At 73.4% G+C, this 57,671-nt stretch carries 45 protein-coding genes and 1 riboswitch (2 of these 46 cut by a window edge); of the genes, 14 read left to right on the top strand and 31 right to left on the bottom strand.

Annotated features, from left to right (window positions below):
- Positions 1-134 carry the start of a sulfurtransferase gene (locus ACH4B3_RS06835; RefSeq protein WP_398461686.1) on the bottom strand. Its footprint begins 703 nt before the window's first position, so 134 of the gene's 837 nt are visible here — the first part of the coding sequence; it begins with the start codon at positions 132-134; the stop codon falls past the left edge of the window.
- Between the two features lie 309 nt (positions 135-443).
- On the opposite strand from ACH4B3_RS06835, the gene ACH4B3_RS06830 reads away from it, so the two are divergent.
- A complete protein-coding gene (locus tag ACH4B3_RS06830; RefSeq protein WP_398461685.1) occupies positions 444-1,220 on the top strand; it encodes a VOC family protein in 777 nt (258 codons plus the stop codon).
- Here the strand turns inward: ACH4B3_RS06830 and ACH4B3_RS06825 are convergent.
- From ACH4B3_RS06825 to ACH4B3_RS06810, 4 genes are all read right to left on the bottom strand, one after another.
- Complete coding sequence (locus ACH4B3_RS06825) at positions 1,195-1,878, bottom strand: thymidine kinase (protein WP_398461684.1); 684 nt, start codon at positions 1,876-1,878, stop codon at positions 1,195-1,197. The genes ACH4B3_RS06830 and ACH4B3_RS06825 overlap by 26 nt on opposite strands.
- A gap of 89 nt (positions 1,879-1,967) precedes the next feature.
- Positions 1,968-3,194 carry an alkaline phosphatase family protein gene (locus ACH4B3_RS06820; protein WP_398461683.1) on the bottom strand — a complete coding sequence of 409 codons (1,227 nt, stop codon included), beginning with the start codon at positions 3,192-3,194 and terminating at the stop codon, positions 1,968-1,970.
- Entirely contained in the window at positions 3,194-3,781 is a 588-nt protein-coding gene (locus ACH4B3_RS06815) for a DUF5998 family protein (protein ID WP_398461682.1), read from the bottom strand. Before ACH4B3_RS06815 ends, ACH4B3_RS06820 begins: the two co-directional genes overlap by 1 nt.
- A 58-nt stretch (positions 3,782-3,839) precedes the next feature.
- A complete protein-coding gene (locus ACH4B3_RS06810) occupies positions 3,840-6,869 on the bottom strand; it encodes a GNAT family N-acetyltransferase (protein WP_398461681.1) in 3,030 nt (1,009 codons plus the stop codon).
- Positions 6,870-7,111: 242 nt separating this feature from the next.
- Between ACH4B3_RS06810 and ACH4B3_RS06805 the strand changes: the two genes are divergently transcribed.
- The gene (locus ACH4B3_RS06805; protein ID WP_398461680.1) at positions 7,112-7,393 is read left to right on the top strand and encodes an HPr family phosphocarrier protein; all 282 of its coding nucleotides are present in this window, start codon (positions 7,112-7,114) and stop codon (positions 7,391-7,393) included.
- Between the two features lie 251 nt (positions 7,394-7,644).
- On the opposite strand, the gene ACH4B3_RS06800 is transcribed toward ACH4B3_RS06805, so the two are convergent.
- The 4 genes from ACH4B3_RS06800 to ACH4B3_RS06785 form a co-directional block, all read right to left on the bottom strand.
- Positions 7,645-8,364, bottom strand: coding sequence for a GntR family transcriptional regulator (locus tag ACH4B3_RS06800; protein WP_398461679.1), 720 nt, complete (start codon positions 8,362-8,364; stop codon positions 7,645-7,647).
- A 275-nt stretch (positions 8,365-8,639) separates the two neighbouring features.
- A complete protein-coding gene (locus ACH4B3_RS06795; protein WP_398461678.1) occupies positions 8,640-9,443 on the bottom strand; it encodes a M23 family metallopeptidase in 804 nt (267 codons plus the stop codon).
- Positions 9,444-9,456: 13 nt separating this feature from the next.
- A riboswitch (cyclic di-AMP (ydaO/yuaA leader) is annotated at positions 9,457-9,611 on the bottom strand.
- A gap of 343 nt (positions 9,612-9,954) precedes the next feature.
- On the bottom strand, positions 9,955-11,322 hold the full coding sequence (locus ACH4B3_RS06790; protein ID WP_398462303.1) for a M16 family metallopeptidase: 1,368 nt from the start codon (positions 11,320-11,322) through the stop codon (positions 9,955-9,957).
- Positions 11,323-11,339: 17 nt separating this feature from the next.
- Complete coding sequence (locus ACH4B3_RS06785; RefSeq protein ID WP_398461677.1) at positions 11,340-12,710, bottom strand: M16 family metallopeptidase; 1,371 nt, start codon at positions 12,708-12,710, stop codon at positions 11,340-11,342.
- A gap of 205 nt (positions 12,711-12,915) precedes the next feature.
- Between ACH4B3_RS06785 and ACH4B3_RS06780 the strand changes: the two genes are divergently transcribed.
- On the top strand, positions 12,916-15,366 hold the full coding sequence (locus ACH4B3_RS06780) for a DNA topoisomerase (ATP-hydrolyzing) subunit A (protein ID WP_398461676.1): 2,451 nt from the start codon (positions 12,916-12,918) through the stop codon (positions 15,364-15,366).
- A 182-nt stretch (positions 15,367-15,548) separates the two neighbouring features.
- On the opposite strand, the gene ACH4B3_RS06775 is transcribed toward ACH4B3_RS06780, so the two are convergent.
- Positions 15,549-16,709 carry a citrate synthase gene (locus ACH4B3_RS06775; protein WP_398461675.1) on the bottom strand — a complete coding sequence of 387 codons (1,161 nt, stop codon included), beginning with the start codon at positions 16,707-16,709 and terminating at the stop codon, positions 15,549-15,551.
- A gap of 120 nt (positions 16,710-16,829) precedes the next feature.
- Here ACH4B3_RS06775 and ACH4B3_RS06770 point away from each other — a divergent pair, with 120 nt between their 5' ends.
- The 4 genes from ACH4B3_RS06770 (at position 16,830) to ACH4B3_RS06755 (ending at position 21,664) form a co-directional block, all read left to right on the top strand.
- Positions 16,830-18,089, top strand: a complete 1,260-nt coding sequence (locus ACH4B3_RS06770) for a citrate/2-methylcitrate synthase (RefSeq protein WP_398461674.1) — start codon at positions 16,830-16,832, stop codon at positions 18,087-18,089.
- Between the two features lie 204 nt (positions 18,090-18,293).
- The gene (locus ACH4B3_RS06765; RefSeq protein ID WP_398461673.1) at positions 18,294-19,220 is read left to right on the top strand and encodes a sucrase ferredoxin; all 927 of its coding nucleotides are present in this window, start codon (positions 18,294-18,296) and stop codon (positions 19,218-19,220) included.
- A gap of 93 nt (positions 19,221-19,313) precedes the next feature.
- Positions 19,314-20,987 carry an ATP-binding protein gene (locus ACH4B3_RS06760; RefSeq protein ID WP_398461672.1) on the top strand — a complete coding sequence of 558 codons (1,674 nt, stop codon included), beginning with the start codon at positions 19,314-19,316 and terminating at the stop codon, positions 20,985-20,987.
- The gene (locus ACH4B3_RS06755; RefSeq protein WP_398462302.1) at positions 20,984-21,664 is read left to right on the top strand and encodes a response regulator; all 681 of its coding nucleotides are present in this window, start codon (positions 20,984-20,986) and stop codon (positions 21,662-21,664) included. Before ACH4B3_RS06760 ends, ACH4B3_RS06755 begins: the two co-directional genes overlap by 4 nt.
- Before the next feature lie 92 nt (positions 21,665-21,756).
- Here ACH4B3_RS06755 and ACH4B3_RS06750 read toward each other — a convergent pair whose 3' ends face one another.
- The 3 genes from ACH4B3_RS06750 to ACH4B3_RS06740 all read right to left on the bottom strand — a co-directional run bounded on the left by ACH4B3_RS06750 (position 21,757) and on the right by ACH4B3_RS06740 (position 26,548).
- A complete protein-coding gene (locus tag ACH4B3_RS06750) occupies positions 21,757-23,352 on the bottom strand; it encodes a cation acetate symporter (RefSeq protein WP_398461671.1) in 1,596 nt (531 codons plus the stop codon).
- Complete coding sequence (locus ACH4B3_RS06745) at positions 23,349-23,789, bottom strand: DUF485 domain-containing protein (RefSeq protein WP_398461670.1); 441 nt, start codon at positions 23,787-23,789, stop codon at positions 23,349-23,351. Before ACH4B3_RS06745 ends, ACH4B3_RS06750 begins: the two co-directional genes overlap by 4 nt.
- 623 nt (positions 23,790-24,412) lie before the next feature.
- Positions 24,413-26,548: a type IIA DNA topoisomerase subunit B gene (locus ACH4B3_RS06740; protein WP_398461669.1), complete on the bottom strand. Its 2,136-nt coding sequence runs from the start codon at positions 26,546-26,548 to the stop codon at positions 24,413-24,415.
- Between the two features lie 441 nt (positions 26,549-26,989).
- Here ACH4B3_RS06740 and ACH4B3_RS06735 point away from each other — a divergent pair, with 441 nt between their 5' ends.
- Positions 26,990-27,220: a hypothetical protein gene (locus ACH4B3_RS06735; RefSeq protein ID WP_144381994.1), complete on the top strand. Its 231-nt coding sequence runs from the start codon at positions 26,990-26,992 to the stop codon at positions 27,218-27,220.
- Between the two features lie 400 nt (positions 27,221-27,620).
- Here the strand turns inward: ACH4B3_RS06735 and ACH4B3_RS06730 are convergent, their stop codons facing one another.
- The 5 genes from ACH4B3_RS06730 to ACH4B3_RS06710 all read right to left on the bottom strand — a co-directional run bounded on the left by ACH4B3_RS06730 (position 27,621) and on the right by ACH4B3_RS06710 (position 33,947).
- Positions 27,621-28,442: a S1 family peptidase gene (locus tag ACH4B3_RS06730; protein ID WP_398461668.1), complete on the bottom strand. Its 822-nt coding sequence runs from the start codon at positions 28,440-28,442 to the stop codon at positions 27,621-27,623.
- A gap of 153 nt (positions 28,443-28,595) precedes the next feature.
- Positions 28,596-30,146, bottom strand: a complete 1,551-nt coding sequence (locus tag ACH4B3_RS06725) for an RNA polymerase sigma factor (protein WP_398461667.1) — start codon at positions 30,144-30,146, stop codon at positions 28,596-28,598.
- A 360-nt stretch (positions 30,147-30,506) separates the two neighbouring features.
- Entirely contained in the window at positions 30,507-31,448 is a 942-nt protein-coding gene (locus tag ACH4B3_RS06720; protein ID WP_398461666.1) for a FadR/GntR family transcriptional regulator, read from the bottom strand.
- A gap of 237 nt (positions 31,449-31,685) precedes the next feature.
- Complete coding sequence (locus ACH4B3_RS06715) at positions 31,686-32,447, bottom strand: NUDIX domain-containing protein (protein WP_398461665.1); 762 nt, start codon at positions 32,445-32,447, stop codon at positions 31,686-31,688.
- Positions 32,448-32,558: 111 nt separating this feature from the next.
- The gene (locus tag ACH4B3_RS06710) at positions 32,559-33,947 is read right to left on the bottom strand and encodes a DUF4192 domain-containing protein (RefSeq protein WP_398461664.1); all 1,389 of its coding nucleotides are present in this window, start codon (positions 33,945-33,947) and stop codon (positions 32,559-32,561) included.
- A 110-nt stretch (positions 33,948-34,057) separates the two neighbouring features.
- Between ACH4B3_RS06710 and ACH4B3_RS06705 the strand changes: the two genes are divergently transcribed.
- Positions 34,058-36,241, top strand: coding sequence for a DEAD/DEAH box helicase (locus ACH4B3_RS06705; RefSeq protein WP_398461663.1), 2,184 nt, complete (start codon positions 34,058-34,060; stop codon positions 36,239-36,241).
- 219 nt (positions 36,242-36,460) lie between these two features.
- Positions 36,461-37,105 (top strand): hypothetical protein, encoded by a 645-nt coding sequence (locus ACH4B3_RS06700; RefSeq protein WP_398461662.1) that lies wholly within the window; start codon positions 36,461-36,463, stop codon positions 37,103-37,105.
- Positions 37,106-37,166: 61 nt separating this feature from the next.
- On the opposite strand, the gene ACH4B3_RS06695 is transcribed toward ACH4B3_RS06700, so the two are convergent.
- Genes ACH4B3_RS06695 through ACH4B3_RS06685 form a run of 3 tightly spaced genes read right to left on the bottom strand, consistent with a single transcriptional unit; the run spans position 37,167 to position 39,198 of the window.
- On the bottom strand, positions 37,167-37,787 hold the full coding sequence (locus ACH4B3_RS06695) for a hypothetical protein (RefSeq protein ID WP_398461661.1): 621 nt from the start codon (positions 37,785-37,787) through the stop codon (positions 37,167-37,169).
- A 59-nt stretch (positions 37,788-37,846) separates the two neighbouring features.
- On the bottom strand, positions 37,847-38,548 hold the full coding sequence (locus tag ACH4B3_RS06690; protein WP_398461660.1) for a ribonuclease HII: 702 nt from the start codon (positions 38,546-38,548) through the stop codon (positions 37,847-37,849).
- Positions 38,549-38,574: 26 nt separating this feature from the next.
- Complete coding sequence (locus tag ACH4B3_RS06685; protein ID WP_398461659.1) at positions 38,575-39,198, bottom strand: TetR/AcrR family transcriptional regulator; 624 nt, start codon at positions 39,196-39,198, stop codon at positions 38,575-38,577.
- A gap of 116 nt (positions 39,199-39,314) precedes the next feature.
- On the opposite strand from ACH4B3_RS06685, the gene ACH4B3_RS06680 reads away from it, so the two are divergent.
- Positions 39,315-40,871 (top strand): MFS transporter, encoded by a 1,557-nt coding sequence (locus ACH4B3_RS06680; RefSeq protein WP_398461658.1) that lies wholly within the window; start codon positions 39,315-39,317, stop codon positions 40,869-40,871.
- A 66-nt stretch (positions 40,872-40,937) separates the two neighbouring features.
- Here ACH4B3_RS06680 and ACH4B3_RS06675 read toward each other — a convergent pair whose 3' ends face one another.
- From ACH4B3_RS06675 to abc-f, 3 genes are read right to left on the bottom strand one after another with little or no spacing between them, the layout of a single operon-like run.
- Entirely contained in the window at positions 40,938-41,834 is an 897-nt protein-coding gene (locus ACH4B3_RS06675; protein WP_398461657.1) for an ADP-ribosylglycohydrolase family protein, read from the bottom strand.
- Positions 41,835-41,845: 11 nt separating this feature from the next.
- Positions 41,846-42,505, bottom strand: a complete 660-nt coding sequence (locus tag ACH4B3_RS06670; protein ID WP_398461656.1) for a histidine phosphatase family protein — start codon at positions 42,503-42,505, stop codon at positions 41,846-41,848.
- A 9-nt stretch (positions 42,506-42,514) separates the two neighbouring features.
- A complete protein-coding gene (gene abc-f / locus ACH4B3_RS06665; protein WP_398461655.1) occupies positions 42,515-44,164 on the bottom strand; it encodes a ribosomal protection-like ABC-F family protein in 1,650 nt (549 codons plus the stop codon).
- 117 nt (positions 44,165-44,281) lie between these two features.
- Here abc-f and ACH4B3_RS06660 point away from each other — a divergent pair, with 117 nt between their 5' ends.
- A complete protein-coding gene (locus ACH4B3_RS06660; RefSeq protein ID WP_398461654.1) occupies positions 44,282-44,911 on the top strand; it encodes a TetR/AcrR family transcriptional regulator in 630 nt (209 codons plus the stop codon).
- A 75-nt stretch (positions 44,912-44,986) separates the two neighbouring features.
- Here the strand turns inward: ACH4B3_RS06660 and ACH4B3_RS06655 are convergent, their stop codons facing one another.
- Both ACH4B3_RS06655 and ACH4B3_RS06650 read right to left on the bottom strand, forming a co-directional pair.
- Positions 44,987-45,592 carry a YdbC family protein gene (locus tag ACH4B3_RS06655; RefSeq protein ID WP_398461653.1) on the bottom strand — a complete coding sequence of 202 codons (606 nt, stop codon included), beginning with the start codon at positions 45,590-45,592 and terminating at the stop codon, positions 44,987-44,989.
- 257 nt (positions 45,593-45,849) lie between these two features.
- Positions 45,850-47,262, bottom strand: coding sequence for an amidase (locus tag ACH4B3_RS06650; RefSeq protein WP_398461652.1), 1,413 nt, complete (start codon positions 47,260-47,262; stop codon positions 45,850-45,852).
- An 82-nt stretch (positions 47,263-47,344) separates the two neighbouring features.
- Between ACH4B3_RS06650 and ACH4B3_RS06645 the strand changes: the two genes are divergently transcribed.
- Entirely contained in the window at positions 47,345-47,947 is a 603-nt protein-coding gene (locus ACH4B3_RS06645) for a TetR/AcrR family transcriptional regulator (protein WP_398461651.1), read from the top strand.
- Positions 47,948-48,316: 369 nt separating this feature from the next.
- Here ACH4B3_RS06645 and ACH4B3_RS06640 read toward each other — a convergent pair whose 3' ends face one another.
- Both ACH4B3_RS06640 and nrdR read right to left on the bottom strand, forming a co-directional pair.
- Positions 48,317-51,217 (bottom strand): vitamin B12-dependent ribonucleotide reductase, encoded by a 2,901-nt coding sequence (locus ACH4B3_RS06640; protein WP_398461650.1) that lies wholly within the window; start codon positions 51,215-51,217, stop codon positions 48,317-48,319.
- Between the two features lie 115 nt (positions 51,218-51,332).
- On the bottom strand, positions 51,333-51,857 hold the full coding sequence (gene nrdR / locus ACH4B3_RS06635) for a transcriptional regulator NrdR (protein ID WP_398462301.1): 525 nt from the start codon (positions 51,855-51,857) through the stop codon (positions 51,333-51,335).
- Positions 51,858-52,303: 446 nt separating this feature from the next.
- Here nrdR and lexA point away from each other — a divergent pair, with 446 nt between their 5' ends.
- Entirely contained in the window at positions 52,304-53,089 is a 786-nt protein-coding gene (lexA, locus tag ACH4B3_RS06630) for a transcriptional repressor LexA (protein ID WP_398461649.1), read from the top strand.
- 250 nt (positions 53,090-53,339) lie between these two features.
- Here the strand turns inward: lexA and ACH4B3_RS06625 are convergent, their stop codons facing one another.
- The 3 genes from ACH4B3_RS06625 to ACH4B3_RS06615 all read right to left on the bottom strand — a co-directional run.
- Entirely contained in the window at positions 53,340-55,313 is a 1,974-nt protein-coding gene (locus ACH4B3_RS06625; RefSeq protein WP_398461648.1) for an ATP-dependent DNA helicase, read from the bottom strand.
- Positions 55,314-55,556: 243 nt separating this feature from the next.
- Positions 55,557-56,324 carry a GNAT family N-acetyltransferase gene (locus ACH4B3_RS06620; RefSeq protein WP_398461647.1) on the bottom strand — a complete coding sequence of 256 codons (768 nt, stop codon included), beginning with the start codon at positions 56,322-56,324 and terminating at the stop codon, positions 55,557-55,559.
- Positions 56,325-56,358: 34 nt separating this feature from the next.
- On the bottom strand, positions 56,359-57,671 hold the 3' portion of the coding sequence (locus ACH4B3_RS06615; RefSeq protein WP_398462300.1) for an IucA/IucC family protein. It continues 661 nt past the right edge of the window; only the last 1,313 of its 1,974 coding nucleotides appear in the window; its start codon lies beyond the right edge, outside the window — the gene reads right to left on this strand; it ends in the stop codon at positions 56,359-56,361.

Genomic DNA, 57,671 nt, shown 5'->3' with positions numbered 1-57,671 from the left:
CCGGGGATGTGCCCGGCCTCGTACTCGGGACGTCCGGGCGGTCCGCCGAGCTGCCAGCGGACGTCCAGCAGGGTCGGCGGCTGAGCACCGGCCGACTCGCTCGCGAGCCGGGCGGCGGTGATGATGGCAGTCATAGAACCCAATCCTTGCGTAGGAACGCCTGCGCCGAATGGTCCCCCGGGCACCGGATGTGCGTCGCACCGCCATCATCCGGCAAGAGCACCCGCAGGCACCTCCCGGACGTAGGTCTGAGGGGGATGCGGCATACGAATCCGGGCATTCTCGTCCTGAAGCCACGGAATACGGCGCGGCCCCGGCGCAGGGCGCGACAGGTGGTGCGAGCATCTGCACGGACCCTGTCCCGTACCACCCCCCGTTCACCCTTTCAGGAGCCGATCGGCGTCTGCCGCACGGCTACCACCACGGTCCGAGGAGAGAGTGAGATGACCGAGGCACCGGCTCGGTGCGCACCGGGCACACCCTGTTGGACGAGTCTGATGGTGCACAGCCTGGCGGCTACGCAGGACTTCTACCACGCGCTGTTCGGCTGGGACTTCACGCCCGGACCACAGCAGCTCGGCGCGTACGTCCGCGGCACCCTCGACGGCCACGCGGTGGCCGGGATCGGCGAGCTGCCGGCGGGCCGCCGGCTGCCCGTCGCCTGGACGACGTACATGGCGTCGGACGACGCGGACGACACCGCCAAGCAGATCCGGGACTGCGGCGGCACGGTGGCGGTCGGGCCGCTCGACGCCGAGAAGGCCGGGCGGATGGTGATCGCCGCCGACCCGGCGGGCGCCACGTTCGGCGTCTGGCAGGCACGCGCCCATGTGGGCGCGGAACGGTTCGGAGTGCCCGGCACCCCGGCCTGGCACGAACTGGTGACCTACGAGACCGCCCGGGTCGGCCGCTTCTACGAGGTGGTCTTCGGCCACCGGGCACGGCCGGCCGAGCCGGCGGGCGGCGCGGACCGCACCACGCTGTACGTGGGGGACCGTGCGGTCGCCGCGATCCAGGGGGTGGGAACCGCCGCGCTCCGCGACCGGGGGCCGCGCTGGATGACCTACTTCGAGGTTGCGGACGCCGACACCGCCGCCCGCCGGGTCACCGAACTGGGCGGGCGGGTGATCCGGCCGCCGCACGAGGAGCCGGTCGGGCGCTGCGCCCAGGTGGCCGACCCGGAGGGCGCCGTGTTCACGGTCGTGCGGAAGAGCGGCTGAGCGAGGGGGCGGGGGCGTCGACCGGCAGGACGTCGGGGGAGAGCGCGGCCGCGCGGGCCGCCGCGGCCGTCATCCGGCGCCGGTGGTGGCGGCGGCACAGCACCTCATAGCCGATCTCGCTGCCGGGCCGGTTGACGTCCCCGACCACCACCTGGGCGCCTTCGACCACCATCTGACCGCCGACCGTCCGGGCGTTGTGGGTGGCGCGGGCCCCGCACCAGCACAACGCCTCGACCTGCAGCACCTCTATCCGGTCGGCGAGTTCGACCAGCCGCTGGGAGCCGGGGAACAGCTTGGTGCGGAAGTCGGTGGTGATCCCGAAGGCGAAGACGTCCAGGTCCAGGTCGTCGACGATCCGGGCCAGCTGGTCGACCTGGCCGGGGGCGAGGAACTGCGCCTCGTCCACGATCACGTAGTCCACCCGGCCGCCGGCGGTCAGATGGGCCACCACGTGCGCGTAGAGGTCGACGCCCTCGGCCGCCTCGACCGCGTCGGTGACCAGCCCGAGCCGGGAGGAGAGCTTGCCGGCGCCCGCCCGGTCGTCCCGGGTGAAGATCATTCCCTGCAGGCCGCGCGCCGAGCGGTTGTGCTCGATCTGCAGAGCGAGGGTGCTCTTTCCGCAGTCCATGGTTCCGGAGAAGAACACCAGCTCGGGCATGGGGGTGGGGACGCCTTTCGTCGGTCGGGGAGTTGCGGGCGGCGGGGCGGGCAGCCGGCCGCGCCGGGCCGGGCTTCCGCCCCCGGGGGTCAGGAGCGCACTTCGAGCAGCGGGACGAGCTGTTCGACCGGGGTCATGGAACCGTGCAGCCCCACCATCGCGGACTCCTTCGGCTCGGTCCGGGAGGCGACGATCGCGACGTCGGCGGCGGCCGCGGCGACCACGTCGCCGATCCGCCCGCGGACCCGCTGGTCCACCCCGCCCCCGTTGCCGGGCGGACCGAACCAGCCCGCGGCGATGGCCTCGTCCCGGCTCGCCACCCACATCCGGTCCCCCAGCACCTCGCGCCAGACGGCCAGCACGTCGGCGGCGGCCCCGGGCACCGCGTACACATGGCGGGCGCGGCCCTCCCCGCCCAGCAGGGCGACCCCGGCCCGCAGCTCCCAGTCCTCGTCGAAGTCGATCCGCGACTCCGGGTCGAAGGGGACGTCGATCATGCCGTGGTCGGCGGTGACGTAGAGGGCGGAGCGGGGCGGCAGCTGCTCGGCGAGGCGCCGGGCGAGCCCGTCCACGTACATCAACTGGCCGCGCCACTCGTCGGAGTCGACCCCGAACCGGTGCCCCTTGCCGTCCACCTCGCTGTAGTACGTGTAGACCAGCGACCGGTCCCCGGCGGCGAGCTGCCGGGCCGCGAGGTCCATCCGCTCCTCCCCGGAGAGCCGCCCGTGGAAGGTGCCGCCGCTCAGCGCGATCTTGGTCAGCGGGGTCTGCTCGAAGGTCGGCGCGGAGACCTGGCAGGTGTGCACCCCGGCGGCGTCCGCGAGCTGGAAGACCGTGGGGTACGGCTGCCAGTGGTACGGGTCGGTCCACGGCTGCCAGCGCAGCTGGTTCATCAGGGCGCCGGTGGCCGGGTCGACCACGGTGTAGCCGGGCAGGCCGTGCGCGCCCGGCGGCAGTCCGGTGCCCACCGAGGCGAGCGAGGTCGCGGTGGTGGAGGGGAAACCGGCGGTCAGCGGGGTGCCGGTGCCGTTGCCCGAGGTCGCCAGCAGCGAGCCGAGGAAGGGGGCGTACTCCGGGTGGGCCCGCAGCAGCTCCCAGCCGAGGCCGTCGATGAGGAAGACGCAGACGCGGTCGGCGGGCTCCAGGCCGAGCCCGGAGCCGAGGCCGGGCACTCCCAGGCCGGCGGCGACGGCGGGCAGCAGGTCGGCGAGCGAGCCGGTGCCGTAGCGGGGCACCGGGGCGGCGAACGGGTCGAGCACGGGAGGGTCGGGCCAGCCGGAGCCGGTGGCCGCGGCGCCTGGGACGGAACCGGCCATCAGCGGGCGGTGTCCGTGGTGGCCTCGGAGAGCGCCTGGGCGAAGGCGAGGGTCTGCCGGACGGTGTCGGGGCCGTCACCGGCCTCGCTGACCCGCAGGCTGAGGTCGTCCGCGGTGGAGGAGCCGGTGTAGCCGTGGTCGGCCTCGCAGTTGGGGTCGCCGCAGGCGGCGGGCTCCAGGTCCAGGCGGTTCACCGCGCCCCAGCCGATGGTGAGCACCACCTCGCGGGGCAGGGTGCCCGGGGTGTACGACTCGGGGTTGGCGACCACCCGGCTGAGCACCACCGAGGAGATGCGGTCCAGCTTCACCGACTCGGTGGAGGTGGTGGCGTACGGCGAGGGCGAGGTGCCGTCGGCGGCCTGCTCGTCGGTGTGGCTGACGATGAACCGGGTACCGGTCAGCACGAGGACCGTGACATGGCGGCGGACCTCGTTCGAATCGAACGTGGTCTCCTGGTGGACCAGGTACGACACGACCCGCTCGCCGCCTACCGCGGCCTCCACCGCTTCGGCCACGAGTGCCGGGTAGTAGCCGCTGCGCTCGATGGCCGCGCGCAGGCCCTGGGTCGTCGTACCGGTCTTCGCCATGTGCTCCATCCTAAGGGGCGTGGGGCGGCCCCGGGCCCTCGCCCGGCGGCCCGGACGGTCAGTAGCTCGGCAGGTGCCGGGGGCCCAGGTCGGTGCGGACCGGCGGCGGAGCCAGGCGGACGGATGCACCGAGCACGGACAGCCCGGACGAGGCAACGACCACCGGCTCCAGGTCGACGGCGACCACCTCGGGGTGGTCGTCCACCATGCGGGACACCCGCAGCAGCAGCTCCTCCAGGGCGTCGGTGTCCACCGGCTGCGAGCCGCGCCAGCCGAACAGCAGCGGGGCGGTCCGGACGGAGCGGATGAGTTCGGCGGCGTCCCGGTCGGTGGCCGGGACCAGCCGGTGCGCGGTGTCGCCGAGCAGCTCCGAGGGGGCTCCGGCGAGACCGAACGAGAGCACCGGGCCCGCCGCCGGCTCGATGGCGGCCCGCACCACGGTGTCCACCCCGCGCGGCGCCATCCGCTGGACCACCAGGCCCAGCTCCGCCGGGCTGCCGAGATGTTCGGTCAGCTCCGCGTAGGCCCGCCGCAGTTCGGCCTCTCCCCCGAGGTCCAGCCGGACCCCGCCGAGATCGGTGCGGTGCCGCAGATGGGGCGCGGTGGGCTTGAGGGCCACCGGGAAGCCCAGCCGGCCGGCGGCGTGCACGGCGGCGTCGGGGTGCGGCGCGGGCAGCGCGGGCAGCACGTCGATGCCGTACCGGGCCAGCAGCCGCTGGGCGTCGGGGGCCGAGAGCTCCACCCCGGCCGGCACCGGCTCGGGGGCGGGGACCGCGGTGGGCGGGTGCGGCCGGCCGGGCCCCGGGGCGCCGGGGGTGGCCGCGGCGGGAGCCGGGGCGCCGGCGGCGGCCGCGCCGGCCTCCTCGGCGAGCAGCACGTCGATGTCGGCCGCGGCACCGGTCTCGTCGATGTCGTCGTAGTGCGGGACCCGGCCCGGCTCGGCGGACTGCGCCCGCCACCGGGCGTACCGGACGGCCTCGGCGAGCGCCCGGACGGCGCGTTCGGCGGCCGGGTAGGCGGGGATGCGGGGCACGGCGGGCCGGTCCCCGGTCGCCGCCGGGCCGCCGGCCGCGGTGGTGCCCCCGGCGTCGCCGCCGGTGCCGGCCGCGCCGGGGGCGGCCGCCACGGCCGGTCCGGATCCGTCGGGGGTGCCGGCCGCGCCGGGGGCGTCCGGTGTCCCGCCGTCGGCGGCGAGCGCCTCCGGCAGCCCCGGGATCTCCAGGTGGACGACCGCGACCGGCTTGTCCGCCCCCGCCTCGGCGGCCGCCCTGCGCACCGCGCCGGCCAGCTCGGCGGCGGACGGCTCGCCGACCCAGGGCATGGCGTTGACGACGACGGCGTCGCAGCCGTCGTCGGCCAGTGCCGCGCGCAGCGCGCGGTGGTAGTCGGCCGGGCCGGCGGCGGTGGTCAGGTCCTGGGGCGGCAGCGGGCTCAGCCCCTCGGTGCGGCACGCGTCGTAGGTGAGCAGGCCGAGGGACTCGGAGTTGCCGAGGATGGCCACCCGCGGGCCGGCCGGCAGCGGTTGCGCGGCCAGCAGCAGCCCGGTGTCGGCGAGCTCGGTGACGGTGTCCACGCGGATCACCCCGGCCTGGCGGAGCAGGTCGGTGACGGTGGCGTCGGGGATCTGGGTGGTGGCCACGGCGTGGCCGGGCGGCGCGCTGCCGCTGTGCCGGGAGCCCTTGACCACCACCACCGGTTTGGCCGCGGCGGTGCGGCGGGCGAGGCGGGTGAACTTGCGCGGGTTCCCGATGGACTCCAGGTACATCAGGGCGATGCCGGTGTGCGGGTCGTCGTGCCAGTACTGCAGCAGGTCGTTGCCGGAGACGTCGGCGCGGTTCCCGGCGGAGACGAAGGTGGACAGTCCCACGAGCCCGGCACCGCGCCGGTGGAGCCCGGACAGCAGGGCGATCCCGATGGCCCCGGACTGGGTGAACATGCCGACCCGGCCGGGCAGCGGCAGCTCCGGGGAGAGGGAGGCGTTGAGCCGGACGCCGTCCGCGGTGTTGATCACGCCGAAGGCGTTGGGGCCGATCACCCGCATGCCGTAGGTGCGGGCCTGGCGGATCAGCTCGCGCTGCCGGTCGCGGCCCCGGCCGCCTGACTCGGCGTAGCCGGAGGAGACGACGACCAGTCCCTGGACGCCGTGTTCACCGCAGTCGGCGACGACGGACGGGACCTGTTCGGCGGGCACCGCGACGATCGCCAGATCGACCGGTTCGGCGATCTCGCGGATGGAGCGGTGGGCCGGGACGCCTTCCGGCGCCAGCTCGGCCAGCCCGTCCTCGAAGGCGTGGTTGACCGCGTACACCCGGCCGGTGAAGCCGCCGTCGAGCACGTTGCCCAGCACCGTGCGGCCCACCCCGCCGGGGCGGCGGCCGGTGCCGATGACGGCCACCGAGCCGGGCGCCAGCAGGCGCTGCACGGACCGGGCCTCGGCCCGCTGCTCCCGGCCGCGCATCACGGCGAGCGAGCGGTCGGTGGGTTCGAGGTCGAACTCCAGGCGGACCACGCCGTCCTCGAAGCTGCGCTGCTGGGTGTAGCCCGCGTCGGTGAACACCTTGATCATCTTGGTGTTGGCGGGCAGCACCTCGGCGGCGAAGCGGCGGATGCCGCGTTCCCGGGCGACCGCGGCGATGTGCTCCAGCAGGGCGGAGGCGACGCCCCGGCCCTGGTGGGCGTCCTGCACCAGGAAGGCGACCTCGGCCTCGTCCGGCGGCGGCCGGTCCGGGCCGCGGCCGCCGCCCCCGTCGGGGTTCCGGCGCGAGGAGACCGGCAGCCCCCGCTCGTCGATGCGGTCGTAGCGGACGGTGGCGATGAACTCGTCGCCGATGGTGGCGGCCAGGCCGACCCGGTCGACGTAGTCATGGTGGGTGAAGCGGTGCACGTCCCGGTCCGACAGCCGCGGGTAGGGCGCGAAGAAGCGGTAGTACTTCGACTCGTCCGAGACGTGCTCGTAGAAGCTGACCAGGCGCTGCGCGTCGTCCGGGGTGATGGGACGGATCTGCGCGGTGCCTCCGTCGCGGAGCACCACGTCGGCCTCCCAGTGGGCCGGGTAGCTGTGGCGGTCCGGATCTGACGCGGTCTCCATGGGGCCAGGGTAAGCGCCGGGGCGGACGGCGACACCGGTCCGGATCCGGTCGCGTCAGGGCCGGTCCGGCGCGGCGGTCGGGCCGGTCCGGATCCGGTCGCGGCGCGGGCGGGCCCGGAGGGTGGGCCGCCTCGCGGCCGCCGCCGCGGCCCGGCAGGCTGTGCGGAAAGTCCGTCTCGGACCACCACCGACCACATGAGAGACTGGTCTAGACAACTAGTAACGACCTGAAGGGCTACACCATGGTTGAGCGCCGCGTCACCGTCGGCTGGGCCGAGGGCCTGCACGCCCGTCCCGCGTCGATCTTCGTCCGAGCGGCGACCGCGTCGGGCGTCCCGCTGACGATCGCGAAGGCCGACGGCACGCCGGTCAACGCCGCGTCCATGCTCGCCGTCCTGGGCCTGGGCGCCCAGGGCGGCGAGGAGATCGTCCTGGCCTCCGAGGACGACAACGCCGAGGCGGCCCTCGACCGTCTGGCCAAGCTCGTCGCCGAGGGGCTCGAGGAGCTTCCGGAGACGGTCTGAGCCGAGCGTCCCGGCGCGCCGCGGGCATGCCGCGGTCCCGTGGCACCCGTACCTCCGGCGGTACGGACCCGGTCGGCGACACGGCGAGGCCGCGGTACCCCACAGGGCACCGCGGCCTTTCTGCTGGTCATTCCCGGCGGCAACCGGGCAGGACATTCCGCCGGGAATTACCTTCGGTGTATCCGCCCCCGGTATATCGGGCGGTTGTTACTTCCGATCGCAGACCGTGTTTACGGCGTGTTTCGGCCCGCTCACCGGAAAGGCCGGCGCAGCCGGTATTCCGCCATTTCCCGCTCGGCGTGCGCGGCGGCCAGCGAGCGGGCCCGCTCCGCGTCCTGCCGGGCCACCGCGTCCAGCAGCGCGCCGCGCTCCCCCCAGGACCGTGCCGCCCCGGCGGTGCCCGGCTCGCCGCGCCCGGCCCCGCGGGACGGCGGGCCCGGCACCGGCCGGGACGGGTCCACCGCGTACAGCCAGTCGGTCTTGCGGCGCAGCTGGACCAGCAGCCCGGCCAGCCCGGGGCTGCCGGAAGCCTGCGCCAGCGTCTCGTGGAACCAGTCCCCCAGGGCGCGCAGCTCCCCCGACTGCCCGCGCTCGGCACGCTCCTTGCCGAGCCTGACCAGGCCGCGCAGCACCTTGAGATGGGCCTCGGTACGCCGCTGCGCGGCCCGGGCGGCGCCCAGCGGCTCCAGCAGCACCCGGATGTCGAGCAGATCGGCGACCTCGCGCTCGGAGGGCCGCGCGACGCAGGCCCCGGCGTGCCGGCGGGTGGTGACGAACCCCTCCGACTCCAGGGTCCGCAGCGCCTCGCGCACCGGCACCCGGGAGACCCCGTAGCGGCGCGCCAGCACCTCCTCGGTCAGCCTGCCGCCCGGCTCGTACACACCGGAGACGATGTCGTCGCGAATCGCGGAGCACACCGCGTGTGCCGAAATCCGGCGACCGCTGTGGACCGCGGTGGTATCGCCGCTCATTTCCGGTCCCGCATGGTCGAAACCTCCGCATTAATCGCCGCGAAACGCGATCGATCGACGTGTGTGTTCGACGACTCTATTCCAGACGGCGGGAATTTCGGTCGGCAACCGGGATTTCATGGATATCTTCTGGCCAGGCGGACCTGGCGGGATACCGGCGGGCGGGACACCGGACCGGGCGGCGCGGGGCGGCCGCGGAACGCGCGTGGGCCCCGGCCGGACGGCCGGGGCCCACGCGGTGCGGCGGTACGCCCGGGGGCGTACCGGCGGAAGGATCAGACGTTCACGCCGTGCGAGCGGAGGTAGGCCAGCGGGTCGATGTCCGAGCCGTACTCCGGGCTGGTGCGTGCCTCGAAGTGCAGGTGCGGGCCGGTGGAGTTGCCGGTGCTGCCGGCCAGGCCGATCTGCTGCCCCGGGGTGACCGTCTGGCCGACCGTGACGGAGAGGGCCGACAGGTGGCCGTACTGGGTGTAGGTGCCGTCGTTCATCTTGATGACGACGTTGTTGCCGTAGGCGCCACCGTAGCCGGACTCCACGACGGTGCCCGAACCCACGGACCGCACCGAGGTGCCGGTGGAGGCGTGGAAGTCGATGCCGGTGTGGCTGCCGGAGGACCACAGCCCGCTGGTGGCGTGGTACTGGGTGGAGACGTAGGAGCCCTCGACCGGCAGCACGAAGGTGTTGAGGCGCTTGCGCTCGGCCTCCCGTGCGGCCCGCTCCCGGGCCTCCCGCTCGGCCTTGGCCTTCTTCTCCGCCGCCTCGGCCTTGCGCTTCATCTCGGCGGCCTTGACGGCCGCGGCCTTGCGGGCCTCCGCCTTGGCGGCGGCCTCCTCGGCGGCCACCTCCTGGCTGACGGCCTGGGCGTCGATCTGCTCGGCGATGTCGTCACCGATGACGATCGCCTGGTTCAGGCCGGTGTCCTCGAAGCGCGAGGAGTCGTCGGACGCGGCGAGCGCCGGAGAGGCCAGGGTCGCGACGACGCCGGAGGCGGCGAGCGTGGCCATGCCGGCGACGTTGGCACCGGTGCGGACGGCGCCGCGGGGACGGCGGTGTTTCCCGGTGGGACGGGTGAACGCCATGGTCCGGCGTACTCCTTTCCTTCCTTCTCGCCTACCGGGTTAGCTGACGGGTTCGGAGCAGGAAGGTCTCCTACGGGTCCCTCGTGAGAGGCACCCGATTCACCCCTGGGGATGGTGGGTCCCCGGCTCCCTGGGACGCGTGCCCCGGGGACTCGGCGATGACTGTCCGGGCCGCGGGTGCGACGCAAACTGACGAACAGCCGGATCGAAGCTAGACGGACGATCTTTTGAACACCAAACGGATCACGATTTTTGTTGCCCTCGCCACAGGGCAGAAGCGCTGTCTCACCAACAAACCGGACACCGGAGGCGGATCTTCCGCCCGATGGGCCAACGGCGTGGCGGGCCGATCGACATGACGGGCGGCCGGGCGGCGGATGCGGAACGGCGCCCCGGGACGGGCGGGCCCCCAGCCGGTGACCCGGCACCGGAGGGGGCGCACACAGCCGGGGGCCCCGGCACCGGAGTCACGGTGCCGGGGCTCCCGGGGGAGACCGCCGCTGATCGGCCGTCAGCCGCTGACGACCTTCACCTCGCCGATGCCGAGGGCGCGGACCGGCTCCTCGATGACCGAGGCGTCACCGACCAGCACGGTGACCAGCCGGTCGACCGGGAACGCGTTGACCGCGGCCGCGGTCGCCTCGACCGTGCCGGTCTCCGCGAGCCGCGCGTACAGGTGGGCCTGGAAGTCGTCCGGCAGGTGCTGCTCCACCTGGTCCGCCAGAGTGCCCGCGACGGCGGCCGCGGTCTCGTACTTCAGCGGGGCGACGCCGACCAGGTTCTGCACCGCGACATCGCGCTCCTCGTCGGTCAGCCCCTCCTCGGCGAGGGTGCGCAGCACCTTCCAGGTGTCCTCCAGTGCCGGGCCGGTCACCTCGGTGGCCACCGAGCCGGAGATGGCCAGCATCGCCGCGCCGGTGCCCTCCGGGGTGGACCGCAGCACCTGGCCGAAGGCGCGCACCCCGTAGGTGTAGCCCTTCTCCTCCCGCAGCACGCGGTCCAGGCGGGAGGTGAGGGTGCCGCCGAGGCAGTAGGTGCCGAGCACCTGCGCCGGCCAGACCCGGTCGTGCCGGTCGGCGCCGATCCGGCCGATGAGCACCTGGGTCTGCACCGCGCCGGGGCGGTCCACGATCACCACGCGGCCGGTGTCGTCGGCGGTGATCACCGGGCTGGGCCGCTGCTCCGCCGGACCGCCGGTCCAGGCGCCCAGCGTGTCGGCGAGCGCCTGGTCCAGGTCGACGCCGGTCAGATCGCCGACGACCACCGCGACCGCGCCGGCGGGGCGCACATGGGCCTGGTAGAAGGCGCGCACCGCGGCGGCGTCGATCCGCCGCACGGTCTCCTCGGTGCCCTGGCGCGGCCGGGAGTGCCGGGCGTCGGCCGGGAACAGCTCCCTGGAGAGCGCCATCGACGCCCGGCGGGCGGGGTTGGCCAGCTCGTGCGGGATCTCGTCGAGCCGGTTGGCCACCAGCCGCTCCACCTCGCCCTCGGGGAAGGCGGGGGCGCGCAGCGCGTCGGCGAGCAGCCCGAGGGCCTTGGGCAGCCGGGACGCCGGGACCTCCAGGGAGACCCGGACGGCCGGGTGGTCGGCGTGCGCGTCGAGGGTGGCGCCGCAGCGCTCCAGCTCGGCGGCGAACTCCTCGGCCGTGAGCTTGTCGGTCCCCTCGGACAGGGCACGGGCCATGATCGTGGCCACCCCGTCGAGGCCGGCGGGCTCGGCGTCCAGCGGCGCGTCCAGGTTGATCTCGACGGCGACCACCTGCTGACCGGGGCGGTGGCAGCGCAGCACGGTCAGACCGTTGGGCAGGGTGGCGCGCTCCGGGGCGGGGAAGGCCCACGGCTTGGCGGAACCGGCCTGCGGCTGCGGGTGGAACGTCATGGTGGTGGCGGTGTCGCTCACTGGGCCGACTCCCCTTCTTCCTCGTCGGCGGCCTCGGCGCCGGTCTCGGCATCGGCCCCGGCGGGCCCGGTGGGTTCGTAGACGAGCACCGCGCGGTTGTCGGGGCGCAGCCGGGCCGCGGCCACCTCCCGCACCTCGTCGGCGGTGACGGCGAGCACCCGGTCGACGGCGGTGAGCGCCAGCTGCGGGTCACCGAAGAGCACGGCGAACCGGCACAGTTCGTCGGCGCGCCCGCCGACGGTGGCCAGCCGGTCCAGCCACTCGCGCTCCAGCTGGGCCTGGGCGCGCTCCATCTCCTCCGGGGTGGGGCCCTCGGCGGCGAACCGGGCCAGTTCCTCGTCGACGGCGGACTCGATGTCGGGCACCTCGACACCGGCGGACGTCTTCACGTCGAGCCAGCCCAGCGACGGCGCGCCGGAGAGCCGGAGCATGCCGAAGCCGGCCGCGACGGCGCTGCGGTCGCGGCGTACCAGGCGGTTGTGCAGGCGGGAGGACTCCCCGCCGCCGAGCACGGTCAGCGCCAGGTCGGCGGCGTCCGCCTCACGGGTGCCGTCGTGCGGCAGCCGGTAGGCGGCCATCAGGGCGCGGGAGGGCACCTCCTCCTCGACGACCTCGCGCAGCTGCTCGCCGATGACCTCGGGCAGGCTGCCCTCCCGGGGCGGCTGCTTGCCGTCGTGGGACGGGATCGAGCCGAAGTACTTCTCGATCCAGGCCAGGGTCTGCTCGGGATCGATGTCGCCGACGACCGCGAGCACCGCGTTGTTCGGCGCGTAGTAGGTGCGGAAGAAGGCGCGGGCGTCCTCCAGCGAGGCGGCGTCCAGGTCGGCCATCGATCCGATGGGCGTGTGGTGGTACGGGTGCCCCTCCGGGTAGGCCATGGCGACCAGCCGCTCGAAGGCGGTGCCGTAGGGCACGTTGTCGTAGCGCTGGCGGCGCTCGTTCTTCACGACGTCCCGCTGGTTCTCCAGGCTCTCCTCGTCCAGCGCGGCCAGCAGCGACCCCATGCGGTCGGCCTCCAGCCACAGCGCCAGCTCGACCTGGTGGGCGGGCATCGTCTCGAAGTAGTTGGTGCGTTCGAAACTGGTGGTGCCGTTGAGGGACCCGCCGGCGCCCTGCACCAGCTCGAAGTGGCCGTTCCCCTTGACCTGGGCCGACCCCTGGAACATCAGGTGCTCGAAGAGGTGAGCCAGGCCGGTACGCCCCTTGACTTCGTGGCGCGAGCCGACGTCGTACCAGAGGCAGATCGCGGCGACCGGGGTCAGGTGATCCTCGGAGAGCACCACCCTCAGGCCGTTGGCCAGGCGGTGCTCGGTCGCTGTCAGGCCGCCGGAACCGGCCTGTTGCGTGGCCGTGTGACCCATGGGCATGTACGTCCCTTCGATCGCGTGCTGATGCGGTAGCGAAGCGGTGTGTCGATACAGTCCTGTCACTCTATGCAAGCGGGCCGACATCTGGCGAAGTTCCCGGGCCCGATGTCCCCCCGGGGCGGGGGGTGGTCGGCGTTGTCGGTGCGTCGGTCCACAATGGTCGGCATCAGAACCAGCATCGGCAGTTGAAGGAGCCGCAGCCGCGATGGCCCGCCGCAGCACGAAGACCCCGCCACCGGAGGACTTCGAGGAGCGCATCCTCGACATCGACGTCGTCGACGAGATGCAGGGCTCCTTCCTGGAGTACGCCTACTCGGTCATCTACTCACGGGCCCTGCCCGACGCCCGCGACGGGCTGAAGCCGGTGCACCGGCGCATCCTGTTCCAGATGAACGAGATGGGGCTGCGCCCGGAGCGGTCCTTCGTGAAGTGCGCCCGGGTCGTCGGCGAGGTGATGGGCAAGCTGCACCCGCACGGCGACGCCTCCATCTACGACGCCCTGGTGCGGATGGCGCAGCCCTTCTCGATGCGGCTGCCGCTGGTCGACGGGCACGGCAACTTCGGATCGCTGGGCAACGACGACCCGCCGGCGGCGATGCGGTACACCGAGTGCCGGATGGCCTCGGCGACCTCCCTGATGACGGAGTCGATCGACGAGGACACCGTCGACTTCGCGCCGAACTACGACGGCAGCGAGCAGGAGCCGGTGGCGCTGCCCGCCGCCTACCCGAACCTCCTGGTCAACGGCGCCTCCGGGATCGCGGTCGGGATGGCCACCAACATGCCGCCGCACAACCTGGGCGAGGTGATCGCGGCCGCCCGGCACCTGATCAAGCACCCGGGCGCCGACCTGGACACGCTGATGCGGTACGTCCCGGGCCCGGACCTGCCCACCGGCGGCCGGATCGTGGGACTGGGCGGCATCCGGGACGCGTACGAGACCGGACGCGGCACGTTCAAGATCCGCGCCACGGTGTCGGTGGAGGACGTCAGCGCGCGCCGCAAGGGCCTGGTCGTCACCGAGCTGCCCTTCGCGGTGGGCCCGGAGAAGGTCATCTCCAAGATCAAGGACCTGGTGGGCGCCAAGAAGCTGCCGGGCATCGCGGACGTCAAGGACCTCACCGACCGGGAGCACGGGCTCCGGCTGGTCATCGAGGTGAAGAACGGCTTCAACCCGGAGGCCGTGCTGGAGCAGCTGTACAAGCTGACGCCGATGGAGGAGTCCTTCGGCATCAACAACGTCGCGCTGGTGGACGGGCAGCCGCTGACGCTGGGCCTCAAGGAGCTGCTGGAGGTCTACCTGGACCACCGCTTCGAGGTGGTCCGGCGGCGCAGCGAGTTTCGGCGCGGCAAGCGGCGCGACCGGCTGCACCTGGTCGAGGGCCTGCTGGTGGCGCTGCTCGACATCGACGAGGTCATCCGCATCATCCGCTCCAGCGAGAACGCGGCGGAGGCCAAGCAGTCGCTGATCGAGCGCTTCTCGCTCTCCGAGATCCAGACCCAGTACATCCTGGACACCCCGCTGCGCCGGCTGACCCGGTTCGACCGCATCGAGCTGGAGTCGGAGCGCGACCGGCTGCGCCAGGAGATCGAGGAGCTGACCCGGATCCTGGAGTCCGACGCGGAGCTGCGCAAGCTGGTCTCCTCCGAACTCGCCTCGGTCGGGAAGAAGTTCGGCACCGAGCGGCGGACGGTGCTGCTGGAGTCCGCGGGCACCACGGTCGCCGCGGTGCCGCTGGAGGTGGCGGACGACCCGTGCCGGGTGCTGCTGTCCTCCACCGGGCTGCTGGCCCGTACGGCGACCGGCGAGCCGCTGCCCGACGAGGGCACCGGCAAGCGCGCCAAGCACGACGTGATCGTTTCCGCGGTACCGGCGACCGCGCGGGCCGAGGTCGGTGCGGTGACCTCGGCGGGCCGGCTGCTGCGGCTGGCGGTGATCGACCTGCCGATGCTGCCGGAGACGGCGGGCCCGCCCCAGCTGGCGGGCGGCGCGCCGATCTCCGAGTTCCTGACGCTGACCGACGGCGAACGGCTGGTCTGCCTCACCACGCTGGACGAGTCCTCGCCGGGCCTGGCGATCGGCACCGAGCAGGGCGTGGTCAAGCGGGTGGTCCCCGACTACCCGGCGAACAAGGACGAGTTGGAGGTCATCGGGCTCAGGGAGGGGGACCGGATCGTCGGCGCGGTGGAGCTGCGCACCGGCGAGGAGGATCTGGTCTTCATCACCGACGACGCCCAGTTGCTGCGCTACCAGGCGAGCCAGGTCCGGCCGCAGGGCCGCCCGGCGGGCGGCATGGCGGGGATCAAGCTGGCGGCCGGGGCGAAGGTGATCTCGTTCACCGCGGTGGATCCGGCGGTCGACGCGGTGGTGTTCACCGGCGCGGGCGGCTCCGGCACTCTGGACGGTGCGATGCAGTCGGCGAAGCTGACGCCGTTCGACCAGTACCCGCGCAAGGGGCGGGCCACCGGTGGCGTGCGCTGCCAGCGGTTCCTCAAGGGCGAGGACCATCTGGTGCTGGCCTGGGCCGGACCGTCCCCGGCCCGCGCGGCCACGGCGGCCGGGGTCCCGGTGCCGCTGCCGGAGCCGGACCCGCGGCGGGACGGCTCCGGGGTGCCGCCGGCGAAGCCGGTCGCGGTGGTCGCCGGACCGGTGTGACGGCCGGGGGCGGCGCCCCCGGCCCGGCGTGCGGCGCGGCGGCCCTCCGCGGGCGGCCGCGCCGTCGTGCGTCCGCGGCACGGCCGGGGCGCGGCACCACCGGCGGTGCCGCGCCGCGAGCGGGGGCCGGCCGCCCCCGGGGGGCCGGGCCGCCGGCCGGACCGGTCAGCCCACCGGAGCGGTCAGCGCGCCGGTACCGGCTGCGGCGCGGGCGGCCCGGTGTACCGCGCGGCCGGCCGGATGATCTTGGAGTCCTCGGCCTGTTCCAGGATGTTGGCACTCCAGCCGACGACCCGGGCGGCGCAGAAGGTCGGAGTAAACATCGCGCGGGGCAGGCCGCTCAGTTCCATGACGACGCCGGCGTAGAACTCCACGTTGGTGTGGAGCTCCCGGCCGGGCTTCAGCTCGGCGAGGATCGCCTCCACCCGCCGCTCGACCTCCTTGGCGAACGCCACCCGCGGGCCGCCGAACTCCTCCGCGATCTCGCGCAGCATCCGCGAGCGGGGGTCCTCGGTGCGGTAGACCGGGTGGCCGAATCCCATGATCCGGTCCCCCGCCAGCACCCGCTCCCGTATCCAGGGATCGATCCGCTCCGGGGTGCCGATGGCGTCGAGGGTGTCCAGGGCCCGGCTGGGCGCTCCCCCGTGCAGCGGCCCGGACAGCGCCCCGATCGCTCCGGTGAGGCAGGCGGCGAGGTCCGCGCCGGTGGAGGCGATGACCCGGCCGGTGAACGTGGAGGCGTTGAAACCGTGGTCCACGGTGGAGACGAGGTACCGCTCGACCGCCCGGGCGCGGCGCGGGTCCGGCTCGGTGCCGGTGAGCATGTACAGGTAGTTCGCGGCGTACGGCAGGTCCGCCCGCGGTGCGATCGGCTCCAGCCCCTCGGCGAGCCGGTGGAGTGCGGTGAGCAGGGTCGGCACGGCCGCGCAGGCGGCGAGCGCGTCCGCCCGGCGGCGGTCGGCGGCGATGTCGTACAGCGGCCGGAATCCGGCGTGGGCGCCGAGCAGCGACAGCGCGGTGCGCAGCCCGGCGAGCGGGCCCGAGCGGGCGGTGGCCCGGGCCAGGGCGGGGAGCACGTCCGCGATCCCGGCGGGCAGTTCCCGGAGCGCGGCGGTCTCGGCCGTGAACGCGGCGGCGGCCGCGGCATCCGGCAGCTCTCCGTGGAACATCAGATACCAGACGTCCTCGAAGGTGCGGCCGCGGGCCAGGTCGACGGCGGAGTACTGGCGGTAGTGGTAGAAGCCCTCCCGGCCCCGGACGTCGCCGAGCCCGGTCTCGGTGACGACGACGCCCGCGAGTCCGCGAGGCACGTCGGTCGGTGCGTTGATCCCCATGGTCGGCATCTCGATGTCCTCCCTCGATATTGACTCGACTGTCTATGCTTGACTTGAGGCTGTCAACGTTGATCCGATCAATATGAACTCGGGTCGATACCGTGCAAACACGTGGATACGGTGTGAGTTATGGCTGATCACCACGCTGATCACGAGTCCGGCGAGCGGCGGCTCACCACCCGGGAGGCGGCCGAACGACTCGGGGTGAAACCCGAGACCGTGTACGCGTACGTGAGCCGGGGCCAGCTGACCAGCCGCCGCGCCGCCGGCGGGCGGGGCAGCACCTTCGACCCGGCGGAGGTGGACGCCCTCGCCCGGCGGAACCGGCGCGAACCCCCCTCGACCGGGGACGGCGCCCCCCTCGGCACCGGCATCACCCTCATCGAGGAGGACCGGCACTACTACCGCGGCGTGGACTCCACCACCCTCGCCGAGCGGCACGGCTACGAGGAGGTGGCCGAGTGGCTGTGGACCGGGCGGCTGCACCCCGGGATCCGCTTCACCGCACACCCCGAGACCCTGGCCGCGGCCCGGCGGGCGGCCGGCGCGCTGCCCGCCCACACCGGGCTGATGGACCGGCTCCGGGTCGCGGCGATCGCCGCGGCGGCGGCCGACCCGCTCCGCTTCGACCTGGCGGAGTCCACCGTCGTGGCCACCGCCCGGGACCTGATCGCCACCCTGACCGACGCGCTGCCGGTACGCGGCGCGGAGCAGCCGCCGGACGCGCCGGTGGCCCACCGGCTGTGGACCCGGCTGACCGACCGGTCGCCGGACGAGGAGTGGCTGCGGGTCCTGGACACCGCACTGGTGCTGCTGATCGACCACGATCTGGCGGTGTCCACGGTGGCGGCCCGGGTCGCCGCCTCCGCCCAGGCCCACCCCTACGCCGTCGTGTCGGCCGGTCTCGGCGCGCTGGACGGCCCGCTGCACGGCGGCGCCAGCGGCTTCGCGCACCGGATGCTGCTGGACGCGCTGGAGCGCGGCGGCGCGGCGGTGGTGGCGAGCCATCTGCGCGCCGGACGGCGCGTCCCAGGCCTGGGGCACCGGCTCTACCTGCGGGAGGACCCGCGGGCCCGGGTGCTGATGACGCTGCTGGAGCGGGTGCCCGACGCGGCTCCGGCACTGCGGGCGGCGCGCGAGGTGGTGGCGACCATGGCCCGGCACGTCCCGCTGCACGCCAATGTCGACCTGGCGCTCGCGGTGCTGTCGGTCTCGGCCGGGATGCCGCAGGAGGCGGGCGAGACCGTGTTCGCGGTGTCCCGCACCGCCGGGTGGATCGCGCACGCGCTGGAGGAGTACGGCGAGCAGCCGCTGCGGATGCGCCCCAGCGGTCACTACCGGGGCCCCCGCCCGCCGCAGCCGCTGCCCCTGCCGCTACCGCTGCACTGACCGGCGCGGGCCCGCCGCTGCGCCGGCGGGCGCGGCGCAGCGGCGGCGCGGCGCCACGGGCCGCCGCGCCGCCGTCGGGGCGTCCGCGCGGACCGCCGGAGGGGCGCCGCACGCGCCCCGGCCGGCCCGAGCGGCCGATATCCGCCGGTCTGGCCGACATGTGCCGGTGCGCTTCACCATGCCGGCCAGGTTAGGCTTACCTTCGTGAGCACCTGCGCCACCACCTCCCGTGACCTGGCCGAGCCGCTCGCCGGCACCGCGGCCACCGCCCTGACCTGGCTGCTCATCGAGCAGCCGGGCCCCTGGGGCGCCGACGCCGTCACCGGCAGCCGACTCGACCCGGCCGTCGGCCGGGCGCTCACCCGGGCCGCCAAGGACACCGGCGTCCGGGTGGCGCTGATCCGCCGCCCCGACCGGTCCGCCGACTGCCACCGCCCCGCCCGGCGCCGCGCCTTCCTGGCGCACACCCGGCCCGGCCGCACCTGGATCCGTACCGCCACCCTCACCGACCCCGCCGACCTGCTGGAACCGGACCTGTCCGCACTGGGCGCCGGTGACCCGGTCGGCCTGGGTCCGGCGTGGTCCCGGTACACCGGCGACCCCCTCGTCCTGGTGTGCACCAACGGCAAGCGGGACCGCTGCTGCGCGCTGCTCGGCCGCCCGCTCGCCGCCGAGCTGGCCGCCTCCGGCGCCGAGGGAACCTGGGAGATCACCCACATCGGCGGCCACCGGTTCTCCCCCACCCTGCTCGTGCTGCCCTACGGGTACGCCTACGGGCGGGCCACCGCCCGCACGGTCCACGAGGTCCTCGCCGCGGCCCGCGAGGGCCGTGTCGTCACCGACGGCTGCCGGGGCCGCTCCACCTGGGAGCGGCCCGGCCAGGCCGCCGACCTCGCGGTGCGCGAGCTGACCGGTGAGACCCGCGCCGACGCGCTCACCGTGACCGCCGTCGAGGGCACCGCCCCCGCCTGGACCGTCACCGTCGGGCACACCGACGGGCGGCGCTGGGAGGTGTCCGTCACCCAGGCCACCGCCACCCCGCCGCGCCCGGAGAGCTGCGGCGCGGCGCTCGGCAGCCCGGCGCGCATGGAGGTGTCCGGCATCCGGGAGCCGGCCCCCGCCCTGTTCTGACCGCACCCGCCGGCCATGGCGGCCACCCGGGGCGGGCGGCCGTACGCCCCGGCCCTGCCGGTTTCCGCCCGGTTGCGCTTACCCTTCCTCACCATGAGCGCTGCGACCACCCCCGGACCACCGGGCGCCGCGCGGTGGCGCATCGGGCGGCTCCGCCCCCGGCGGATGTTCTCGCAGGTCCTGCTGATGCAGCTGGCCATCGCCGGCGGCGTCACCGTGCTCGCCACCGGCCTCTTCCTGGCCCCGCTGAGCGCCCAGCTCGACGACCAGGCCATGCGCCGGGCGCTGGCCATCGCCCAGACCACCGCCGCCGAACCGGAACTCGCCGTCTCCCTCGACGGCCCCCGCCCCGATCCGGCCGGTCCGGTGCAGCGGACCGCGGAACGCATCCGCCGGGCCACCGGCGCCGAGTACGTGGTGATCATGGACCGGCGGGGCGTGCGCTGGTCGCACCCCTCGCCCGGCGAGGTCGGCAAGCCGGTCTCCACCGATCCCACCGAGGTCCTGGCCGGCCACGAGGTGATGCAGATCGACACCGGCACGCTCGGCAGGTCCGCCCGCGGCAAGGTCCCGCTGCGGACCGCCGACGGCGAGGTCACCGGCGCGGTCTCGGTGGGCATCGCCTACGAGAACGTGCGCGACCGGCTGATCGGCGCGGTGCCGGGGCTGCTGGCCTACGCCGGCGGCGCCCTGGCGGTGGGCGCCCTGGCCGCCTACGGCGTGGCGCGCAGGCTCCGGCGCCGCACCCACGACCTGGCCTTCTCCGACATCTCCGGACTCCTCGCCGAGCGTGAGGCCATGTTGCACGGGATCCGGGAGGGGGTGCTCGCGCTGGACGAGCGGGGCAGGATCCGGCTGGTCAACGACGAGGCGCAGCGGCTGCTGGAGCTGGACGCGGACCACACCGGGCGGCCGCTGGAGGAGGTGCTGCCGCCGGGCCGCACCGCCGACGTGCTCGCCGGGCGGGTCACCGGCGCGGACCTGCTGACCGTCAGCGGCGGCAGGGTGCTGGTGGCGAACCGGATGCCCACCGGGGACGGCGGCGCCGTGGCCACCCTCCGGGATCGGACCGAGCTGGAGCGGCTCGGGCGCGAGCTGGACGGCACCCGCGGGCTGATCGACGCGCTGCGCGCCCAGGACCACGAGTACGCGAACCGGATGCACACCCTGCTCGGGCTGCTGGAGCTGGGACTCCACGAGGAGGCGGTGGAGTACGTCGCCGAGGCCGTCGGGGGGCACCGGGCAACCGCCGAGCAGGTCGCCGAACGTGTCCGCGACCCGCTGCTCGCGGCCCTGCTCGTCGGCAAGGCGACGGTCGCGGCGGAGCGCGGGGTCGCCCTGCGCATCGCCCCGGAGTCGCTGCTTCCCGACCGCCTGGTGGATCCACCGGGCCTGGTCACGATCGTGGGCAACCTCGTCGACAACGCGCTGGACGCCGCGGCGGGATCGGAGCAGCCCCGGGTGGAGGTGGGTCTGCGGACGATGGACCGCGCGGTCCGGGTGACCGTCACCGACACCGGCCCCGGGGTCCCCGCCGACCGGCGCGAGGACGTCTTCACCGAAGGCTGGTCCACCAAGGCCCCGCCCACCCACCGGGAGCGCGGTATCGGCCTGGCCCTGGTGCGGCGGCTGGCCGAACGGCAGGGCGGCGACGTTCGGGTGGGCGACCGGGACGGCGGCGGCGCCGAGTTCACCGTGATCCTCCCGGAGGCCCTGACCGAGGAGGCGGCGCCCGCCGTGCGCGGCCGGACGGGAGACGCGTGGTGATCGGGGTGCTGGTCGTGGACGACGATGTGCGGGTGGCCCGCGTCAATGCCGCCTACGTCGAGCGGATCCCCGGATTCCGGGTGGCCGGCCAGGCGCACGGCGCGGCCGACGCCTTCGCCTTCCTCCAGCACACCGAGGTGGACCTGGTACTGCTCGACCACTACCTGCCGGACGAGACCGGCCTGGCACTGGTACGACGACTGCGGCAGCAGGGCCACCACACCGACGTGATCATGGTGACCGCGGCCCGGGACGTCGCCACCGTGCAGGCGGCCATGCGCCACGGCGCGCTGCAGTACCTGGTGAAGCCGTTCACCTTCGCCGGGCTGCGCGCCAAACTCGAAGGCTACGCGGCGCTGCGCCGGACCCTGGACGGCGGCGGCGAGGCCGGGCAGGACCGGGTCGACCGGATCTTCGGTGCGCTCGGCGGCGCCACCGCCGGACCCGCCGAACTGCCCAAGGGGCACACCGCGCAGACCGCCGACCGGGTCCGCGAGGTGCTGCGCGGAGCGGAGGGGCCGTTGTCGGCGCAGCAGGTGGCCGAGCGCTGCCGGCTCAGCAGACAGACCGCCCAGCGCTACCTGAAACTGCTGGAGCGCACCGGCCGGGTGCGGCTCAGCCTGCGCTACGGGGAGACCGGCCGGCCGGAGCACCGCTACGTCTGGCAGACGCGGTAGCGGCCGCCGCACCGGGCCCGTGCGTACGCCTGGCAGGCGCGGGAGCCGCCGGACCGGGCCCGTGCACCGGCCCGGCCCCACCGGCCGCCCCGCTACGCCGCGCCGGCCCCGGTGAGGGCCCGCACCTCGGTCTCCGCGTGCCGGGACGGGTCCGCGGGCTCGCCCGAGGTGACGGTGCCCAGCCAGCCGGCGAGGAAGCCCAGCGGGATGGAGACCAGCCCCGGGTTCCGCAGCGGGAAGACCTGGAAGTCGACCCCGGGGAAGAGCGCGTCCGGGGCCCCGGAGGTCACCGGGGAGAGCGCCACCAGCACCAGCGCGGGAACCAGTCCGCCGTAGACCGCCCAGACCGCGCCGCGCGTGGTGAACCGCCGCCAGAACAGGGTGCAGAGCAGTACCGGCAGGTTGGCGGAGGCCGCGACGGCGAAGGCCAAGCCGACCAGGAACGCCACGTTGAGGTCCTGCGCGAGCAGGCCCAGCCCGATGGCCAGCGCGCCGACCCCGGCGGCGGCGACCCGGGCCACCACCACCTCCCGGTGCGGGGTGCGCTCCCGGCGCCGGCTCAGCGTGGCGTACAGATCGTGCGCGATGGCGGCCGAGGAGGACAGCGTGACCCCGGCGACGACCGCCAGGATGGTGGCGAAGGCCACCGCGGCGACCACGGCGAAGAGCACCGCGCCGCCCGTCGACCCCGAGCCACCGCCGAGGTGGAGGGCGAGCAGCGGTACGGCGGTGTTCCCGGACGGGCTGGACTCCCGCACCTCGGCACTGCCCAGCAGCGCCGCGGCGCCGAAGCCCAGCACGATCGTCAGCAGGTAGAAGCCGCCGATCAGCCCGATGGACCAGACGACGGAACGGCGCGCGGCACGGGCGGTGGGCACGGTGCTGAACCGCGACAGGATGTGCGGCAGCCCGGCGGTGCCCAGCACCAGGGCGAGCCCCAGGCTGATGAAGTCCAGCCGGGCGGCCCAGTCGCCGCCGTACGTCAGGCCCGGGGCGAGGAAGTCCCCGCCGTGTCCGCTGCGGTCAGCGGCGGTGGACAGCAGGGCGCCCAGATCACCGTGGAACCGCAGCAGCACCAGCACCCCGAGGGCGAGCGCACCGCCCAGCAGCAGCACCGCCTTGACGATCTGGATCCAGGTGGTGGCGCGCATCCCGCCCAGCGCGACGTACACCACCATCAGAGCCCCGACACCGACGACCGTGCAGGTGCGCGCCAGGTCGCCGGTACCGCCGAGCAGCAGCCCCACCAGGCTGCCCGCGCCGACCATCTGGGCGACCAGGTAGAGGACCGAGACGGTCACCGAGGAGGTACCGGCGGCGATCCGCACCGGGCGCTCCCGGAGCCGGGCGGCCAGCACGTCGGCGAGCGTGAAGCGGCCGCAGTTGCGGACCGGTTCGGCGATCAGGAACAGCACCAGCAGCCACGCGACCAGGAAGCCGACCGAGTACAGCACCCCGTCGTAGCCGAACAGCGCGATCAGCCCGGAGATGCCGAGGAAGGAGGCGGCCGAGAGGTAGTCGCCCGCGATGGCGAAACCGTTCTCCACCGGGGAGAACAACCGGCCGCCCGCGTAGAACTCCTCCGGGGAGCCGTGCCGCTTGCGGCTCACCCAGGTGGTGATGGCCAGGGTGAGGGCGACGAACGCGAGGAAGAGCAGCAGCGCCAGGCTCTGGTGGTCCCCGGTCACCGGGCGTGCTCCCGGGTCATCTCCTGGGTCAGCCAGCGCAGTTCCAGTGCCGCCCGGTCCCGGTGCACCCGCGCGTGCCGGGCGTACGCCCAGGTCAGCAGGAAGGTGCTGGCGAACTGGGCGATGCCGGCGACCATCGCCACATTGAGCACGCCGGCCACCGGCCGGGCCATCAGGCCGGGGGCGCTGGTCGCCGCGACCACGTAGGCCAGGTACCACAGCAGGAAGGCGAGGGTCGCCGGGAGGACGAACCGGCGGTACCGTCCGCGCATCTCCTGGAAGTCGGCGCCGGCGTGCACCCGGCGGTAGACGTCCCGCGACGGCATCGCGCCCGGGGCCGGGGTCAGGGCCGGGGCCGGGGCCGGGGCCGGGCTGATGGTGGCTTCCGGGTCCGCGACCCGGTCTGTCTCCGCGCCCGGGGCCGCGCCCGTGTCCAAGTCCGGGGCCGCGCCCGGGGCTGTGCCCGGGTTCACGGCTGTGGCCGGGGCCGGGTCGACGGCGGCCTGCGGGGGCCGGGAAGCGGCCGGGTCCGGCGCCGCCCGGAGAGCGGTGGCGGCGGGGACGTCTCCGGCAGCGGGGGCGGACCCGGCGGCGAGCCCGGCGACACGGACGGTCCCGGCGGCACGGACGGTCCCGGCGGCGGGGACGGTCCCGGCGGCGGGGACGGTCCCGGCGGCGGGGTGGCGGCCGGCCGGGACGGGGCCCGGGGCCGGCCCGGTGCGACGTGGACGGCCGAGCGGCGGGCCGCCGGCCCCCGGCGCCGCCCGTCCGTCCTGCCCGTCTTCCCCGCCCCGCTGGTGTCCCCGGCCCGTCCCGTCCTGCATGTGCACCCGAAGTCTCCTTGTTCCGCGGCACATCGGCCGCGTGCCCAGAATGGGCAGCGGGGAGGGCACACGGATCCTCTCCCGAGGACGTTCACACCATCAGGTGATGCGGGCCGGAACGGGCTCCGGACCGGTCCTCGGGCGCCCCACGGCACGCGGCGGACCCGCCGCGCCCCTCCACCCGGAGGCGGAGGGGCGCGGTGGCAGGGCCCCGCACACGGTGGCGGCCGGGACGGTCAGACGTCGATGCGCGACCGGTCCAAGGTGGCGGCGGAGTTGGTGATGAACTCCTTGCGCGGTGCCACCTCGTTCCCCATGAGGAGGTCGAAGGCACGCTCGGCCGCCTCCAGATCGCTGATGTTGATCCGGCGCAGGGTGCGGTGGCGCGGGTCCATGGTGGTCTCGGCCAGCTGGTCGGCGTCCATCTCACCCAGACCCTTGTAGCGCTGGATGCCCTCCTTGAACCGCACGTTCCTGCCGCGCAGCCGCAGCAGGGTCTCCTGGAGCTCCTTGTCGGAGTAGGTGTAGATGTACTTGTCCTGCCCCTTCTTGGGGTTGGTGAGCTCGATCCGGTGCAGCGGCGGCACCGCGGAGAAGACCCGGCCCTGCTCGACCATCGGCCGCATGTAGCGCTGGAAGAGGGTCAGCAGCAGACAGCGGATGTGGGCGCCGTCGACATCGGCGTCGGCCAGGAAGATCACCTTGCCGTACCGCGCCTGGTCGATGTCGAAGGTCCGGCCCGAGCCGGCCCCTATGACCTGGATGATCGCCCCGCATTCGGCGTTCTTCAGCATGTCCGAGACCGAGGACTTCTGAACGTTGAGAATCTTGCCGCGGATCGGCAGCAGCGCCTGGAACTCCGAGTTCCGGGCGAGCTTCGCGGTGCCCAGCGCCGAGTCGCCCTCGACGATGAAGAGCTCGCTGCGGTCCACGTCGTCGCTCCGGCAGTCGGCCAGCTTCGCGGGCAGCGAGGACGACTCCAGCGCGGTCTTCCGGCGCTGCGCCTCCTTGTGCTGCCGGGCGGCGATCCGGGTGCGGGCGGCGGCGACCACCTTGTCCAGCACGGCCCGCGCCTGCTGCTTGGCGTCCCGCTTGGTGGACGTCAGGAACGCCTTGAGCTCCTTGGACACCACGTTCGCCACGATCCGGGAGGCCGCCGAGGTACCCAGCACCTCCTTGGTCTGGCCCTCGAACTGCGGCTCGGCCAGCCGGACGGTGACGACCGCCGTCAGGCCCTCCATGGCGTCGTCCTTGACCACGTCGTCCTCGGCCACCCGGAGCAGTTTGGCGGAGCGCAGCACCTCGTTCACCGTCCGGGCGATGGCACGCTCGAAACCGGAGACATGGGTGCCGCCCTTGGGGGTGGCGATGATGTTGACGAAGGACTTGACCGTGGTGTCGTAGCCGGTGCCCCAGCGCAGCGCGATGTCCACGCCGAGTTCCCGGGTCACCTCGGTGGGGGTCATGTGGCCGCGGTCGTCCAGGACCGGGACGGTCTCCTTGAAGGTGCCCTGACCGGTGAACCGGAGGACGTCGCAGACGGCCTTGTCGGTGGCGAGGTACTCGCAGAACTCGCTGATGCCGCCGTCGAAGCGGAAGGTCTCCACGGCACGCCGCTGGGCGCCCGCCTCACCGCCCTCGGGGGTGCGCTCGTCGCGGACGACGATGGTGAGGCCGGGCACCAGGAAGGCGGTCTGGCGGGCGCGGGCGTGCAGCGTCTCCAGGGAGAGCTTGGCGTCCTTGAGGAAGATCTGCCGGTCCGCCCAGTACCGGGTGCGGGTGCCGGTACGGGTCTTCGGCACCCGCTTCCCCTTGAGCAGGCCGTTGGCCGGGTCGAAGGGGGCGTCCGGGCCGGACTCGGTGAAGATCCCCGGGACCCCGCGGCGGAAGCTGATGGCGTGCGTCTTGCCGTCCCGGTCCACCTCGACGTCGAGGCGGGCGGAAAGGGCGTTGACCACGGAGGCGCCGACGCCGTGCAGACCGCCGGAGGCGGCGTAGGAGCCGCCGCCGAACTTGCCGCCGGCGTGCAGCTTGGTCATGACGACCTCGACGCCGGACAGTCCGGTCTTGGGCTCGACGTCGACCGGGATGCCGCGGCCGTTGTCGTGCACCTCCACCGACCCGTCGTCGTGCAGGACGACCTCGATGTGGTCGCAGTAGCCCCCGAGAGCCTCGTCGACGGAGTTGTCGATGATCTCCCAGAGGCAGTGCATCAGACCGCGGCTGTCGGTCGAGCCGATGTACATACCGGGGCGCTTGCGCACCGCTTCGAGTCCTTCGAGGACGAGCAGGTGCCGCGCGGTGTAGTTGGAGCCGCCCCGGTCTGCTCCGGTCAGCAGCGCAGTGGACGGCACGGACGTGTCGGCGGTCACGCGGTTCGCTCCTCGCTGAATTTCTGGATGCCCCTACTCCGGGCACGGTGGTGGCTGGGTCGCCGATGAGAGCGTACCGAGGCCTGATAGAGCCTCTGTGCCGCCACCCGTGAGAATGACCATGCTAGTCCAGACCGCCCCCTTTCGCTCACGCGTTCGATAACACGTTGGGGTGACACAAACATCACGTTCCTTTTCAGGCATGAACCATTTAGGCTCCGGGCACGTCCTCATGCACAACCGGCAACCCGGCCGGGAGGGCAAGACCGACAAGCGACGTGAAACCGTAGACCAAGGCAATACGGCTCATTCGCCGCCAAACCGTCACGATCCAGCTGACTCGGAAGGAATTTTCGAGAAAAAGGCACGAGCGGGAACGTTTTCGGCCTGGTTGGATGTTGACCCTGGTACGACAGCTCGTCGAGCTAGAGAAGAGGCGACGTGACTACTGTTCTGACCCCCGCGAGCCCGCTGACGGCCGCCGACCGCTGCGACCGCTGCGGCGCCCAGGCCTACCTGCGCGTCGTCCTGATGAGCGGCGGTGAGCTGCTCTTCTGCGCCCATCACGGACGTAAGTTCGAGCCGGAGCTCAAGAAGATCGCCGCTGAGATACAGGACGAGACGGAGCGGCTTACCACCGTCCCGGCGTCCGCAACCGACGACGAACGCTGACGCCTCGCACCCACGACGAGCCGGACCGGCCGAGAGCCGGGCTTCGGGCGGCCGCCCCTGCCTTCAGGGGCGGCCGCCCGCGTTTCACCACTACGGCCCGGCACCCCGGCCCACCCGGCGGCCCGGTCCGCAAGCCCGCCGCCGGGGCCCACCTTGGCTTGGATGCGTCGCCCCGGCGCCGCGGTCCGCTACCACCCCGTCACGGCGCCGCACAGATCCGGTGCGGGCACCGCACGGACCCGTGCGGGCGGCACCGGGCGACGACCACCGCCCCGCCCGGAACAGCACTCCGCGCCCCGCGGGCCTTCGCCGGACCGCCCATGCCCACGGACACGGGCCTCCCGGAGCACGGCCCTCAGCAGTCGACACACGCCGCCGACCACATCGCGTGAGCGCGCCCTCAACCGTGGGCCGCCACCAGCGGTGCCACCGCCGAGATCCTGGTGTAGACGCCCGGGCTGCCCGCTTCCCCGCACCCGCTGCCCCAGGACACCAGGCCGATGAGCTTGCCCCGGGCGACCAGCGGCCCGCCGCTGTCCCCCTGGCAGGCATCACGGCCGCCTTCCGGCAACCCGGCGCACACCATCGACTTCGGCCGGTAGGTGCCGTCCCCGCCGACCGGGTAGGCACGCGCGCAGTGCGTGTCGTTCAGCACCCGGACGGCCGCCGAGCGCAGCGTCCGGGAGTAGCTGCCGTCCCCGCGGGTGTCACCCCAGCCGTAGACCGCGGCCGCGGTACCCGCCCGGTACGCACGGTCCCCCTTCGGCGCCATCGGCAGCGGGCTCAGCGTCTGGCTCACGGTCAGCACCGCGATGTCCCCGGCATGGCTCTTCGGGTCGTACGCCGGATTGACCCACACCCGGCGTACCGGAAGTTCCTGCCCCTCCTGGCCGCCCAGGTCACCGCGGCCGGTCACCACCCGCATATCGGGCACCTCACGCCAGTCGACCCCCAGGACCTCGGGTCGCATGCAGTGCGCCGCCGTGATCACCGTCGTTCGCGACACCGCCACGCCTCCGCAGAACTGGCCCGACCGGGAGTCGCCGAAGCGGTCGCGGCTGCCCAGCGCCACCATCCACGGAGCATCGGAGGCACGCACCGCCTGGCCGCCGACGACCGCCCGGCCGGCGAGGGCCTGCCCCGGAGAGGCCAACAGCAGGGCCAGTGAGCCGGCGACTGCCGCCACGGGACCCAGCACGGACGAACGGCTCCGGATGCGCATGTTCTCTCCTGACCATATGGAGCGAGGTGCACACCCAGCGTCACCCATCGGTTCCGCATCCGCATCCCGAGGCGGCGGACCGGCAACACGAAGGCCGGGCCCCTCGGGGACCCGGCCTTCGAACGCCCCGGCCGCGGACGGCCTCAGCGGATATCAGTCGAGGTAGTCGCGGAGCACCTGGGAGCGGGACGGGTGCCGCAGCTTCGACATGGTCTTCGACTCGATCTGGCGGATGCGCTCACGCGTCACCCCGTAGACCTTGCCGATCTCGTCCAGGGTCTTCGGCTGGCCGTCGGTCAGACCGAAGCGCATGGACACGACGCCGGCCTCGCGCTCGCTGAGGGTGTCCAGAACAGAGTGCAGCTGCTCCTGCAGGAGCGTGAAGCTGACCGCGTCCGCCGGGACGACCGCCTCGGAGTCCTCGATCAGGTCACCGAACTCGCTGTCGCCGTCCTCACCCAGCGGGGTGTGGAGCGAGATCGGCTCACGGCCGTACTTCTGGACCTCGATGACCTTCTCCGGGGTCATGTCGAGTTCCTTGGCCAGCTCCTCCGGGGTGGGCTCACGGCCCAGGTCCTGGAGCATCTGGCGCTGGACGCGGGCCAGCTTGTTGATGACCTCGACCATGTGCACCGGGATACGGATGGTGCGCGCCTGGTCGGCCATGGCCCGGGTGATCGCCTGCCGGATCCACCAGGTGGCGTACGTGGAGAACTTGTAGCCCTTGGTGTAGTCGAACTTCTCGACGGCACGGATGAGACCGAGGTTGCCCTCCTGGATCAGGTCCAGGAAGAGCATGCCGCGGCCGGTGTACCGCTTGGCCAGCGAGACCACCAGACGGAGGTTCGCCTCCAGCAGGTGGTTCTTGGCGCGGCGGCCGTCCTCGGCGATGATCTCCAGCTCACGCTTGAGCTTCGGCGCCAGCTTGTCCGAGTTGGCGAGCTTGTCCTCGGCGAACAGACCGGCCTCGATGCGCTTGGCGAGCTCGACCTCCTGCTCGGCGTTGAGCAGCGGGACCTTACCGATCTGCTTGAGGTAGTCCTTGACCGGGTCGGCGGTGGCACCGGCCGCGGCGACCTGCTGCGCCGGGGCGTCGTCCTCGTCCTCGTCGGAGAGGACGAAGCCCTGGCTCTCGCCCTCGCCCTCCGTGCCCTCGCCCGGCTTGCCCGGACCCGCGACGTCCTCGAGCGCCTCTTCGCCCTCGAGCAGCTCGTCCGCGTCCTTCTTGGCGGTGGTCTTCTTCGCGGCCGTCTTCTTGGCGACGGTCTTCTTCGCCGTCGCCTTCTTGGCCGTGGCCTTCTTCGCGGCGGCCTTCTTCGCGGGGGCCGCCACGCCCTCGTCGGCGCCGACCTCGTCCGCGGGGACGGCCGGAGCGGCGGCGGTCTTCTTGGCGGTGACCGTCTTGGCCGTGACGGTCTTGGTGGCGGTGCGCTTCGCCGGACTCTTCGCTGCGACGCTCTTGCGGGTGCGCTTCGGCGCTTCTGCGGCACTGACCATCAGCGTCACACCCTCCTCGTCGAGGATCTGGTTGAGGCTGCGCAGAACGTTCTTCCACTGGGTTGGCGGAATCTGGTCAGCCTCGAAGGCCCGACGCACGTCATCGCCGGCGATCTGCCCATCAGCCTTTCCCCGCTCGATGAGCGCCATGACAGACTCGGACTCGGCGATCTCCGGCGGGAGCGTACGGGATGTGCTGGCCGACACGAACAACCTCTCGGAATGATGGAAACGGCTTCCGGCTCCGTCCGCGATGGACCGGAACCGACGACCACCGGCAGGGATGACCGGCGGTATGGCGGAAGTGCAGGGGACTACAGCGTCGCGAACGACCTCCATATTCCCTCCGCGACTGCCACCTCTTTAGTCATCGCACGGCACCGGAGAGCGTTACGCCCAATTGTCGTGGCCCGAGTCACATGCCAAATCTGGACAAATGCCCACAGAAGCGAATAGACCGCAGGGTGTCGCCGAATCCACGGGACCGCCGGGGCCGGCCCGGGATCCGGCGACGCCACCCCGCGTACGTCCGCTGCCGTGCGCCTTCGCTCCGGAACGGAGGACGGCTCAGTGCTCGCGCGGGGCGGGCACCACGCGCTCGACCTCCGGGTGCACCGTGAGCAGCTGCCTCATCGCGTTCTCCGCGGCGCCGCCGTCCCCCGCGCCGACGGCTTCGACGATACGGCGGTGGTGGCCGATCCCGGCCTCACTCGGCCGGTCGCACCCGATGGACGGGCCGCCGGAGACATGGAGGGCGGAGGCCACGATGCCCGCGAGGTGCTCCAGCATCCGGTTGCCCCCGACCTGGAGGAGCAGGGCGTGGAACTCGGCGTCGGCGCGGGCGTAGGTCAGCGAGTCCGCCTGGGTCAGGGCGTGCCCCATGATCTCGACCATGTCCCCCAGCCGCTGCTGCACCTCCTCGCGGCCGTGCCCGGCGGCGAGGCGCGCCGCCAGCGGCTCGATGGTCCAGCGGAGCTCGCACAGCTCCCGCCGCTGGTCGTCCCGCTGGGGCCCGAACGCCCGCCACTCGATGATGTCGGGGTCGAGCAGATTCCAGTCGCTGACCGGACGGACCCGGGTGCCGACGTTCGGCCGCGCACTGACCAGCCCCTTGGCCTCGAGGACCCGCAGGGATTCACGGACGACGGTGCGGGAGACCTCGAAGCGCTGGCCGATCTCCTCCGGAACCAGCGGGCGGTCGGCGCCCAGATCGCCGGAGACGATCATCTGACCCAGCTGCTGAACGAGTTGGCCGTGCAGTCCACGGCCGCGGTTGCCGGTCGTGCGGCGCCCCACGCGCCCGATCTCCGCGTCGGAGCCGTCCCACGCGGGGGTGCCGCCTCGGTCGGCGCCGGCGGCGTCGGGGTAGGGGTAGCGGTCTAGCTCGCCCGAGCCGGCGAGGCCGGATTCGGCTGGACGAGCCGCGGTCATCGTGGTGTGCGCAAGGGTACTCACGCATCCTTTGTCGGCGACGCCTCCCAGACCCTTAGGGTCTTTGGTGAAAAGCACACGAAAGGGTGATCGACCATTACCTCACAATTGACGCCCAATCGGACAGAAACCGCCAGCCGCCGGGGAGTTGCGAGCAGTTGAGGCGAACGGGGCGCCTGCAGGGCCGTGATCTGCTTCCCTGCGGGCACTCCACGGGGCCGTGACGGTGCACTCCGGGCCCGGTCCCGCCCTCGCAACCACCGTGCGAACCGGCGGTTTTGCGCCATCGTTCCGACTGTTCGGACCGTCGGGTGATCAGATCTCCGGGCGGAGCATCGGCGGATTCAGCAGCGTCGCGCCGCCGGCCCGGAAGAGCTGGGCCGGACGGCCTCCTTGGCGAGTCGTGGTCCCGCCTGTCGGCACCAGGAAACCAGGGGTCCCGGTGACCTTGCGATGGAAGTTCCGGGGATCGAGCGCCACCCCCCACACCGCTTCGTAGACCCGCCGCAGCTCCCCCACGGTGAACTCCCGAGGACAGAAAGCGGTCGCCAGCGAGGAGTACTCGATCTTCGACCGGGCCCGCTCCACGCCGTCCGCCAGAATCCGCGCATGGTCGAAGGCCAGCGGCGGGGACACCTCGCCGTCGTGCCGGAAGGAGCCCTCCTGGTCGAGCAGCGACTCCACCGGAGCCCACCGGACGCTGTGCGCGTCGCCTCCGGGACGGGGCGCGGGCAGGTCGGGAGCGAGCGCCAGATGGGCCACGCTGACCACCCGCATCCGGGGATCACGCTGCGGATCGCCGTACGTGGCGAGCTGTTCGAGGTGGGCGGCGTTGGGGGGCGCGGGCAGCGAGGGCTCGTGGGCGAGCAGCCCCGTCTCCTCGGCGAGCTCCCGGGCGGCCGCGGCCGAGAGGTCCTCGTCCGCCCGGACGAACCCGCCCGGCAGCGCCCACCGCCCCTGGTACGGCGGCTCGCCCCGGCGGACGGCGAGCGCGCAGAGCGCATGCTTCCGCACGGTGAGCACGACCAGATCGACAGTGACGGCGAAGGGCGGGAAAGCCGACGGGTCGTAGGGCATGAGGCGATCATAGTCGTCTCCCTGACGATAATCAGGCGCTTCACGGGGCCTGGCAACAGGGGCGGGCCGGAGGCAGGGCGGGAACGCGCCGGGCCGGGCCGGTGGTCGGACTCATCGCCATTCCCGCCTCCCGGGACGGGGCCCGCTCCGGGGCCTCGGTGCCGGACGCCGACCGTCCCGGCTGCCCCGCGGGGCCCCCGGTCCGCTGGGGCCCGGGCGGGTCCGGCGTGACCTGCGACGGGCACCGGCCGCTCCCGGCGAAGGGGCCGCCCCGCCCCCGCCGGCGGACCCCTCCCCGGCACCGCCGTCGACCCCCGGGCCGCCGCGTGCCACTTCCTCGTGGACGGCGGCATGCAGCGCGTGGCCGACCCGCTCCCGGCGCAGGCACCGGCGCAGCCGTTCCGGGTCGAGCCCGTCGTTGCACGCCTGGTGCAGCAGCCTGGCGAAGAGGTAGCCGGGGTCGGCCCGCAGGGCACGGCCGAGGGCCACCCGTGCCGACGGCTCGTCGCCCGATGACCAGGCGACCCAGCCCGCGAGGGTGAGCGGCGCCGCGGCATGTTCGCCGTAGGAGCCGAGGCAGCGCCGGGACAGGGCCCGCCACAGTCGCAGCGCCGGCTCGGCGTCCGGCCCCTCCATCCACTCCGCGGCGCGGTCGCGCGTCACCCGGTCCTGGAGCCCGATGATCGCGGTCGCCGCGTCGGCGGCGGTGAGCAGGCCGTCGTCACGGGCGTCGGCCGCGACCGGATCGGCAAGGGGCGCCACGCCACGGAACCGGTCGAGCATCCCGCCCAGCAGCGCGAGGGTCTCCTCGCGCACGGTCGCGCAGTCGGCACCGTCGAGCATCCGGGGCACCAGCCCGGCCGCGGCATCGTCCAGCGCGCTCTCCTGCTCCGGTGCCCGGGACGGCGCCAGGGGCGCCAGGCGCGCCTCCATCTGCCGCAGCGAGCCGCGCACCGTGATGCCCGCGTAGGCGGCGGTGGCGGCCATCACGGAGGTGCCGGGGACGCCGAGCGGTGTGCCGTCCGCCGGGCAGCAGCGCCGGTCGGGGCAGCAGTAGGACCAGAAGCGGCCGTCGGAGACGCACAGCGCCTCGAAGACCGGCACGTCCAGGTCGCCGCAGGCGATCCGCAGCCGCTGCGCGAGCGGCCGCAGCCGCTCCATGACGTCCCGGGCCGAGGCTCCGGGCGACGGGTCCTGGCACAGGAAGAGCACCATTCCGTCCGGTCGTGCGCCGCGCCGCTCGCCGCCGGTGATCAGGGATTCCGCGAGCTGGGTGCTGACTTCCGGCCAGTCCTCCGGGGCCTGCGGGATGCCCATCCGCAGCCGCCCCCCGAACCGGCCCTGCGGGCCGTGCAGGGCGACCAGCACGATGCTGTCGTCCGGGTGGAAGCCGAGCAGGAACGGGAGGGCGTCGGCGAGTTCGGCCGGGCTGCGCAGCGTGATCTGCTCCCGCCCGGAGGGGCCGGTCGATGGGTGCGTCGATGCGTCGTGTCGAGTCATGGCACGACGGTCCCGTGCTCGCGGAAATCCCGCCAGGCCTGTGGATAACGTTATCCACAGGCCTGGCGGGGCGGTCGCGCGATGTCGGTGGCATCAGGTTGCATGGGGGCATGACCGACAACGATCTCCGCCTCTCGGCCGACCGCGTCCTCGCCCGCCTGGTCGGTGACAGCTCCGGCACCTCGCGCCTCCGGGAGGACCAGTGGCGTGCCGTGGAGGCGCTGGTCGCGCAGGGCCGCCGCGCGCTGGTGGTGCAGCGGACCGGCTGGGGCAAGTCCGCGGTGTACTTCGTCGCCACCGCGCTGCTCCGCGAGCGGGGCGCCGGCCCCACGGTGATCGTCTCGCCGCTGCTGGCGCTGATGCGGAACCAGGTGGACGCGGCCGCCCGGGCCGGGATCCACGCCCGCACCATCAACTCGGCCAACCCCGAGGAGTGGGAGACCGTCCAGGCCGAGGTGGCGGCGGGCGAGGTGGACGTGCTGCTGGTCAGCCCGGAGCGGCTGAACAACCCCGACTTCCGGGACCAGGTACTGCCGAAGCTGGCCGCCGCCACTGGCCTGCTCGTGGTCGACGAAGCCCACTGCATCTCCGACTGGGGTCACGACTTCCGCCCCGACTACCGCAGGCTGCGGACCATGCTGGCGGATCTGCCGCCCGGGGTGCCGGTGCTGGCGACCACCGCCACCGCCAACGCGCGCGTCACCTCCGACGTGGCGGAGCAGCTGGGCACCGGCCAGGAGGGGGCGGATGACGGGGACGGCACCCGCGCCCTGGTGCTGCGCGGTCCGCTGGACCGGAAGAGCCTGAGTCTGGCCGTGGTCGAGCTGTCCGACGCGGCCCACCGGCTGGCGTGGCTGGCCGATCACCTCGGGGCGCTCCCCGGGTCCGGAATCGTCTACACCCTCACCGTGGCCGCGGCCGAGGAGGTCACCGCCTATCTGCGGCGGTGCGGGCACACCGTCGCGTCGTACACCGGACGGACGGAGAACGCCGACCGTCAGCAGGCCGAGGAGGACCTGCTGGCCAATCGGGTGAAGGCGCTGGTGGCCACGTCCGCCCTGGGCATGGGGTTCGACAAGCCGGACCTGGGATTCGTGGTGCACCTCGGCTCCCCCTCCTCCCCCATCGCCTACTACCAGCAGGTCGGCCGTGCCGGTCGTGGCGTGGAGCATGCCGAGGTGTTGCTGCTGCCCGGGCGCGAGGACGAGGCGATCTGGCAGTACTTCGCCTCGCTGGCCTTCCCCTCGGAGGAGCAGGTGCGCCGCACGCTCGACGTACTGTCCGCCGCCGGGCGTCCGGTGTCGCTGCCCGCCCTGGAGCCGCAGGTGGATCTCCGCCGCTCCCGTCTGGAAACGATGCTGAAGGTGCTGGACGTGGACGGAGCGGTGCGGCGTGAGCGCGGCGGCTGGACCGCGACCGGCCGCCCGTGGGCCTACGACGCCCAGCGGTACGCCTGGGTGGCGCGCCAGCGCGAGGCCGAGCAGCAGGCGATGCGCGACTACGCCCGCACCACGGAGTGCCGCATGGCCTTTCTGCAGCGGCAGTTGGACGACGAGACCGCCGCTCCGTGCGGGCGGTGCGACAACTGCGCCGGTGCCCGCTTCACCGCCGACGTGTCCGCTGCGTCCCTGACCGCGGCCCGCGGCGAACTGGGTCGGCCCGGGGTGGAGGTCGAGCCGCGCCGGATGTGGCCCACCGGGCTGCCGGCGGTGGGTGTGGATCTCAAGGGCCGGATCCCGGCGGACCAGCAGGCGGCCACGGGCCGGGCGCTGGGCCGGCTCTCCGACATCGGCTGGGGCAACCGGCTACGGCCGCTGCTCACTCCGCAGGCGCCCGACGGGCCGGTTCCGGACGATGTGGCGGACGCCGTGGTGACCGTGCTCGCCGACTGGGCGAAGGGGCCCGGCGGCTGGGCGTCCGGTGCCGCGGACGCCCCCGCCCGACCGGTCGGGGTGGTCACCGTCGACTCGGTCACCCGCCCCCGGCTCGTCCGGTCACTCGGCGAGCGGATCGCCACGGTCGGCCGGATACCGCTCCTGGGCACCGTCGCCTACACCGGCGGAGCGCGGGAGAAGCAGTTGCCGCGGTCCAACAGCGCACAACGGCTGCGGGCCCTGCACGGAGCGCTGACGGTGCCGTCCGAACTCGCCGCGGCGCTGGCCGAGGCGGACGGACCGGTCCTGCTGGTCGACGATCTGACCGACTCGGGCTGGACGCTGGCGGTGGCTGCCAGGCTGCTCCGCCAGGCCGGGGCGAAGGGGGTGTTTCCGCTGGTCCTTGCGGTGCAGGGATGAAGCCCGGGGTGGTCCGCGGGCGGGAATATTGGCGGCGGACCACCGTATACCGGTCACCGGCTGCAATTGCTCGTTGCCGCAGGTCGTCCCGGCCGTAAGAATTGGAGGCGCTCCCCGCTCCGCTCCGCTTCGCCTCCGGATCCTCATGGCGGCGCCGCGGTGTGCGCACCGTGCCCGACGCCCTGCACGCCCCCAGGGCGCGCAGACGAAGGGGGACCGATGACCTTCGGCTTCTCTCCGCCGCTGTCCACCGACCCCGTGTCCCGCCTGGGACGGATACTCGAACCGGCCGAGTGGGCCTCGGCCGGGATCCCGCTGCTGCGCAACCCCCGCGAGATGGTCACGGGTCTGCACGCCCGGCACCTGCCCGCTCCTTCGACGGCCGTGGTCGCCGTCCTGGGCCCCGAGGAGGGGTTGGTGGCGAGCGCCTCCTTCACCCGGCAGGCCGGGCCGCCGGACGGCTGGGAGTCCCGCAAGGCGGTGCTCGCCCAGCTCCGCCGGGTCGTCCCGCACGACCTGCGCCGCCGCGCCCCGGTACGGACCGCCGTCCTGCTCTACTGCCGCGACGGGGACGGCGGGTGGACCGAGGAGGACGGTGCCTGGATGTGGGGGCTGCGCGACGCCTGCACCCTGCACGGGCTGCGCTGTGGGGCGTACATCACGCTGACCCGGGACGGCTGGCGGGTGCTGGGCGAGGGACGGGGCGGGCGCCGGCCGCACTCCGGCTCCGCACGCGCCTGGCCGGGCGTCTCCGCGGCGTCCGTCCGGGAAACCGCGGTGGAAGAGGCTCCGGCGGCCCCTGCCGCCACCGCGCGGCGGTACGGCGCGGCGCCCGAGGCGCTGCGACGCACAGCCGCCCGGTGACAAGCGGCTCCCGGAAGGAGACCGCCGGACACCGGGCGAACGGGGACGACCGGGACCGGGTTCAGACGCCGACCGTGATGAGCGTGTTGATCCGCTGCGGGTCACCGCAGACGACCAGCAGCGCACCGGCACGGGTCATCGCCTCGGGCAGCGCCCGGGCGATGGCCTGGTCGTCGCCTCCGTTGACGGCGACCACGACGACGGCACGGCCACCGAGGCGGGCTGCGTCGGCGGCGCCGTAGAAGACGTCGTCACCCGCCTCCTGCTGGGCCCAGTAGGAGGCTTCTCCGAAGGACAGCTCGTGAGCCGCCCACGGGTGCTGTTCACCAGTGGTGAGCACCAGGATGTCGCCGGGTGCTCGGCCGGAGTCCAGCAGCAGGTCGACGGCCTCGTCCGCGGCGTCCAGCGCACCGTCCGCCGCGGCGGGGATGAGCTGGATCTGCGGAGCGGCCGGCGCCTGGGCGGCGGGCGGTGCGGGCTTGGCCGTGTCACCCGCGGCGCGCTGCGCCGCGGTCACGGCCGGACCGCGATGCGGTCCCGGGGTGCCGGGCCGCCGAGGGGCGGGCCGGGGGCCGGGACCGGGGACGGGACGGGGGGTCGGCACGGTGCGGCCTGCGGCCGGCGTCGCGCGGGGACCCGGGACACTCTCGTGAATCTGAGGCTCCTCGGGGATGAGAGGCATGAGCTGATATTTATCAAACGTCGGTGCGAGTCGCATCGGCGGGTGGCGGAATAGTCCGCTCAGAAGTCGAAGCCGAGCTGGCCACCGGCTTCCATCGCAGCTGTTCCTGGGGCGCTGCGGCCCCGCTTGAGGTGCCGCCAGCGCGGCAGGGTGTCCAGGTAGGCCCAGGACAGGCGGTGGTGCGGGGTGGGCCCCAGCTCCTCCAGTGCGGCGCGGTGCACCGGCGAAGGGTACCCGGCGTTGTCTCCGAAGCAGAAGTCCTGGTGGTCGTCACCGAGTTCGGCCATCATCGCGTCCCGTCGCACCTTGGCGATCACCGAGGCGGCGGCGACCGCCACACAGCTCCGGTCCCCCTTGATCACGGTCCGCACCCGCCAGGGGGCGCCGAGGTAGTCGTGCTTGCCGTCGAGGATCACCGCGTCGGGCACCACGGGGAGCGCCGCCAGGGCCCGGGTGGCGGCCAGCCGCAGGGCCGCCGTCATGCCCAGCTCGTCGATCTCCGCCGGGGAGGAGTGGCCGAGGGCGTGCGCGGTGACCCAGGTCTCCAACTCACGCGCCAGATCGGTGCGCCGCTTGACGGTCAGCAGCTTGGAGTCGGTGAGCCCGGTCGGTGGGCGGCGCAGTCCGGTGACGGCCGCGCAGACGGTGACCGGACCCGCCCACGCGCCGCGTCCGACTTCGTCGATCCCTACGACGACGCGGGCTCCGGTGGTGGCGCGGAGGGAACGCTCGACGCGGTGGGTGGGCGGTTCGTACGGCATGGCATGAACAACACTACGCCGCCGCCTCAGGCGCTGTGCACCCGGAGCAGGGGCAGCATCACCCGGTCGACGATCTCCACCGCGTCCCGGTCGGTGACCTGGCCTCCGCAGAGCTTCGTGCGATACATCAGGAGGGCCGGCACCACGTCCTCGACCATGCCGCTCTCGGCGTCCGGGCGCACCTCGCCGCGGGCGATCCCGTTCTTCATGATCTCCCGGATGAGCCGCTTGCCCGGGGCGAGCACCTCCCCCTCGATGAACTCGGTGAAGCGCTCGGCGGCCCGGTGGTCGCATTCGTGGATCACGGCCCGCAGCGCGACCCCGGTCCGGGAGCGCATGGAGTCGAGCAGGGAATGGCAGAAACTGAGCAGGTCGGCGCGGAGGCTGCCGTGGTCGGGCGGCTCCGCCGGGCCGGGCAGCCCGGCCCGCAGCGCGTCGAGGACGAGTTCCTCCTTCGAGGGCCAGCGCCGGTAGACCGAGGCCTTGCCGGTCTGCGCGGCGGTGGCGACGCCCTCCATGGTGAACCCTTTCCAGCCGACCTCGGTCAGCTGGTCCAGTGCGGCGGCGAGGATCGCGCGCTCCAGTACGGGGCCGCGACGACGCGCGACCGGCTGCTGCGTACCGGCCGCTCCCCGTCCCGAACTGACCATAAATATCTCTCCGTTGCTTCTGATCCGGTTAACGCTTGCATCCGTCGCTCAGGGCTCACTAACGTCGATGAGGCAGTGAACGGGACCGTTCACTAAACCGTCTCAGAGGAAACCTTGTGACAGCCTCTCAGCTCATACCCGACAGGAAGCCCGGCGCGGCAAGACGAGAGGGCCGGCCCGGGATCGCCCTGACCGTCATCGCCGCCTGCCAACTCATGGTGGTACTCGACGCCACCATTGTGAACATCGCGCTCCCGCATATTCAGGACGCGCTCGCCTTCTCCACGACGGACCTGTCGTGGGTGGTCACCGCCTACACCCTCACCTTCGGTGGTCTGCTGCTGCTCGGCGGCCGGGCCGGCGACATCCTGGGCCGCCGACGGGTGTTCACCTTCGGCATCCTGCTGTTCACCGCGGCCTCACTGCTGGGTGGCTTCGCGCAGGAGCCCTGGCAGTTGCTGGCGGCGCGGGCGCTCCAGGGGGTGGGCGGTGCCATCGCCTCCCCCACCTCGCTGGCGCTGATCACCACGACGTTCCCGGAAGGTCCCGAGCGGAACCGGGCGTTCGGGGTGTTCGCGGCCGTCTCCGCCGGTGGCGGCGCGATCGGTCTGCTGGCCGGCGGCATGCTGACCGAGTGGCTCGACTGGCGCTGGGTGCTGTTCGTGAACGTGCCGATCGGCATACTGATCGTGGTCCTCACGCCGGTCTACATCAGCGAGTCGGAGAAGCACACCGGGTCCTTCGACATCTCCGGCGCGCTCACCTCCACGCTGGGCATGGCGGCACTGGTCTACGGCTTCATCCGGGCTTCCGAGGACGGCTGGGGGGACGGCCTGACCCTGGCGTCGTTCGCGGCGGCCGTGGTGCTGCTGGCGGCCTTCGCGCTGATCGAGAAACGGGCGCGGGAGCCGATCACTCCGCTGCGGATGTTCACCGACCGCAACCGCGCCGGAACCTACATGATCATGCTGAGCCTGTCGGCGGCGATGTTCGGCATGTTCTTCTTCATCGTGATCTACGTGCAGAAGGTTCTGGACTACAGCCCGATCGCCGCGGGCGTCGCCTTCCTGCCGGTCAGTGCCGCGATCGTGGTCTCGGCGGGCCTGGCACAGCAGCTGCTGCCGATGTTCGGCCCCAAGCCCTTCATCGTGGTCGGTTCGGCCATCACCTCGGGTGCCATGATCTGGCTGGTGTTCCTGGAGCCGGACAGCTCGTACGTGGGCGGGGTGCTCGGGCCGATGCTGCTCTTCGGTCTGGGCATGGGTCTGAACTTCGTCACCCTCACCCTGACCGCGGTCTCCGGGGTCAGCCAGCACGAGGCGGGTGCCGCCTCCGGTCTGCTCAACGCCATGCAGCAGGTGGGCGGTTCGCTGGGACTGTCGATCCTGATGACGCTGTTCACCTCGGCGAGCGAGGACGAGGCGGAGAAGCAGATGCCGTCCTTCCTCAAGGAGGCGACACCGGAGCAGCTGGCCGAGGCGGAGAAGACCAAGGAGCTTCCCGCGCCGTGGGGCAACCAGGTGCTGGCCGAGGGTGTCTCGACGTCCTTCATCGCGGCGGCGGCGCTGGTGGTCCTGGCCCTGGTCATCGCCGCGGTGGTCATCAAGGTGCGCAAGAGCGACCTGGACGCGCTCAGTGGTACCGCATCCGGAGGCGGCGGCCACATGGGCTGAGAGCGGATCAGGCCCCCGGCACGCCGCAGCGCACGCCGGGGGCCTGGTCCGAAGGGGGACCGACGGTCAGCCGCCGGCGGGCCGGGGCAGCCACTCCGGGAGCGACTCGGTGCCGGCCAGCCAGGCGGCCGGGGGCGCGCCCGACGGCGCCGCCGCCACCACGCCGCCCGCGATGGCGCAGGTGGTGTCGACGTCTCCGCCGGCCTGGGCGGTCGTCCAGAACATCTCCTGATAGGAGCCGAGGTGGCGGGCGGCGGCCCAGAGCGCGAACGGCACGGTGTCGTGCGCGCTGGTGCGGCGGCCGCAGCCGAGCACTGCCGCGACGGTGCCCGGGTCGCCGTAGTCGAGCATGTCGCGGGCCCGGCGCAGCCCGGCCTGGACGGCACTGCGGGGCACCAGGGCGACCACGGCGTCCAGCAGCGCCTCGGGCCCGTCGGGCCCGTCCGGGTCGGCCACCAGTGCCGCCGCCGCGGCGACGGCCATGGCCCCGGCGACCGCCTCCCGGTGCTGATGGGTGGTGTAGGCCGAGATCTCCGCCTGGTGGGTGGCCTGCTCGGCGTCCCCCGCGTACCAGGCGCCGAGAGGAGCGATCCGCATCGCGGCGCCGTTGCCCCAGGAGCCCTGCCCGTTGAAGAGGGCCGCGGCGAGCTCGCGCCAGTCGCCGCCCTCCCGGATCAGTCGCAGCATGCGGTTGACGGCCGGGCCGTAGCCGCGGTCGAAGTCGTGGTGGGTGGCGAAGGACTGCGCGAGCGCGTCCTGGTCGATCCTGCCGTGAGTGGCCAGGACGGCCAGGATCGAGCAGGCCATCTCGGTGTCGTCGGTCCACTGCCAGGGAGCGGGCGGCAGTTCGCGGCGGGACAGCGAGGGGTAGTTGACGGGTACGAAGAACTGGGAGCCGAGGGCATCCCCCACGGCCAGCCCCCGCAGGCTGGCGAGGGCGCGGGCGAAACGGTCGTCGGTCATCGCTGCGAACTTTAGCCGGTGAAGCCGTACGGCTCCGGTGTGCACCAGCGCTCGAACGGCCGGTCGAGGTGGTAGCGGCCGTCGGCCCCGAGGATCAGGGCACGGGTCTCACCGTTCCCCGGGTTGGACAGTGATTCGAACTCGGCCACGGTCCAGTGCAGCCAGCGCATGCAGAACAGCCGCATGGTGAGGCCATGGGTGACCAGCAGGACGTTGGGCGGATGGGCGGGGTCCTCGAAGCTCCGCCACAGGCTCTCCAGGAAGGCGCCGACCCGGTCGTAGACGTCGGCCCCCGACTCCCCCTGCGCGAAGCGGTAGAAGAAGTGCCCGTAGGCGTCGCGGTAGGCCTTCTGCCTGCGCACGTCCTCCCGGTCCTGCCAGTTCCCCCAGTCCTGCTCCCGCAGCCTCGGCTCCTCCCGGATCCGGGTCCGGGACGGGTCGAGGCCGAACAGCCGGAGCGTCTGGTGGGTGCGGCGGTAGGGGGAGACGTAGACGGAGATCCTCTCCTCGCCGAACACCTCACGCAGCCGTACGCCCGCCTCGGCTGCCTGCTGCCGGCCCAGCGGGGTCAGGCCGAGGGCGTGATCGGGTCGGCGCTCGTAGACCGTGTCGTCGAGGTTCCCCTCGGATTCACCGTGTCGGACGAGGACGATGCGCCGCGGTCGTGCCATGCCGCCACACTAGATCGCCCGCGCCCCGGCCGTCGCCTCCCGGGTGGTGCCGGGCACCGGCCGGCCGTTGCGTATCTCCAGGACCTCGCCGCGGAACCTGCTGCGCAGCAGCCGGTCGTGGGAGACCAGCACCAGTGCGCCGGTCCAGCTTTCCAGGGCCTGCTCCAGCTCCTCCACCAGGCCGAGCGCCAGATGGTTGGTGGGCTCGTCGAGCAGCAGCAGATCCGCGGGGCGGGCCAGCAGCCGGGCGAGCGAGAGCCGGCGGCGCTGCCCGGCGGACAGGGACCCCACCGGCAGATGCAGATCCCGGGCGTGGAACAGCCCGTAGGACAGGAGTCGCTCGGCGTGCTCCTCGGGGGTGCCCGGGAGCCCGCGGCCGAACGCTTCGAGCAGCCGCTCCGCCGGCCGCCCCACCGGGATCTCCTGGGCGAGGAACCCGATCCGGCCCCGGCGGAGCACCCGGCCTTCGTCGGGTTTCACCAGTCCCGCCACGACCCGCAGCAGGGTGGACTTGCCGGCGCCGTTCGCACCGTGCACCAGCAGTCGCCGGCCGGCCTCGATGGTGAGCCGCTCGACCGCCAGCCGGTCGCCCACCCGCACCCCGGCCAGGTCCACCAGCGTCCCCGCGGAGGTGCCCACCGCGGGCCGGGCCGCGAACCTCAGCGGCTCGGGCGGCCTGGGGACCGGGTTCTCCCGGAGCCGCCGGAACCGTTCCTGGGCGTTGCGCACCCGGCTGGACACCGAGGCCTGGACACGGCCCTTGTCCCGGTCGTAGGCCATCTTGTTCCCGTCCTTCCTCGCGCGGCCGGGTGCGACCCGCTGCGCGGCGCCGACGGCCGTCTCGGCGAGCGCGGTGGTCTCCGCGCACCACTGCTCGTACTCCTGTTCCCAGCGGCGACGGGCTGCGGCCTTCTCCGCGGTGAACCCGGCGTATCCCCCGCCGTACCGGACAAGGGTGCGGCGATCGGCGTCCACCTCGACGATGGCGGTGGCCACCCGCTCCAGGAACAGCCGGTCGTGGGAGACGGCGATGACGGTGCCGGGGTGTGCGCGGAGCGCGTCCTCCAGCCATCCGAGGGTGGCCCCGTCGAGATGGTTGGTCGGCTCGTCCAGCAGCATGACCTCGGGCGAGGCGGCGATCAAACAGGCCAGCCCCAGCCGGGCCTGCTCCCCTCCGGAGAGACTGCCGAGGATCCGGTCCCGGCCGATGTGCGCCAGCCCCAGCCCGTGCAGCGCCTTGTCCACCCGGGCGTCGGCCTCGTACCCGCCGCGCGCCTCGAACACGGTCAGCAGCTCGCCGTAGGCGGCGAGGGCGCCGCCGTCGCCGCGGGCGAGGGCTGCTTCGAGTTCCCGCAGCCGGCTCTCCATGGTCCTCAGCTCGGCGAGGGCGAGGTCGATCGCCTCCCGCACCGTGCGGTCGGCGGGAAGTTCGGGGGTCTGCGCCAGATGTCCGGCCCCTCCCTCGGCGAGCGTGGTGGCCACGCCGTCGTCCGGTTTGTGCTTGCCGGAGAGCAGCCGGAGCAGGGTGGACTTCCCGGCGCCGTTCTCCCCGACGATGCCGATCCGCTCACCGGGTCGGACGGAGAAGGACACGTCGTCGAGGAGCAGCCGGTCCCCTCGGGAGACGGTGACGTTGCGCAGCGAGACCTGGGTGGGCATGAGGAACCTCCGGCGATCGGTGGCGGGGTGAACGGCCCCGCCGGAATCAAATGCAACTCATGTCGCGTTACGCTGATGATGACACGATGCCACTGACTAACGCAACAGGAGTTGCAGTTGACCGAGGAATCCCCCGCCCAGGCGCCGGGTACCGTCCGCCCCGGCGGACGCACCGCCCGCACCCGCGCCGCCGTCCGCGACGCCGTGCTCACCGGGCTGAGCGAACACGGCTACCCCGGGCTGACCGTCGAGTACGTCGCCGAGCACTCGGGCGTCCACAAGACCACGCTCTACCGGCGCTGGGGCGGCGTGGAAGGGCTGGTCGCGGACGCCCTCGACCTGGCGGGCGAGGACAGCTGGACCCCACCCGACACCGGCAGCCTCGAAGGGGATCTGCGCGCGCTCGCGCACGAGGTGGTGGACACCTTCGGTGATCCCTCGGCGGCCGCCGCGCCCACCGCGTTCGTCGCCGCCGCTTTCCAGTCCGAGCAGGCCGCGAGGGCCCTGCGTGCCTTCTACGGCGAGCGGTTCGCGCGCTGCGGGACGATGCTGGACAGAGCGGTCGAGCGGGGGGAGATCCCGGCCGGCAGTGACGGGGCGGCGGTCGCCGGCGCCGTCTCGGCGCCGCTGTTCTTCCGCGCCTTCGTCACCCGGGAACCGCTGGACGCGGCGCAGGCCGACCAGGCGGCCGCCGCGGCGCTCGCCGCCGTGCGCGCGGGGGCCTACCGCCCCGCGCGTCCCCGGTGACGGTCCCGCCGACCGCCGGTGGCGCCCCGCGTGCCGCCTCCGGTCATGGCCCCGCCGCGCCGGAGTCGGGTCCGCTCAGACCGTCCAGGCCGGCTCGAGGCTCACCACGTCACCGGCGATGGCGGCCACGTCCGCCTCGGTCTGGGCGCGCAGGGCGAGCCGCTCCACCCGCTCGGTGCGGTACTTGCCGTGCTCGGCGGCCGAGTTCCACATCGACAGCACCAGGAACTCGGCTCCGGGCGCCTCCCCGAAGATCCCGCGCAGCATGCCGGGCGACCCGGCCATCGCCGGGTTCCACACCTTCTCCTGGACATGGACGAAGTGCTCCACCCGGTCCTCGTGCACCCGGCAGTGCGCGATGCGCAGCACGTCCACGTCCGTGAACTTCGGCTGGAACCCGACCTTCACGTCGAAGCGGTGCTCGAAGAGCCGGACCTGGGGGTCCTTGTAGGTTCCGGACTGCGCGGCCGCCAGCCGGTCATGGGAGCGCGCCATGAAGGAGTCGTAGAGGGCGCGGCTCTCCCAGAAGCCGAATATGTGGGCCACCGACTCGCGCCGCTGGCTCCAACCGCCGCCCTGCCCACGGAATCCCGGTTCCCCGAGCAGCCCCGCCCACTTCCGCTGCCCGCGCTCGAAGCCACGGCGATCGACCACGGTGCAGCGAATCCACTTGACCAGCACCGCGCTATCGTACGGCCCCGCCGGTTCCGCCGCGGCCCCGCCGGAACCGGCTCCACCCGGACACCGCGCCGTCTCCGGCGGCCGGTTCGGTCTTCCGGCCGGCGCCGCGTCGGGCACGCCGAGCCGCCGGCCGGCCGGGCGGAGGCGTTCCGGCTCCTTCCGGTGGCCGCGGGCCCGGTGCGCGCCGCCGGCCGGAGGGGCCACCGGACCGGACACCCCAGGTGCCCGGCGGCGGCGGGCGGAGGGACCGGCCCCCGCTACTGCGCGGGGTCGATGGGGGTCAGGACGCCGAACGCCTCCTCGACGGCCTCCGCGGCGGACAGACACAGGTCTTCCCGGTAGGCGCGCCCGATGAGCTGGACCCCGCGGGGCAGGCCGTCGGCGAGGCCGACCGGCACCGCGACCGCCGGCACCCCGGCGAAGCTGGTCGCCGAGCACAGCCGCATCGCGGTGGCCACCAGGTCGTGCCCGTCCCGGTCCCGGGACTCCAGGCCCGGTTCCACCGGCGGTTCGGTGAACACCGGGCCGAGCACCAGCGGATAGCGGTCCAGGAACTCGGCCCACGAGCGCCGCACACCGAGCTGCACGCCGGGCAGCCGCAGGTACCCGTCGAGGTCGACGGCGGGGGTCCGTTCCATCGACATCTCGATATAGCGATGTCCGCCCTCACCGAGCAGGGTCCGCAGCACCGGCCACTGCCGGCTGAACTCGGTGATCGTCAGCTGGCCATAGGCGGTGAGGGCGTCGGCCAGCCGCGGTACGTCGTCGACCTCCTCCACCGCGTACCCGGCGCGGTCCAGGACGTCCGCCGCGTCGCGTACCGCGCTGCGGACGTGCGGATGCACCCCGAGGCCGCCGGGGTCGGTGACGACCGCCACCCTGACCGGCCCGGGCAGCGGTTCACCGCGCACCGGCGCAGGCACCGCGCGCGGATCGCGCGGGTCGGGTCCGGCCAGCGCCTCGAACGCGGTGCGCAGGTCCGCGACGGTGCGCGCCAGGGGCCCGTCGACCACCAGCGTCTGGGCCGCCAGCGGCGGATCCTCCGCCCCGATGCGGTGGTCCGCGGGGAAGCGCCCGAAGGTGGGCTTCAGGGCCGCCACCCCGCAGAAGGCGGCCGGGATGCGGACCGAGCCCCCGGAGTCGTTGCCGAGGCCGATGCCCGCCATGCCGGTCGCCACCGCCACGCCGTCGCCGCCGCTCGTCCCGCCCGGGGTCACCCCGCGGTCCCACGGATTGACGGTGTCGCCGAAGAGTTCACTGCGGCTGTGCATGCCCGCCAGGGTCAGTGTCGGCATGTTGCTGTGCCCGATCGGGATGGCGCCCGCGGCGCGCAGCCGGGCCACCGGCGGCGCGTCGGCCGGCGCCACGAGGTCCCGGAAGCGCGGCGCGCCGTGTGTGGTGGGGACGCCGCCGATGCCGATGCTCTCCTTGACGGTGAAGGGCACCCCGGCGAGCGGCCCCGGCTTCTCGCCGGCCGCCAGCCGCCGGTCCAGCTCCGCGGCGTCCTCCCGTGCCCGGTCGGCGAGCAGCTGGGTGACCGCGTTCACGGCCGGATTGACCTCGGCGATGCGCTCCAGATGGCTCTCCACCACCTCCGCGGCGCTCACCTCGCCCCGGGCCACGGCCGCGGCCAGCCCGTTCGCCGCCATCTTCCACAGCAGGTTTCCCATCCCGGCTCCTTTTCCGATGCGCTTGCATCACATCGTAGACTGGCAACCGATACAAGCGCATCGCCATAGTCCGGAGGCCGGGATGCCCAAGCAGGTCGACCACGAGGAGCGGCGCCGCCTGATCGCGGAAGCGGTGTGCGGGCTCGCCGACACCCACGGGCTGGAAGGGGTCACGCTGCGGGACGTGGCCGCCCGGGCCGGGGTGTCGATGGGTGCGGTCCAGCGGTGCTTCCGCACCAAGGAGGAGATGCTCGCCTTCGCCCTCGGACACATCGGGGAACGCGTGGCGGGCCGCGCCCGGGCCCGGATCACCGGTTCCCCCGCGCAGTCGGCGGGCACCGCCCTCGCCCACACCGTCACCGAGGTCTCGCTGCTCGCCGACGAGCACCGGGCGGAGGCCCGGGTCTGGCTGGCGTTCATCGCCCAGGCGGCCGTCTCCCCCGGGCTCGCGGAGATCATCCGCCGCAACTACGCCGCGCTGCAGGACGTCTTCACCCGCCTGGTCGCCGAGGCGGCCGGCCGGCCGGACGCCGACCGGGAGGCGCGGGCGCTGCTCGCCCTCGCCGACGGGCTGACCACCCATGTGCTCATCGGGCATCTGTCGTCGCAGGCCGCCCTGGAGGTCCTCGACGGACACCTGGCCCGGCTGCTGGCCGACGCGCAGCCCCCCGCCCGGGAGTCCTGACGGGCCTTCCGGCGCGCCTCACCGCCCGCCCGCGGCACGGCGCCGCCCGATGGATGCGCCCCGCCCGGAACACGGCGCCGCCCCGACGCGCCCCGCACCGAACACGGCGCCGCCCGATGCGCCCGCCCCGGGCACGGTGCCACTCGGCACCGGTCCGCCCCCGGTTCGGCACCGCCCGACGACGGCCCGCCCCAGCTCGGGACCGCGCACCGGCGGACCGCACCCGGCACGGTGCCGGGGGCGCCGCCGGACCGCCCCGGCGGCGGGCATGGCGAAGGGGACCGACCACGGTGGTCGGTCCCCTTCGTCAGCCTTCGGCCGGGTGCGGGCCGGTGCCGGACACCGCGTCCGGCGCCGGCCCGCCCGGCATCAGCTGCAGCCGCTGGTGGAGCCGCAGCCCTCGCAGATGTAGCAGCTTCCGGCGCGCTGCATCTTGGTGCCGCAGGAGAAGCACAGCGGCGCGTCCGCGCTGATGCCCAGCTGCATCTCGACCAGTTCGGCCGAGGTGTGCGCCTGCTTGGGCGCCGGGGCGGCCACCTGCTCCGGCCGCGGCGCGGCCACGGCCTTGAGGGTCTCGGTCTGGCGCGGGGCGGACTGGGCCAGACCCTCGACGTCCATCTCGTCGTCGGACGGTTCGTAGGAGCCGGTCTCCAGGTGCCGCTGCCGCTCCTCGGCCGAGTGGATGCCCAGGGCGGAGCGGGTCTCGAACGGCAGGAAGTCCAGCGCCAGGCGGCGGAAGATGTAGTCGACGATCGACTGCGCCATCCGCACGTCCGGGTCGTCGGTCATGCCGGCCGGCTCGAAGCGCATGTTGGTGAACTTCGAGACGTAGGTCTCCAGCGGCACGCCGTACTGCAGGCCCACCGAGACGGCGATGGAGAAGGCGTCCATCATGCCCGCGAGGGTCGACCCCTGCTTGGACATCTTGAGGAAGACCTCGCCCAGGCCGTCGTCCGGGTAGGAGTTGGCCGTCATGTAGCCCTCGGCGCCGCCGACCGTGAAGGAGGTGGTGATCCCGGGGCGGCCCTTGGGGAGGCGCTTGCGCACCGGGCGGTACTCGACGACCTTCTCGACCGTCTCACGGATGGTGGCCTCGGCCTTCTCCGTGATCTCGGCCTTCTCCTTCTCCTTGGTCTTGGCGGAGAGGGGCTGGCCGACCTTGCAGTTGTCGCGGTAGATGGCGAGCGCCTTGACGCCCATCTTCCACGCCTCGAAGTAGACCTCCTCGACGTCCTCGACCGTGGCCGTCTCCGGCAGGTTGACGGTCTTGGAGAGCGCGCCGGAGATCCACGGCTGGATCGCCGCCATCATCCGGACGTGGCCCATCGCGGAGATGGAACGCTCGCCCATGGCGCAGTCGAAGACCTCGTAGTGCTCGGTCTTCAGGCCGGGGGCGTCGACCACGTTGCCGTGCTCGGCGATGTGGGCGACGATCGCCTCGATCTGCTCCTGCTGGTAGCCCAGGCGGCGCAGGGCCTGCGGGACGGTGCCGTTCACGATCTGCATCGAGCCGCCGCCGACCAGCTTCTTGAACTTGACCAGCGCGAGGTCCGGCTCCAGGCCGGTGGTGTCGCAGCTCATGGCCAGGCCGATGGTGCCGGTGGGCGCGATCACACTGGCCTGCGAGTTGCGGAAGCCGTGCTTGGCACCCAGCCGCAGCACGTCCTGCCACGCCTCGGTGGCCGCGGCCCAGATCGGGGTGTCCAGGTCGTCCATCCGCTTGGCGGCGGCGTTGGCGTCCGCGTGCTGCTTCATCACGCGCTGGTGCGGCTCGGCGTTGCGGGCGTACCCGTCGTAGGGGCCGACCACGCCGGCCAGCTCGGCGGAGCGCCGGTAGGAGGTGCCGGTCATCAGCGAGGTGATGGCGCCGGCCAGGGCGCGGCCGCCCTCGCTGTCGTACGCGTGGCCGGTGGCCATCAGCAGCGCGCCCAGGTTGGCGTAGCCGATGCCCAGCTGGCGGAAGGCGCGGGTGTTCTCATCGATCTTCGGGGTCGGGAAGTCGGCGAAGCAGATGGAGATGTCCATCGCGGTGATGACCAGCTCGACGACCTTGGCGAAGCGCTCGGAGTCGAAGGACTGGCTGCCCTCGCCGTCGTCCTTGAGGAACTTCATGAGGTTCAGCGAGGCGAGGTTGCACGAGGTGTTGTCCAGGTGCATGTACTCGCTGCACGGGTTCGACGCGGTGATCCGGCCGGACTCCGGGCAGGTGTGCCACCGGTTGATGGTGTCGTCGTACTGGATACCGGGGTCGGCGCAGGCCCAGGCGGCCTCGGCCATCTTCCGGAACAGGGACTTGGCGTCGACCTCCTCGATGACCTCACCGGTCATCCGGGCACGCAGGCCGAAGCTGCCGCCGTTCTCCACGGCGGTCATGAACTCGTCGTTCACCCGGACCGAGTTGTTGGCGTTCTGGTACTGGACGGAGGTGATGTCGTCGCCGCCCAGGTCCATGTCGAAGCCCGCGTCGCGCAGCGCGCGGATCTTCTCCTCTTCCTTGACCTTGGTCTCGATGAAGTCCTCGATGTCGGGGTGGTCGACGTCGAGCACGACCATCTTGGCGGCCCGGCGGGTGGCACCGCCCGACTTGATGGTGCCGGCGGAGGCGTCGGCGCCGCGCATGAAGGACACCGGGCCGGAGGCGTTGCCGCCGGAGGACAGCAGCTCCTTGCTGGAGCGGATCCGGGAGAGGTTCAGGCCGGCGCCGGAACCGCCCTTGAAGATCATCCCCTCTTCCTTGTACCAGTCGAGGATGGACTCCATGGAGTCGTCGACGGAGAGGATGAAGCAGGCGCTGACCTGCTGCGGCTGGGGCGTGCCGACGTTGAACCAGACCGGGGAGTTGAAGCTGAAGATCTGGTGCAGCAGGGCGTAGGCCAGCTCGTGCTCGAAGATCTCCGCGTCGGCCGGGGAGGCGAAGTACTGGTGGTCCTCGCCGGCCTTCCGGTAGGTCTTCACGATGCGGTCGATGAGCTGCTTCAGACCGGTCTCGCGCTGCGGTGTGCCGACCGCCCCGCGGAAGTACTTGCTGGTGACGATGTTGACCGCGTTCACCGACCAGAAGTCGGGGAACTCGACGCCACGCTGCTCGAAGTTGACCGAGCCGTCGCGCCAGTTGGTCATGACGACGTCACGGCGCTCCCAGACCACCTCGTCGTACGGATGCACGCCGGGGGTGGTGTGGATGCGCTCGATGCGCATGCCCTGACGGGCGCTGGCCTTGCTGCCCTTGGAGCGGGAGCCTCGTGCCGGGCCGCTCGTCGTCTCTGTCATTCCGCCTCCCTGTACGGGCGAAAACGCCCTGATGTGCCCGATTCTTCCCAGGCACGGTGTTCTGATCTTTCACCCGGTCGCACGCTGCGCGCCCGGGTACGTCGGTGGCCGTCGCTCAGTCGGCGACGGCGGCGGGCGCGGGGGCCGCCGCGGCCCCGTCGGCGCCGGACCCGTCATCGGCGGGCGCGGGAGGCCGTGCTTGCGCACGCAGCTCGGCGACCGCCGCCTCGAAGTCCTCCAGCGAGTCGAACGCCTGGTAGACGGACGCGAATCGCAGGTACGCGACAAGGTCCAGCTCCTTGAGCGGGCCCAGTATGGCCAGCCCCACGTCATGGGTGGACAGCTCCGCGCTGCCGGTCGCCCGCACCGCCTCCTCGACCCGCTGACCCAGCTGGGCCAGCGCGTCCTCGGTGACCGGCCGGCCCTGGCAGGCCTTCCGCACGCCCGAGATGACCTTGCTGCGGCTGAAGGGCTCGGTGACCCCGCTCCGCTTGATCACCATCAGCGACGCGGTCTCGACCGTGGTGAACCGACGGGAGCAGTCCGGGCACTGGCGGCGTCTGCGGATGGAGCAGCCGTCATCGGTGGTCCGGCTGTCGACGACACGACTGTCGGGGTTCCGGCAGAAGGGGCAATGCACGGTTCCCACCCTTCTCCGCCCTCGGAAACTGCGTACCACCAGGCACGACTGAACAGCTCCGGCGGACCGTCGCAGGCCTCTCCGGAGAGGGCACCAGCATAAGGGACGGCGGCGGAGGGGAATCACCCGGACCACTACCCGTGGGAGACCGGCAGCCTCCCAACCACTAGATGTGGTACCGGATATCGATCCGAACCCCTGGCGTGTCGCGACGCCGAAGCAGACACGAGACTACGCGACGGGACCCGGTCACCGATCCGCGGGGCAGCGGGTGCCACACTGGAGCGGCCTTCGCGCGCCTTGTCATCGCCCTCGGCTCATACACCCGATCCCATGTTCCCGTCAGCTGATCTGCGATATTTCACTCGAACGTGTGTTTGGCGCAACCTTTCGAAAGCAACTACCGTTGACCAGCCAGGGAGACATTTTCGAGAGGGGCCGACGCCGTGACCACCACCACAGACAGCGCCACCATCACCGCTCAGGACCGCTCCCAGAGCCGACTCGAACACACGCATGCAATGAATGACGCCACCACGAACCCGGAGGGCATCAAGCCCACACGTTCGCTCCCTGGCCGACCTCCAGGCATCCGCGCGGACAGCTCGGGGCTGACCGACCGGCAGCGGCGGGTCATCGAGGTGATCCGCGACTCCGTGCAGCGGCGGGGCTACCCGCCGTCCATGCGCGAGATCGGGCAGGCGGTGGGGCTGTCCAGCACCTCCTCCGTCGCGCACCAGCTGATGGCCCTGGAGCGCAAGGGGTTCCTCCGCCGCGACCCGCACCGTCCCCGGGCGTACGAGGTGCGGGGCTCCGACCAGCCCGCCGTGCAGCCGACCGACACCGCCGGCAAGCCCGCCGCCTCCTACGTCCCCCTGGTGGGCCGGATCGCCGCCGGTGGCCCGATCCTGGCCGAGGAGTCGGTCGAGGACGTCTTTCCGCTCCCCCGGCAGCTGGTCGGCGACGGTGAGCTGTTCGTCCTCAAGGTCGTCGGCGACTCCATGATCGAAGCGGCGATCTGCGACGGCGACTGGGTGACGGTCCGCCGCCAGCCGGTCGCGGAGAACGGCGACATCGTCGCCGCGATGCTCGACGGCGAGGCGACGGTCAAGCGCTTCAAGCGCGAGGACGGTCATGTCTGGCTGCTGCCGCACAACGCGGCGTACCAGCCGATCCCTGGTGATGAGGCGACCATCCTGGGCAAGGTGGTCGCCGTACTGCGGCGGGTCTGAGGCGCTCCCCAGCCCTCCACCACGCCGCCTGACGACCGGGCCCCGGGACCACTGCGCCGGTTCCGGGGCCTGCTTGTGTGCCGGTAGTCGAGGACGCCACCAACCCTCGGCGCAGACCACGAACGCCTCCGATCAGGCCGGAAGCGCTCCTCCCGCTAGGTTGCCCCGGGCAGGCCGCACCGCGGCCCGGCTCCGTCCCCGCTCGTCCACCCGCCTCGGCCGGGGACGGGCTCCCCATCCGTCCCCGGCGCTACTTCGAGCCGTCCGCCGTGGCCGCGGCGTCGATGGCGGCCAGCGAGCGACGGACCTGATTCCGGTCGGTCGTGTACCAGAAGTCCGGCATCGAAGCCCGCAGGAAGCTCCCGTACCGGGCACGGTCCAGCCGGGGGTCGAGCACCGCGACCACACCGCGGTCGCCGGTGGCCCGCACCAGCCGGCCCGCGCCCTGGGCCATGAGGAGCGCGGCATGCGTCGCCGCCACCGCCATGAATCCGTTCCCCCCGGCCTCCTCCACGGCCTTCTGCCGGGCACTCATCAAGGGGTCGTCCGGGCGGGGGAACGGGATGCGGTCCATGACGACCAGCTGGCAGCTCGGTCCGGGCACGTCCACCCCCTGCCACAGCGACAACGTACCGAACAGGCAGGTGCGGGGGTCGGCGGCGAAGGCCCGGATCAGCTCGCCCAGGGTGTCCTCGCCCTGGAGCAGGATCGGCACGTCCAGCCGGCCGCGCAGTTCCTCGGCCGCGGCCTGGGCACCGCGCATGGACGAGAACAGTCCGAGGGTACGGCCGCCCGCGGCCTCCACCAGTTCGGCGAGTTCGTCCATCATGTCGCCGCGGCTGCCCTCCCGCCCCGGCTGGGACAGGTGCTTGGCGACGTACAGGATGCCCTGCCTGGGGTAGTCGAAGGGCGATCCGACGTCCAGCCCCTTCCACTCCGGGACGTCATCGCCCCCGGTGCCCTCCGGCGCCAGGCCGAGTGAGGCGCCCACTCCGTTGAAGTCCCCGCCGAGCTTGAGGGTGGCGGAGGTGAGCACCACCGAGCGCTCGCTGAACAGCTTCTCCCGCAGGAGTCCGGACACCGACAGCGGCGCAACCCGCAGCGAGGCCCCGAACCGGTCGTGCCGCTCGTACCACACGACGTCGTACTCGGAGCCCTGGACGATCCGCTCCGCCACCGCGTGGACGTTCTCCACCGAGGCCAGTGCCTGCTTCCGCACCGCGTCCTCGTCCTGCACGGACTTGTCGCGGGTGGCGCCGATCGCGGAGATGACCGTGCGGGAGGCGTCCCGGAGCGCCATCAGGGCGTAGCCGAGGTCCTCCGGGACCTCCTCCAGCCGCCCCGGCAGCGCCAGCTCCATCACCCGCTCGAAGGTGTCCGACGCGGTCTGCAGCGCGTCCGCGGCCTTCTCGTCGACGAGCTTGGCGGCGCGGCGCACCGCCCGGCCGACCTGGCCCGGGGTGAGCTCCCCGGTGGCCGCCCCGGTGACCCGGGAGACCAGCTCATGGGCCTCGTCGATGATCAGCACTTCGTGGCCGGGCAGCACCGGGGCGCCCTCGATCGCGTCGATGGCGAGCAGTGCGTGGTTGGTGACCACCACGTCGGCGAGCTTGGCCCGCTCCCGGGCGGCCTCCGCGAAGCACTCCGCGCCGTAGGCGCACTTGGACGCCCCGAGGCACTCCCGGGAGGTGACCGAGACCTGTGACCAGGCCCGGTCCGACACCCCGGGGGTCAGGTCGTCACGGTCGCCGGTCTCCGTCTCGTCCGCCCAGTCCCGCATCCGCAGCAGGTCCTGGCCCAGCTTGCTGGTGGGGGCCGCCGCTTCGAAGGCGTCGAAGAGCCCTTCCTCGTCGTCCTGCGGCACCCCTTCGTGCAGCCGGTGCAGGCAGAGGTAGTTCGACCGGCCCTTGAGCATGGCGAACTCCGGCCGGCGGCGCAGCAGCGGGTGGAGCGCCTCGACGGTCCGCGGCAGATCCCGCTCGACCAGCTGCCGCTGGAGCGCCAGGGTGGCCGTGGCGATCACCACCCGCTCCCCGTGGGCGAGCGCGGGCACCAGGTAGCCCAGGGACTTACCGGTGCCGGTACCGGCCTGCACCAGGAGATGGGAACTGCCGTCGATCACCTCGGCGACGGCTTGGGCCATGGTGACCTGGCCGGGGCGCTCCGTGCCGCCGACGGCGGTGACGGCGGCGTGCAGGAGCTCGGGGAGAGGGGGCTTCGTCATAGCACCACCACCCTACGGCGGACCACTGACAACGGGGATCACAACGGGAGAAGGCGGCCGGGACCCGCCGGTGCCGACCGGAGCCACCGGTTCCGTCCCGGCCGGCGAGCGCGGGGGCGGCGGGCCGGGGCGGACGGACCACCCGTGGACCGCGGCGCCGTCCCCGTGGCCGGAAGCGGCTCTCCGGGCCCGGCGGGGCCGGCCGTCCGGAGTGCCGGGCCGGGGCCCGCGGGGCGCCGCGCGTCACAGCACGGCACGCAGTGCCCGGTCCCGGACCATCAGCGCCGCGCGCTTGCCCGGCAGCTCGAGTTCGGCGCCGAGCCGGAAACCCGCGCCCAGGAAGGCCGCGACCGAGGGGGTGTTCCGCAGGTCGGGTTCGGCGACGACCCGGCCGCACCCGGGACGGCGGTCCAGGACCAGGTCGGCGACGGCCCGCAGCAGGGTGGTGCCCAGGCCGCGGCCGCGGTCGGCGACCGTGCCGATCAGCAGGTGCAGCCCGGTGTCGTGCGGCCGGATCGGGTAGTGCCGGGCCAGCGGGTCCAGGTCGGCGCGGTAGACCTCCCAGTAGCTCATCGGCACACCGTCCAGCGCGCCCAGGCACGGCACGCTGCGGCCGTCGCCTTCGAGCTGGGCCCGGAGGTGTTTCTCGGTGATGTGGTCCGCGCCGTCCAGTTCCCAGAAGGCCGCGACCGCCGGATCGTTCATCCAGCGGGCGAGCAGCGGCAGGTCCCGCTCCACCCGGACCGGGACGAGCTGGAAGGCCCCCGCCGCGGTGGCCACCGGGCCCCAGCCCGCCAGACCGTCCAGCAGATCGTGGCGGCCGCCGTGGCCGGCGCGGGGTGACAGCTCCTCCGCGGACAGCGCCGGCACCGGCTGCTCGGTCAGCCGCAGGTCGAGGGTGTCTTCGGCGCTGGTGCCCGTACCAGCGGTGAGGTCGGGGGGCGGCACGTCGACGGTCTCCTCTGCGGTGCGGGGGCGGCGGGCGGTGGACCGGGCGGGGGCCGGCGGCACGGGGGCGCGCCCCCGGGGCCGGCCGCGGCCCGGATCAGCCCGCGGTGGTCAGGGGGTTGGGAACGGTGACGTAGACGGACTGCGTGTCGACCGGGCCCACCAGTTCGTCCAGGCCGTGCAGCCGGGTGAGCAGGTTCGCCTTGCAGCGCAGCGTGGGCGAGTCCAGCAACCGGGCCGGGAGCGCGGAGCCGGCACCGGTGGCCGGGGACGCGGCCTGTCCGAGGAATCGGCGGAAGGCGGCGAGCAGCACGCCCTCGTCGGCGAGCCGCTGCGAGCCGAACGCACCGACGAGGCCGAGCACGTTGTTGACCCCGAGGTAGTAGGCGAGGCGTTCGTCGGCCACCGCGTCCCGGACGAAGGTGTCGCTGCGCTCGCCGATGCCGGGCAGGCGGCGCTCCAGCCCGGCGCGCCGGGACTCGCGGAAGTAGTAGCCCTGGTTGTCGCGGTAGCGGCCGCCGGCCGGCCAGCCGTCGGCGTCCAGCAGCACCACGGTGTTCTGCTGGTGGGCCTCCAGGGCGACACCCACCGTCCCGTCGAGCCAGAGCACCGGCCACACCACGGCGTGCAGGTAGCGCAGGAACCACTCGGCGGCCACCATCCGGGGCGGGCGGCCGGTGACGGCGGCCAGCCGGTCCACCACCTGGGCCAGCCGCGACCGGAGCGCCGTCCGACCGGGCCACGGGCGCGGTGCGGTGAGCCCGGCGACGCAGAGTGCCCGGTCCTCGGGGCCGAACGGATTGTGCCGGATCACCACGTCGAGGCCCGCGACCGGGCTTCCGTCCGGTGCGTCGACGCCGAGCCAGGCCGGGTCGCGGACGATGTCGAAGCCGCCGCCCGGGACGCCGGGGACGCCCGGGCAGGCCGCCTGCCACTGGCCGTGCAGCCCGGTGCGGAGCAGCCGGTGCACCTCGACGCCGCGGTGCAGTTCCTTGCGGAGGTTCTCGCGGCGGGAGTTGGTGATGCGCACCGCGAGCGACAGCTTCAGCATGGCCGGCGCGGTGGGCCGGTGGACGGTCCGCAGCGAGGACGTCGGATGCCAGTCGGGGCCGTGGCTGCCGAGGTCGCGCAGCAGCCCGGCGTCCAGCAGCTCGGCCACCGCGGGCCGGTGCCGCAGCTCGCGCGCCTGCCAGGGGTGCACCGGAAGCGGTACGGCGGCATCCGGCAGGCCGGGCGGTTCGGCGCCGGCCAGCGAGCGGGCGAGCCGCTCCGCGGAGACCGCGCGGCCGCGCTGGGTCCAGGCCGAGTCGGCGGCCAGCACCGAGCGGTCGACGGCGAACCAGTGCAGCGGGAACGAGCCGCGCGACTCCGGGGAGTAGCGCAGGGCCTCCGCGTCGGTGAGGCCCTCCC

Origin of the sequence: Streptomyces sp. NPDC018031 (genome assembly GCF_044327625.1) — a bacterium.
GTDB lineage: Bacteria > Actinomycetota > Actinomycetes > Streptomycetales > Streptomycetaceae > Streptomyces.
The sequence above is the reverse complement of the archived record's forward strand: the minus strand, read 5'-3'. Positions and strand labels throughout refer to the sequence as shown.

Coding starts and splice junctions, on each gene's coding strand:
- ACH4B3_RS06700 (WP_398461662.1), top strand. CDS start 36,461: ATGACCTTCGGCTTCTCTCCGCCGCTGTCCACCGACCCCGTGTCCCGC.
- ACH4B3_RS06815 (WP_398461682.1), bottom strand. CDS start 3,781: ATGGCGAAGACCGGTACGACGACCCAGGGCCTGCGCGCGGCCATCGAG.
- ACH4B3_RS06810 (WP_398461681.1), bottom strand. CDS start 6,869: ATGGAGACCGCGTCAGATCCGGACCGCCACAGCTACCCGGCCCACTGG.
- ACH4B3_RS06830 (WP_398461685.1), top strand. CDS start 444: ATGACCGAGGCACCGGCTCGGTGCGCACCGGGCACACCCTGTTGGACG.
- ACH4B3_RS06770 (WP_398461674.1), top strand. CDS start 16,830: ATGGCTGATCACCACGCTGATCACGAGTCCGGCGAGCGGCGGCTCACC.
- ACH4B3_RS06780 (WP_398461676.1), top strand. CDS start 12,916: ATGGCCCGCCGCAGCACGAAGACCCCGCCACCGGAGGACTTCGAGGAG.
- ACH4B3_RS06795 (WP_398461678.1), bottom strand. CDS start 9,443: ATGGCGTTCACCCGTCCCACCGGGAAACACCGCCGTCCCCGCGGCGCC.
- ACH4B3_RS06695 (WP_398461661.1), bottom strand. CDS start 37,787: ATGCCTCTCATCCCCGAGGAGCCTCAGATTCACGAGAGTGTCCCGGGT.
- ACH4B3_RS06715 (WP_398461665.1), bottom strand. CDS start 32,447: ATGCCCTACGACCCGTCGGCTTTCCCGCCCTTCGCCGTCACTGTCGAT.
- ACH4B3_RS06645 (WP_398461651.1), top strand. CDS start 47,345: ATGCCCAAGCAGGTCGACCACGAGGAGCGGCGCCGCCTGATCGCGGAA.
- ACH4B3_RS06705 (WP_398461663.1), top strand. CDS start 34,058: ATGACCGACAACGATCTCCGCCTCTCGGCCGACCGCGTCCTCGCCCGC.
- ACH4B3_RS06650 (WP_398461652.1), bottom strand. CDS start 47,262: ATGGGAAACCTGCTGTGGAAGATGGCGGCGAACGGGCTGGCCGCGGCC.
- ACH4B3_RS06790 (WP_398462303.1), bottom strand. CDS start 11,322: ATGACGTTCCACCCGCAGCCGCAGGCCGGTTCCGCCAAGCCGTGGGCC.
- abc-f (WP_398461655.1), bottom strand. CDS start 44,164: ATGCCCACCCAGGTCTCGCTGCGCAACGTCACCGTCTCCCGAGGGGAC.
- ACH4B3_RS06785 (WP_398461677.1), bottom strand. CDS start 12,710: ATGCCCATGGGTCACACGGCCACGCAACAGGCCGGTTCCGGCGGCCTG.
- ACH4B3_RS06825 (WP_398461684.1), bottom strand. CDS start 1,878: ATGCCCGAGCTGGTGTTCTTCTCCGGAACCATGGACTGCGGAAAGAGC.
- ACH4B3_RS06730 (WP_398461668.1), bottom strand. CDS start 28,442: ATGCGCATCCGGAGCCGTTCGTCCGTGCTGGGTCCCGTGGCGGCAGTC.
- ACH4B3_RS06800 (WP_398461679.1), bottom strand. CDS start 8,364: ATGAGCGGCGATACCACCGCGGTCCACAGCGGTCGCCGGATTTCGGCA.
- ACH4B3_RS06710 (WP_398461664.1), bottom strand. CDS start 33,947: ATGACTCGACACGACGCATCGACGCACCCATCGACCGGCCCCTCCGGG.
- ACH4B3_RS06675 (WP_398461657.1), bottom strand. CDS start 41,834: ATGACCGACGACCGTTTCGCCCGCGCCCTCGCCAGCCTGCGGGGGCTG.
- ACH4B3_RS06640 (WP_398461650.1), bottom strand. CDS start 51,217: ATGACAGAGACGACGAGCGGCCCGGCACGAGGCTCCCGCTCCAAGGGC.
- ACH4B3_RS06775 (WP_398461675.1), bottom strand. CDS start 16,709: ATGCCGACCATGGGGATCAACGCACCGACCGACGTGCCTCGCGGACTC.
- ACH4B3_RS06685 (WP_398461659.1), bottom strand. CDS start 39,198: ATGGTCAGTTCGGGACGGGGAGCGGCCGGTACGCAGCAGCCGGTCGCG.
- ACH4B3_RS06625 (WP_398461648.1), bottom strand. CDS start 55,313: ATGACGAAGCCCCCTCTCCCCGAGCTCCTGCACGCCGCCGTCACCGCC.
- ACH4B3_RS06820 (WP_398461683.1), bottom strand. CDS start 3,194: ATGGCCGGTTCCGTCCCAGGCGCCGCGGCCACCGGCTCCGGCTGGCCC.
- ACH4B3_RS06670 (WP_398461656.1), bottom strand. CDS start 42,505: ATGGCACGACCGCGGCGCATCGTCCTCGTCCGACACGGTGAATCCGAG.
- ACH4B3_RS06760 (WP_398461672.1), top strand. CDS start 19,314: ATGAGCGCTGCGACCACCCCCGGACCACCGGGCGCCGCGCGGTGGCGC.
- ACH4B3_RS06690 (WP_398461660.1), bottom strand. CDS start 38,548: ATGCCGTACGAACCGCCCACCCACCGCGTCGAGCGTTCCCTCCGCGCC.
- ACH4B3_RS06805 (WP_398461680.1), top strand. CDS start 7,112: ATGGTTGAGCGCCGCGTCACCGTCGGCTGGGCCGAGGGCCTGCACGCC.